49 protein-coding genes and 1 pseudogene are annotated in these 50,924 nt (G+C 42.3%); 22 read left to right on the forward strand and 28 right to left on the reverse strand.

The features are described from left to right. Both KUL49_RS18275 and ppc read right to left on the reverse strand, forming a co-directional pair. A pseudogene (locus KUL49_RS18275) lies at nt 1–154 on the reverse strand (IS3 family transposase); the annotation flags it as partial. Nucleotides 155–260: 106 nt separating this feature from the next. Further along, on the reverse strand, nt 261–2,882 hold the full coding sequence (gene ppc / locus KUL49_RS18280) for a phosphoenolpyruvate carboxylase (protein WP_131138201.1): 2,622 nt from the start codon (nt 2,880–2,882) through the stop codon (nt 261–263). A 233-nt stretch (nt 2,883–3,115) separates the two neighbouring features. Here ppc and KUL49_RS18285 point away from each other — a divergent pair, with 233 nt between their 5' ends. The 10 genes from KUL49_RS18285 (at nt 3,116) to nqrM (ending at nt 12,939) form a co-directional block, all read left to right on the forward strand. Beyond that, nucleotides 3,116–3,736, forward strand: coding sequence for an FKBP-type peptidyl-prolyl cis-trans isomerase (locus tag KUL49_RS18285; protein WP_014950800.1), 621 nt, complete (start codon nt 3,116–3,118; stop codon nt 3,734–3,736). A 299-nt stretch (nt 3,737–4,035) separates the two neighbouring features. Next, nucleotides 4,036–5,214 carry an enoyl-ACP reductase FabV gene (fabV, locus tag KUL49_RS18290; RefSeq protein WP_131138202.1) on the forward strand — a complete coding sequence of 393 codons (1,179 nt, stop codon included), beginning with the start codon at nt 4,036–4,038 and terminating at the stop codon, nt 5,212–5,214. A 512-nt stretch (nt 5,215–5,726) separates the two neighbouring features. Continuing rightward, nucleotides 5,727–7,067 (forward strand): Na(+)-translocating NADH-quinone reductase subunit A, encoded by a 1,341-nt coding sequence (locus tag KUL49_RS18295; protein ID WP_131138203.1) that lies wholly within the window; start codon nt 5,727–5,729, stop codon nt 7,065–7,067. Nucleotides 7,068–7,070: 3 nt separating this feature from the next. Next, complete coding sequence (locus KUL49_RS18300; protein ID WP_039216387.1) at nt 7,071–8,273, forward strand: NADH:ubiquinone reductase (Na(+)-transporting) subunit B; 1,203 nt, start codon at nt 7,071–7,073, stop codon at nt 8,271–8,273. Beyond that, nucleotides 8,263–9,027, forward strand: a complete 765-nt coding sequence (locus KUL49_RS18305; protein ID WP_131138204.1) for a Na(+)-translocating NADH-quinone reductase subunit C — start codon at nt 8,263–8,265, stop codon at nt 9,025–9,027. The genes KUL49_RS18300 and KUL49_RS18305 overlap by 11 nt, the downstream gene beginning before the upstream one ends. 10 nt (nt 9,028–9,037) lie before the next feature. Continuing rightward, nucleotides 9,038–9,670 (forward strand): NADH:ubiquinone reductase (Na(+)-transporting) subunit D, encoded by a 633-nt coding sequence (locus tag KUL49_RS18310; RefSeq protein ID WP_014950795.1) that lies wholly within the window; start codon nt 9,038–9,040, stop codon nt 9,668–9,670. Nucleotides 9,671–9,673: 3 nt separating this feature from the next. Beyond that, entirely contained in the window at nt 9,674–10,282 is a 609-nt protein-coding gene (nqrE, locus tag KUL49_RS18315; protein WP_014950794.1) for an NADH:ubiquinone reductase (Na(+)-transporting) subunit E, read from the forward strand. A 20-nt stretch (nt 10,283–10,302) separates the two neighbouring features. Then, the gene (gene nqrF / locus KUL49_RS18320) at nt 10,303–11,535 is read left to right on the forward strand and encodes an NADH:ubiquinone reductase (Na(+)-transporting) subunit F (RefSeq protein ID WP_071815998.1); all 1,233 of its coding nucleotides are present in this window, start codon (nt 10,303–10,305) and stop codon (nt 11,533–11,535) included. 135 nt (nt 11,536–11,670) lie between these two features. Next, entirely contained in the window at nt 11,671–12,696 is a 1,026-nt protein-coding gene (locus KUL49_RS18325; protein WP_131138205.1) for an FAD:protein FMN transferase, read from the forward strand. Between the two features lie 9 nt (nt 12,697–12,705). Further along, entirely contained in the window at nt 12,706–12,939 is a 234-nt protein-coding gene (nqrM, locus tag KUL49_RS18330) for a (Na+)-NQR maturation NqrM (protein WP_014950791.1), read from the forward strand. A gap of 105 nt (nt 12,940–13,044) precedes the next feature. Here the strand turns inward: nqrM and KUL49_RS18335 are convergent, their stop codons facing one another. Together KUL49_RS18335 and KUL49_RS18340 are read right to left on the reverse strand one after the other, a co-directional pair. After that, the gene (locus KUL49_RS18335; RefSeq protein ID WP_165477921.1) at nt 13,045–13,344 is read right to left on the reverse strand and encodes a type II toxin-antitoxin system RelE/ParE family toxin; all 300 of its coding nucleotides are present in this window, start codon (nt 13,342–13,344) and stop codon (nt 13,045–13,047) included. Then, nucleotides 13,344–13,586, reverse strand: coding sequence for a type II toxin-antitoxin system ParD family antitoxin (locus KUL49_RS18340; RefSeq protein ID WP_044583775.1), 243 nt, complete (start codon nt 13,584–13,586; stop codon nt 13,344–13,346). The genes KUL49_RS18335 and KUL49_RS18340 overlap by 1 nt, the downstream gene beginning before the upstream one ends. Nucleotides 13,587–14,020: 434 nt before the next feature. Here KUL49_RS18340 and dinB (KUL49_RS18345) point away from each other — a divergent pair, with 434 nt between their 5' ends. Continuing rightward, nucleotides 14,021–15,118 (forward strand): DNA polymerase IV, encoded by a 1,098-nt coding sequence (gene dinB, locus KUL49_RS18345; RefSeq protein ID WP_131138207.1) that lies wholly within the window; start codon nt 14,021–14,023, stop codon nt 15,116–15,118. A 792-nt stretch (nt 15,119–15,910) separates the two neighbouring features. Further along, the gene (locus KUL49_RS18350) at nt 15,911–16,129 is read left to right on the forward strand and encodes an antitoxin Xre/MbcA/ParS toxin-binding domain-containing protein (RefSeq protein ID WP_131138208.1); all 219 of its coding nucleotides are present in this window, start codon (nt 15,911–15,913) and stop codon (nt 16,127–16,129) included. Between the two features lie 460 nt (nt 16,130–16,589). On the opposite strand, the gene KUL49_RS18355 is transcribed toward KUL49_RS18350, so the two are convergent. From KUL49_RS18355 to KUL49_RS18385, 7 genes are all read right to left on the reverse strand, one after another. Then, nucleotides 16,590–19,697 (reverse strand): efflux RND transporter permease subunit, encoded by a 3,108-nt coding sequence (locus tag KUL49_RS18355; protein WP_032096159.1) that lies wholly within the window; start codon nt 19,695–19,697, stop codon nt 16,590–16,592. Between the two features lie 60 nt (nt 19,698–19,757). Continuing rightward, on the reverse strand, nt 19,758–20,687 hold the full coding sequence (locus tag KUL49_RS18360) for an efflux RND transporter periplasmic adaptor subunit (protein WP_014951216.1): 930 nt from the start codon (nt 20,685–20,687) through the stop codon (nt 19,758–19,760). Next, nucleotides 20,680–22,077, reverse strand: a complete 1,398-nt coding sequence (locus tag KUL49_RS18365) for a TolC family protein (protein WP_014951215.1) — start codon at nt 22,075–22,077, stop codon at nt 20,680–20,682. The genes KUL49_RS18360 and KUL49_RS18365 overlap by 8 nt, the downstream gene beginning before the upstream one ends. Nucleotides 22,078–22,149: 72 nt before the next feature. Next, nucleotides 22,150–22,527 (reverse strand): hypothetical protein, encoded by a 378-nt coding sequence (locus tag KUL49_RS18370; RefSeq protein WP_014951214.1) that lies wholly within the window; start codon nt 22,525–22,527, stop codon nt 22,150–22,152. 19 nt (nt 22,528–22,546) lie between these two features. Beyond that, nucleotides 22,547–23,446, reverse strand: coding sequence for a cation diffusion facilitator family transporter (locus KUL49_RS18375; RefSeq protein WP_014951213.1), 900 nt, complete (start codon nt 23,444–23,446; stop codon nt 22,547–22,549). Next, nucleotides 23,433–23,798, reverse strand: coding sequence for a DUF3703 domain-containing protein (locus tag KUL49_RS18380; RefSeq protein ID WP_014951212.1), 366 nt, complete (start codon nt 23,796–23,798; stop codon nt 23,433–23,435). The genes KUL49_RS18375 and KUL49_RS18380 overlap by 14 nt, the downstream gene beginning before the upstream one ends. Further along, nucleotides 23,795–24,421: a cation transporter gene (locus KUL49_RS18385; RefSeq protein ID WP_014951211.1), complete on the reverse strand. Its 627-nt coding sequence runs from the start codon at nt 24,419–24,421 to the stop codon at nt 23,795–23,797. The genes KUL49_RS18380 and KUL49_RS18385 overlap by 4 nt, the downstream gene beginning before the upstream one ends. Before the next feature lie 79 nt (nt 24,422–24,500). On the opposite strand from KUL49_RS18385, the gene cadR reads away from it, so the two are divergent. Further along, on the forward strand, nt 24,501–24,923 hold the full coding sequence (gene cadR, locus KUL49_RS18390) for a Cd(II)/Pb(II)-responsive transcriptional regulator (RefSeq protein WP_014951210.1): 423 nt from the start codon (nt 24,501–24,503) through the stop codon (nt 24,921–24,923). A gap of 578 nt (nt 24,924–25,501) precedes the next feature. Here the strand turns inward: cadR and KUL49_RS18395 are convergent. From KUL49_RS18395 to KUL49_RS18405, 3 genes are all read right to left on the reverse strand, one after another. Continuing rightward, a complete protein-coding gene (locus tag KUL49_RS18395; RefSeq protein ID WP_131138209.1) occupies nt 25,502–27,016 on the reverse strand; it encodes an LA2681 family HEPN domain-containing protein in 1,515 nt (504 codons plus the stop codon). A gap of 58 nt (nt 27,017–27,074) precedes the next feature. Next, nucleotides 27,075–27,884 (reverse strand): hypothetical protein, encoded by an 810-nt coding sequence (locus KUL49_RS18400; protein ID WP_131138210.1) that lies wholly within the window; start codon nt 27,882–27,884, stop codon nt 27,075–27,077. A gap of 152 nt (nt 27,885–28,036) precedes the next feature. Further along, complete coding sequence (locus KUL49_RS18405) at nt 28,037–28,744, reverse strand: hypothetical protein (RefSeq protein WP_131138211.1); 708 nt, start codon at nt 28,742–28,744, stop codon at nt 28,037–28,039. A gap of 541 nt (nt 28,745–29,285) precedes the next feature. Here KUL49_RS18405 and KUL49_RS18410 point away from each other — a divergent pair. The 3 genes from KUL49_RS18410 to KUL49_RS18420 all read left to right on the forward strand — a co-directional run bounded on the left by KUL49_RS18410 (nt 29,286) and on the right by KUL49_RS18420 (nt 32,290). Next, nucleotides 29,286–30,656, forward strand: coding sequence for a restriction endonuclease (locus tag KUL49_RS18410; protein ID WP_242633889.1), 1,371 nt, complete (start codon nt 29,286–29,288; stop codon nt 30,654–30,656). 264 nt (nt 30,657–30,920) lie between these two features. Next, complete coding sequence (locus tag KUL49_RS18415) at nt 30,921–31,562, forward strand: hypothetical protein (protein WP_131138213.1); 642 nt, start codon at nt 30,921–30,923, stop codon at nt 31,560–31,562. A 92-nt stretch (nt 31,563–31,654) separates the two neighbouring features. Next, nucleotides 31,655–32,290 carry a hypothetical protein gene (locus tag KUL49_RS18420; RefSeq protein ID WP_131138214.1) on the forward strand — a complete coding sequence of 212 codons (636 nt, stop codon included), beginning with the start codon at nt 31,655–31,657 and terminating at the stop codon, nt 32,288–32,290. Between the two features lie 209 nt (nt 32,291–32,499). Here KUL49_RS18420 and KUL49_RS18425 read toward each other — a convergent pair whose 3' ends face one another. From KUL49_RS18425 to KUL49_RS18465, 10 genes are all read right to left on the reverse strand, one after another. Further along, entirely contained in the window at nt 32,500–33,081 is a 582-nt protein-coding gene (locus KUL49_RS18425) for a hypothetical protein (RefSeq protein WP_131138215.1), read from the reverse strand. Between the two features lie 4 nt (nt 33,082–33,085). Next, a complete protein-coding gene (locus KUL49_RS20930) occupies nt 33,086–33,802 on the reverse strand; it encodes a hypothetical protein (protein WP_207308466.1) in 717 nt (238 codons plus the stop codon). Next, on the reverse strand, nt 33,769–34,416 hold the full coding sequence (locus tag KUL49_RS20935; protein WP_207308467.1) for a cyclic GMP-AMP synthase DncV-like nucleotidyltransferase: 648 nt from the start codon (nt 34,414–34,416) through the stop codon (nt 33,769–33,771). The genes KUL49_RS20930 and KUL49_RS20935 overlap by 34 nt, the downstream gene beginning before the upstream one ends. Before the next feature lie 306 nt (nt 34,417–34,722). Further along, on the reverse strand, nt 34,723–35,106 hold the full coding sequence (locus KUL49_RS18435) for a hypothetical protein (protein ID WP_131138216.1): 384 nt from the start codon (nt 35,104–35,106) through the stop codon (nt 34,723–34,725). A gap of 270 nt (nt 35,107–35,376) precedes the next feature. Then, the gene (locus KUL49_RS18440) at nt 35,377–35,895 is read right to left on the reverse strand and encodes a hypothetical protein (protein WP_131138217.1); all 519 of its coding nucleotides are present in this window, start codon (nt 35,893–35,895) and stop codon (nt 35,377–35,379) included. 247 nt (nt 35,896–36,142) lie between these two features. Then, nucleotides 36,143–36,427, reverse strand: a complete 285-nt coding sequence (locus KUL49_RS18445; RefSeq protein WP_131138218.1) for a hypothetical protein — start codon at nt 36,425–36,427, stop codon at nt 36,143–36,145. Nucleotides 36,428–36,659: 232 nt separating this feature from the next. Then, the gene (locus tag KUL49_RS18450; protein ID WP_131138219.1) at nt 36,660–37,154 is read right to left on the reverse strand and encodes a hypothetical protein; all 495 of its coding nucleotides are present in this window, start codon (nt 37,152–37,154) and stop codon (nt 36,660–36,662) included. 72 nt (nt 37,155–37,226) lie between these two features. Then, complete coding sequence (locus KUL49_RS18455; protein ID WP_131138220.1) at nt 37,227–39,227, reverse strand: site-specific integrase; 2,001 nt, start codon at nt 39,225–39,227, stop codon at nt 37,227–37,229. An 11-nt stretch (nt 39,228–39,238) separates the two neighbouring features. Further along, nucleotides 39,239–41,419: a hypothetical protein gene (locus KUL49_RS18460; RefSeq protein ID WP_131138221.1), complete on the reverse strand. Its 2,181-nt coding sequence runs from the start codon at nt 41,417–41,419 to the stop codon at nt 39,239–39,241. Next, on the reverse strand, nt 41,416–42,552 hold the full coding sequence (locus KUL49_RS18465) for a site-specific integrase (RefSeq protein WP_131138222.1): 1,137 nt from the start codon (nt 42,550–42,552) through the stop codon (nt 41,416–41,418). Before KUL49_RS18465 ends, KUL49_RS18460 begins: the two co-directional genes overlap by 4 nt. 90 nt (nt 42,553–42,642) lie before the next feature. Here KUL49_RS18465 and dinB (KUL49_RS18470) point away from each other — a divergent pair, with 90 nt between their 5' ends. The 4 genes from dinB (KUL49_RS18470) (at nt 42,643) to KUL49_RS18485 (ending at nt 45,323) form a co-directional block, all read left to right on the forward strand. Beyond that, nucleotides 42,643–43,692: a DNA polymerase IV gene (gene dinB / locus KUL49_RS18470; RefSeq protein WP_131138223.1), complete on the forward strand. Its 1,050-nt coding sequence runs from the start codon at nt 42,643–42,645 to the stop codon at nt 43,690–43,692. 143 nt (nt 43,693–43,835) lie between these two features. Next, complete coding sequence (locus KUL49_RS18475; protein ID WP_131138224.1) at nt 43,836–44,033, forward strand: hypothetical protein; 198 nt, start codon at nt 43,836–43,838, stop codon at nt 44,031–44,033. Between the two features lie 87 nt (nt 44,034–44,120). After that, nucleotides 44,121–44,369 (forward strand): DUF1653 domain-containing protein, encoded by a 249-nt coding sequence (locus KUL49_RS18480; protein ID WP_131138225.1) that lies wholly within the window; start codon nt 44,121–44,123, stop codon nt 44,367–44,369. Nucleotides 44,370–44,432: 63 nt separating this feature from the next. Next, a complete protein-coding gene (locus KUL49_RS18485; protein WP_014950788.1) occupies nt 44,433–45,323 on the forward strand; it encodes an MBL fold metallo-hydrolase in 891 nt (296 codons plus the stop codon). Between the two features lie 178 nt (nt 45,324–45,501). On the opposite strand, the gene KUL49_RS18490 is transcribed toward KUL49_RS18485, so the two are convergent. Continuing rightward, on the reverse strand, nt 45,502–46,509 hold the full coding sequence (locus tag KUL49_RS18490) for a LacI family DNA-binding transcriptional regulator (RefSeq protein WP_131138226.1): 1,008 nt from the start codon (nt 46,507–46,509) through the stop codon (nt 45,502–45,504). 68 nt (nt 46,510–46,577) lie between these two features. Then, a complete protein-coding gene (locus KUL49_RS18495; protein WP_039216382.1) occupies nt 46,578–47,096 on the reverse strand; it encodes a gluconokinase in 519 nt (172 codons plus the stop codon). A gap of 260 nt (nt 47,097–47,356) precedes the next feature. Between KUL49_RS18495 and KUL49_RS18500 the strand changes: the two genes are divergently transcribed. Next, nucleotides 47,357–48,697 carry a GntP family permease gene (locus KUL49_RS18500; protein ID WP_131138227.1) on the forward strand — a complete coding sequence of 447 codons (1,341 nt, stop codon included), beginning with the start codon at nt 47,357–47,359 and terminating at the stop codon, nt 48,695–48,697. 74 nt (nt 48,698–48,771) lie between these two features. Here the strand turns inward: KUL49_RS18500 and KUL49_RS18505 are convergent, their stop codons facing one another. Together KUL49_RS18505 and KUL49_RS18510 are read right to left on the reverse strand one after the other, a co-directional pair. Further along, entirely contained in the window at nt 48,772–49,011 is a 240-nt protein-coding gene (locus KUL49_RS18505; RefSeq protein WP_131138228.1) for a VF530 family DNA-binding protein, read from the reverse strand. A 69-nt stretch (nt 49,012–49,080) separates the two neighbouring features. Further along, complete coding sequence (locus KUL49_RS18510; protein WP_131138229.1) at nt 49,081–49,986, reverse strand: sterol desaturase family protein; 906 nt, start codon at nt 49,984–49,986, stop codon at nt 49,081–49,083. A gap of 86 nt (nt 49,987–50,072) precedes the next feature. Between KUL49_RS18510 and KUL49_RS18515 the strand changes: the two genes are divergently transcribed. Then, nucleotides 50,073–50,744 (forward strand): Crp/Fnr family transcriptional regulator, encoded by a 672-nt coding sequence (locus tag KUL49_RS18515; protein WP_131138230.1) that lies wholly within the window; start codon nt 50,073–50,075, stop codon nt 50,742–50,744. Nucleotides 50,745–50,924 lie beyond the last annotated feature (180 nt).

Below are 50,924 nucleotides of genomic sequence, written 5' to 3' on the forward strand. Positions count from 1 at the left end.
CTAATACCGTCGACCTTCCTTGTATTCCGAAGTGAGCTTGTGCCTGTTTATAAGTGAATTCGCCTTTTTCTACACGCTCAACCACACCCAATTTAAAAGCTAATGTGTAATCACGCTGTGTGCGCTTAGGTCTTTGATTACTTGAAGTTGTCATAAAGAAGTCCTCTTTATGTCAACGTATTTTAGGACGGGACAACATTACAAAAAAAGCCTGCTCAATGAGCAGGCTTTTCATTATAACGTTACGCGTTCATTGGGCTCTAGCCTGTATTACGCATACCAATTGCAATACCCGCGATGGTAACCATCATGGCACGCTCTAGGCTGGTGTTTTGTGCATCGTCACCGGCTTTACGAATACGATCCAGAAGCTCAATTTGCAGGTAGTGAAGGGGCTGAAGATACCCTGCACGGATCTCCATAGACTCTTTACCCTGCGGGTCGTTCTTCATGATGTCGCCGTCACCGGTTATAGCCAACAGCGACGAGATGCTTTCTTTAAGCTCGCTACGCAATGCTTCACCAAAGTGTTTAAGCTCTTTGGGTACCAAGCGCTCATCATAAGCTTCACTGATTCGCGGATCGGCTTTATGGAACACCATGTCCAGCATTGAAAGACGTGAACGATAGAACGGCCATTCGCTGAACATCTCGTTAACCACTTTTTCATTTTCCGGTGTCTTCACGCTATCGATAGCGCGCATAACGCCTAACCAGCTTGGCAGTACCAAACGGGTTTGTGCCCAGGCAAATATCCATGGAATCGCACGTAGGCTCTCAATACCACCTTGTGGCTTACGCTTCGCTGGACGACTACCTAGTGGGAGTTTGCCTAACTCTTGCTCTGGCGTTGCAACACGGAAGTAAGGTACGAACTCTTTATCGTGACGCACGGTTGCACGGTAGTTATCGCGACCTTGGGCTGCCATTGCAGTTATAAGCTCTCGCCATTCTTCTTTTGGTGCCGGAGGCGGGAATAACATGGCTTCAATTATGGCGCTGGCGTAAATACCTAGGCTGCGTTTAGCCAGCTTAGGCATACCGAATTTATAGCGAATAGTTTCGCCTTGCTCAGTTACACGGAAGCCGCCGTCTAGCGAGCCAGGAGGCTGAGAGTAAATGGCAGCATGTGCTGGCAAGCCACCACGACCAATTGTACCGCCACGGCCGTGGAATAGCGTCAGGCTTACGTCAAACTCATCAGCAATCGCAACCAAGGCTTCTTGTGATTGGTATTGAGCCCAGCCCGCAGCAAGTGCACCTGCGTCTTTGGCTGAATCTGAATAACCAATCATAACGAATTGACGACCTTTAACGTAACCGCGATACCAGTCGATAGACAGAAGTTTGCGCATTACGTCAGGCGAGTTGTTCAAATCGTCTAGCGTTTCGAACAATGGCGCCACTGGCATTGGCCAATCTACACCACTTTCTTGAAGTAACAGCTGAACGGCCATAACGTCCGATGGCTCACTGGCCATAGAGATAATATAGATACCAAAACCGTGTTTGCTGTGCTTCGCAATTACCTTACAGGTATCAAGCACTTCTTTCACGTCATCAGACGCATCCCATTGAGCAGGGAATAGCGGGCGTTTTGACCCAAGCTCGCGCAATAAGAACGCTTGCTTGTCGGCTTCGCTCCACTGAGCATAGTCACCAAGACCAAGGTAGCGTGTTAGTTCGCTGAAAACGTCTGCATGACGCTCAGAGTCCTGACGCACGTCAAGGCGCAGAAGGTGAATGCCAAATACACGAGCACGACGAATAGTGTCTAGCAGCAGACCGTTTGCTACAACTTGCATTCCGCAGTCTAACAGTGACTGGTAGCAAAGCATCAGTGGTTCAATTAGCTCATCATCACTTTCAACCCAGTTTGAAGTATCTGGGTTTTTACCTGCTAAGTAGTCGCTAATGCCATCGCGGGTTGTGATGAACTTGTCCACAAGTGGACGAAGAAGGGCGCGGTACGGCTCGTTGGCGTCGCCGACTTTTTCGCGTAACGCGTCGTTGCAGTCGTACATTGAAAGCTCAACTTGCAAGCGATCAAGATCAATCGCGAAAAGCTTGGCCGCACGTTTTCTAGCAAGTAATAATACTTGCTCAGTCACTTTTGACGTTACAAAAGGGTTGCCGTCTCTGTCGCCGCCCATCCAAGAGCTAAACTGAACGGGAGACGCATCTAGTGGCAGTGATACTTCGTAATCTTCATTTAGGCGACCATCAAGCTCGCGCATGAAGTCTGGCACTGCTTCCCATAATGAGTTTTCAATAACAGAGAAGCCCCAGCGTGCCTCATCAACCGGTGTTGGACGTACTGAACGAATTTCTTCAGTGTGCCAAGCCTGTGCAATAAGGTCAGCAATACGGGTTTCAATTTTCTTACGCTCAACATCATTAAGCGACTCTTGGTGAATAGCCTGAAGGCAGTTCGCCAATTCTTTATGTTTGTGAATAAGTGTACGGCGCGTAACCTCAGTTGGGTGCGCGGTCAGTACAAGATCGATGTTCAGTTTTGCAACCGCATCCTGCACTTTTTCAGCTGTTAATTCAGCTTTATCTAGGTGTTTAAATAGTGCATCAATAGACGCATCAACATTCATTGCCGCATTGTATTCTTGCTCAGCAATGTTGCCCAAATTCAAGAATTGTGCGAATGCACGGCCAACAGTAAGCAAATCGCTGTCAGACATTGTTTTGAAAGTTTCTTTCAGTTCTTCGCTACATGTAGCGTCTCCCTGATAAGAAGCTCGGCCGCCTTTACGAATCTTTTCAATACGGTCTAGCCACTCTTGACCCAATTGATTTTTGATTGTTTCACCTAAGGTTTTACCTAGGTATCGAACGGTATCTTTCAGTTCAGCATCGTAGTGTGTTTGCATGCTATCCTCCTAAATATATGGCCTTAACCATACTGTGTCCTTTGCGACTTGTCTAACCACTTTCGGTTATAATTTACAACATTTTGATACTTTTTCACCCTAGTTAACATTGCTCAAAGCAAGATATTTTGTGGTGTGATACACTCTTGCACCGGAAAATGCAGAAACATTCTCGCGTTATGCGTTTTGTTTGAAATTTGTACTGCATTTGTAATTTAATTTCAGGAGTTCTTGTGACTGATACATTCAATACAGTAGAAACCCAAGCAAGTTACGGCATTGGTTTTCAAATGGGTCAACAATTACAATCAAATCCGTTTGACGGACTAGCGATTGACGCTGTTGTAGCTGGCCTAAAAGACGCCTTCGCAGGTCAAGCGCCTCAGGTTGATAACGACACACTACGTGATGCGTTTGGCGAAATTCACAAGCGTATGCAAGCGGCTAAAGAAGAAGCAAGCAAAGCGGTTATTGAAGAAGGCACAAAGTACCTTGAAGAAAATGCGAAGCGTGACGAAGTAACCGTTACTGAATCTGGTCTTCAGTATGAAGTTATCGCTGAAGGTGACGGTGAAACACCAGTTGCGGCTAGCACTGTACGTGTTCACTACCACGGTACACTTATTAACGGTACCACTTTTGACAGCTCTTACGAGCGCGGCCAGCCAGCTGAATTCCCAGTAGGTGGCGTAATTAAAGGTTGGACTGAAGCACTTCAACTTATGAAAGTAGGTGCTAAGTACCGTTTATACGTGCCACATGATCTTGCTTACGGTGAGCAAGGTGCGGGTGCAGCTATTGCACCATACAGCACGCTTATCTTTGACGTAGAGCTTTTAGACGTTCTAGGTTAATGTGTTGTTCACAGGTGTGCAGTTCTGTACACCTGTGTTCCATCTTTTCTTATTCATAGTTCATAACGTTTTAAAAACTAGCCCGCACTTCGTTGAATTTAGCGATATGGCCTAATGTTTCTTTTTCCTATCTCTTTTCTTCTCTGTCTTTTCTCGTAAATACAAAGCAAACCTAAATTTGGCACGTTGTTTCATTGGTGTCGCCTTGCGTTTGCGATATGCTAGGTTTCATCTGCTCCGAGTTGTTATCAGTGGCTTCGGCATTACAATAGCCCCACGCTCAAATAAGGAAAATTATTATGGTTATCAAGCCTAAAGTGAGAGGCTTCATTTGTACAAACGCGCACCCTGTTGGCTGTGCAACGGCGGTTGACGAACAAATTGCTTATGTAGAAGCAAAAGGCGACTTAGGCGAAGGCCCTAAAAATGTATTGGTTATTGGTAGCTCAACGGGATACGGCTTAGCATCACGCATTACTTCTGCGTTTGGCTATGGCGCTAAAACGCTGGGTGTGTGTTTTGAAAAAGCACCAACGGAACGTAAAACGGGTACTGCCGGTTGGTACAACACCGCTGCATTCCACGAAAAAGCCAAAGCAAAAGGTTTGTATGCAGAAACTATTAATGGCGATGCGTTTTCCGATGAAATCAAAAATGAAACCATCGAAAAAATCAAAGCTGAAATGGGCAAGGTTGATTTGGTCATTTATAGCCTTGCATCCCCGCGTAGAACCGACCCAGAAACAGGCGTAACGTATAAATCTACGCTTAAGCCAGTAGGGCAGGCGTACACAACAAAAACCTACGATACTGATAAAGATAAAGTGCATGAAGTATCGCTAGAGCCAGCCAACGACGAAGAAATCCTCAATACCATTAAAGTGATGGGCGGTGAAGATTGGGAACGTTGGATGGACTTTTTACGTGAAGCCGATGTGCTTGCTGAAGGCTGTAAAACCACCGCATATACCTACATCGGTAAAGAGCTAACATGGCCTATTTATGGTCAAGCGACGATTGGTAAAGCGAAAGAAGACTTGGATCGCGCTGCCGCAGCCATTATCGGTAAAAACAGTAATTTGCTTGTGCAAGCCAATGTGAGCTCGTTGAAAGCACTGGTAACGCAGGCAAGCTCAGCCATTCCTGTAATGCCTTTGTATATTTCACTTATTTATAAAGTGATGAAAGAGGAAGGCACCCACGAAGGGTGCATTGAGCAGATTCACGGCTTGTTCACGCAGTGTCTTTTCGGCAATACACCAACGTTAGATGAAGCAAATCGCTATCGCATGGATGGCAAAGAAACTAACGATGCAACACAGGCAAAAATTAAGGCGCTTTGGGATCAAGTGACACAAGAGAACTTTCATGACTTAAGTGACTACAAAGGTTACAACCATGAGTTCTTAAAACTGTTCGGTTTTGACATTTCAAGTGTTGATTACGACAGTGAAGTTGACCCAATGGTTAATTGGTAAAACCTAAACTTACCATTAATTAACCTAATACTCATATATGCGAAAGCCGTCTGATTTGACGGCTTTTTTGTACCTAATTACAAGCTGATATAGGGGGGAGATTCAAAAAATGTAAATGAATAAGACCAAAGGTTTACATTAAATTGTAGAAAAATTTGCCTTTATCTTGAAATAGCGTGGCACAAACGTATGGGTTAATGCTAAAATCCCGAAATTAAGTAGGGGTCTTTTCTGCCTCTACCAAAACAGCAGTAGCGATTGCAGCTACACAAAAACAATAATAAGTGTAAATTTCTGCTGGTGGTCTATAAAGAAAGGGCGAATTAAGCGTCCGCAAAAGGAATTATGCGTTACGGCTTCATAACAGGCTGACCGTAGCAATTGCAGCAAGTTCCATCAATCAACAACGAAAAGGTGTTCTACACCTGTTAATAGTGCGCTTTTGCATGCTGACAGGCAGGTTTTCTGCGGTCATGCAAAAGGGTATTTCTATTAGAGTAGTGCGATTACATATGATAAAAATCAAGAAAGGTCTCGACCTCCCAATTGAGGGAGCGCCAAAGCAGGAGATTGCTGATGCAACTGCTGCAACGCGCGTTGCCATTCTGGGAGAAGAATATGTGGGTATGCGCCCTACCATGCACGTCCAAGTTGGCGATGTAGTGAAGAAAGGTCAGGTGCTTTTTGAAGACAAAAAGAACCCTGGCGTTAAATTCACTGCTCCAGCAGCGGGTGAAGTGGTAGAGGTTAACCGTGGTGCAAAACGTGTTCTTCAGTCTGTAGTTATCAAAGTGAACGGCAGCGATGCTGTAACTTTTGATAAAATTGCAGCTGACCAGATCGCGAGCGCTTCACGCGAGCAGCTTCAGTCAATCCTTGTAGAGTCAGGCATGTGGACAGCGTTCCGTACACGTCCATTTAGCAAATCTCCTAAGCTAGACTCTGTTCCAAGTTCAATTTTCGTTACAGCAATGGATACCAATCCACTGGCAGCAGATCCTGCTGTGATTATTGCTGAGCGCCAAGACGATTTCGTAAATGGTCTTAAAGCGTTAACGCAATTGAGCGGCGGCAAGACTTACGTTTGTAAAGCGGCAGGTGCTTCTGTTGCTACTGGCGATGCGGCAGTTGATGTTGAAGAATTTGGCGGTCCTCACCCTGCGGGCCTACCGGGTACTCACATCCACTTCCTTGATTCTGCTGGCATGAACAAAACGGTTTGGCACATCAACTACCAAGACGTAATGGCAATTGGTGCATTGCTGACCTCTGGCGAGCTAGATAACCGTCGTGTTATTTCACTTGCAGGTCCTGCAGCAACCAACCCACGCCTAGTGCGCACCGTAATGGGCGCAGACTTGACCGAACTTACTGCAAACGAGCAAGTAGACGGTGAAGTACGTGTTATCTCTGGTTCTGTACTTAGCGGTACAACGGCGATGGGCGTTCACGGTTTCCTTGGCCGTTTCCACACCCAAGTTTCACTACTAAAAGAAGGTCGCGAGAAGAAATTGTTCGGTTGGATCCTACCTGGTTCAAACCAACACTCAGTGACTCGTGCTTACTTAGGTCACCTAAGTGGCAGCAAGAAATTTGATATGACAACAACTACCAATGGTTCTGAACGTTCTATGGTTCCAATTGGTAATTACGAACGCGTTATGCCCCTAGATATCATTCCTACGCTTCTGCTTAGGGACCTGATTTCTGGTGATACTGACGGTGCTCAGACGTTGGGTTGCTTAGAGTTGGACGAAGAAGATTTGGCATTGTGTACTTATGTATGCCCTGGCAAATACAACTACGCTCCTATCTTACGCGACTGTTTGACCACGATAGAGAAAGAGGGTTAAGTCATGGGTTTAAAAGCGTATTTAGAAAAAATCGAACCAAACTTCGAACCAGGTGGTAAGCATGAAAAGTGGTATGCGCTTTACGAAGCTGCGGCGACCATTTTCTACACCCCAGGTAAAGTAAACAAAGCTAACACGCACGTGCGTGACAGCATTGACCTTAAGCGCATCATGATCATGGTATGGATGGCAACATTCCCAGCTATGTTCTTTGGTATGTATAACATTGGTTTCCAAGCGCAAGAAGCAATTGCTGCTGGTGCAGGAACACTACCTGATACGTGGCAAGCAGGCCTATTCGCTGCACTAGGCGGTGACTTGGCAAATGCGGGTACACTAGGTCTATTCTTCTATGGCGCATGTTTCTGGCTGCCAATCTACGCGGTAACGTTCGCGGTAGGTGGTTTCTGGGAAGTATTATTCGCGTCTGTGCGCAAGCACGAAGTTAACGAAGGTTTCTTCGTAACATCGGTTTTGTTCGCACTAACACTTCCAGCTACTATTCCTCTATGGCAAGTTGCACTAGGTATTACTTTCGGTGTTGTAATTGCTAAAGAAGTATTCGGTGGTACAGGTCGTAACTTCCTTAACCCAGCATTGTCTGGTCGTGCATTCCTTTACTTTGCGTATCCTGCACAAATTTCAGGTGACCAAGTATGGGTAGCGGCAGATGGTTATTCTGGTGCAACGTCTCTAAGCCAAGCGGCTTCTGGCAACCTTGATTACGCGAACATGGATCAGTGGATGAACAGCTTCATCGGTACTATCTCAGGTTCAGCGGGTGAGGTGTCTACCCTTGCTATTATTCTTGGTGGCTTGTTCATCATGTACATGCGTATAGCAAGTTGGCGCATTGTTGCTGGTGTAGCAGTTGGTGTGGCGTTCTTCGCAACCTTGCTAAACCTAATCGGCAGCGATACCAACCCTATGTTTGCAATGCCTGCACATTGGCACTTTGTTGTTGGTGGTCTTGCTTTTGGTATGTTCTTTATGGCGACAGACCCAGTTTCTGCGTCGTTCACAAACCAAGGTAAGTGGGCTTACGGTATCTTCATTGGTTTCATGACGGTACTAATCCGCGTCCTAAACCCAGCCTTCCCTGAAGGTGTAATGCTAGCAATTCTATTTGCTAACTTGTGGGCGCCACTGTTCGACTATTTCGTCGCACAAAGCAATATCAAGCGGAGGGTAGCACGTGTCGGCTAAGAAAGAATCTTTAGGCAAAACGGTAGGTATTGTTGTTGCCGTATGTTTAGTTTGTTCAATTGTTGTTTCTGGCGCGGCTGTTGGCCTTCGCTCTCTACAACAAACAAACGCAGCTCTAGATAAAAAGAGCAACATTCTTAATGCTGCAGGCCTTTATGAAATGGGCATGAGCAATAGCGCAATTGAAAGCACGTACAGCGAGCGAGTAGAACAGCGTTATGTAAATCTTGACGAAGGTACTTTCGTAGAAGCGCCTAAGCCAGATTACGATATGTATAAAGCAGCCAAAGAAACTGAGTACAGCACTAAGGTAACTAACAGCAATGTTGGTTTCCAACGCCGCCCTAACGTGGCAAGTGTTTACTTAGTTCGCGACGACGCAGGTGATGTTTCTCGTATCATCCTTCCTGTACACGGCAGCGGCCTTTGGGATCTTATGTACGGTTTCTTAGCGGTAGACGCAGACGGCCAAACGGTTCGCGAGCTTATTTACTATCAGCAAAAAGAAACGCCAGGACTAGGTGGTGAAGTGCAAAACCCTGCTTGGCAGGACAAATGGGACGGCAAAGAGCTTTACGAGAATGGCAAAGTTGCTATTCGCGTAGTGAAAAATGCTAACCCTAGCAATCCTCACACTATCGATGCGCTTTCAGGTGCAACCCTAACCAGCAACGGTGTTGAAAACACAATTCGTTACTGGGTAGGCGAGCAAGGCTTCGGCCAGTTCCTGAAGAACCAAGCATGGCGTTCATAAGGGAAGTCTCATGGCAGATACTAAAGAAATGAAAAAGGCCCTCTTTGGGCCAATCCTGGACAACAACCCGATCGCCCTACAGGTATTGGGTATCTGTTCAGCACTGGCAATTACCACTAAGCTGGAAACAGCATTGGTAATGTCGCTAGCGCTTACAAGCGTTGTAGCGTTCTCAAACTTGTTTATTTCACTAATTCGTAACCAGATCCCATCTAGCGTTCGAATTATTATCCAGATGACCATTATTGCGTCGTTGGTAATCGTAGTTGACCAAATTTTGAAAGCGTATTCGTATGAAATATCGAAGCAGCTTTCGGTATTCGTTGGTCTTATTATTACTAACTGTATCGTAATGGGGCGTGCTGAAGCTTACGCCATGAAGAGCCCACCTCTGATGAGCTTCCTTGATGGTATTGGTAACGGCTTGGGTTACTCTTTCATTCTAATTGTTATTGGTACAATTAAAGAGCTATTTGGTTTCGGTACTATTTTAGGTTTCGAAATCCTTCCACTGGTTCAAAACGGTGGCTGGTATCAGGGTAACGGTTTGTTAATCCTACCATTCAGCTCATTCTTCTTAATCGGCGGTATGATTTGGTTTATCCGTACTATCCGTCCAGAGCAAGTAGAGCCTAAGGAGTAAGTCATGGAACATTATTTGTCGTTATTTGTTCGCTCAATTTTCGTTGAGAACATGGCGTTATCACTTTTCTTGGGTATGTGTACATTCCTAGCGGTATCTAAGAAAGTTAAAACTGCTATGGGTCTTGGTGTTGCAGTTATCGTGGTACTAGGTATCTCTGTACCCGTTAACCAAGTTATTTATGTAAACATTCTTGCTCCAGGCGCACTAGCATGGGCAGGTTTCCCAGAAGCTGACCTAAGCTTCCTTAACTTCCTAACGTTTATCGGTGTTATCGCGGCGTTGGTACAGATTCTAGAGATGAGCTTAGATAAGTTCTTCCCTGCGCTTTACAACGCACTAGGTATCTTCCTTCCGCTAATTACCGTTAACTGTGCAATCTTCGGTGGTGTGGCGTTTGCGGTACAGCGTGAATACAACTTCACTGAAAGCATCGTTTACGGCGTTGGTAGTGGTATGGGCTGGGCACTAGCAATTGTATTGCTAGCGGCAGTACGTGAAAAGCTGAAGTATGCTGATATGCCTGATGGTGTTCGTGGTCTTGGTTCTGTATTTATGATCGCGGGTCTAATGGCACTAGGCTTCCAGTCATTCACTGGTATTCAGCTGTAAGAAAGCTCGGGAGCATATAAATGAATAATGTAGAAATATATCTAGGCGTAGGCATGTTTATTGCCATCGTTCTAGCGCTGGTATTTATTATCATGTTTGCCAAGTCTAAATTGGTACCAAGTGGTGATGTAACTATCACTATCAATGGTGACCCAGATAAGGCAATCAAAACTGCACCGGGTGGCAAACTTCTTGGTGCACTAGCTGACGCAGGTTACTTCGTATCGTCTGCTTGTGGTGGCGGTGGCTCATGTGGCCAGTGTCGTGTAGATGTACACTCAGGTGGTGGTGAAATCCTACCAACTGAACTAGACCACATTACTAAAGGTGAAGCGCGCGAAGGCTGCCGTCTTTCATGTCAGGTTGCTATCAAGCAAGACATGGAAATTGAGCTGGAAGAGTCGGTATTTGGTGTTAAGAAGTGGGATTGTGAAGTTATCTCTAACGATAACAAAGCAACCTTTATCAAAGAACTTAAGCTTAAAATTCCTAACGGTGAGAGTGTACCTTTCCGTGCAGGTGGTTATATTCAGATTGAAGCGCCAGCGCACCACGTTAAGTACAAAGAGTTCGATATTCCTGAAGAATACCGCGGTGACTGGGAGCGTTTTGGCTTCTTCGACATCGAGTCTAAAGTAGACGAAGAGACTATTCGTGCATACTCAATGGCGAACTACCCAGAAGAAGAAGGCATTATTATGTTGAACGTGCGTATCGCTACGCCGCCACCTAATAACTTAAGCCTACCTGCGGGTAAAATGTCATCGTACATTTGGAGCCTGAAAGAGGGTGACAAAGCGACTATCTCTGGTCCATTCGGTGAATTCTTCGCGAAAGAAACTGAAAATGAAATGGTATTCGTAGGTGGTGGTGCAGGTATGGCCCCAATGCGTTCTCACATCTTCGATCAGCTTCGTCGCCTTAAGTCTAAGCGTAAGATGAGCTTCTGGTACGGTGCACGTTCACTTCGTGAAATGTTCTATACAGAAGACTTCGACGAGCTAGCAGCAGAAAACGATAATTTTGAGTGGCATGTAGCACTTTCTGATCCTCAGCCAGAGGACAACTGGGAAGGTTACACTGGGTTTATCCACCAAGTACTTCTTGAGAACTACTTGAAAGATCACCCTGCACCAGAAGACTGTGAGTTCTACATGTGTGGACCACCTATGATGAACGCGGCCGTAATCAACATGCTTAAAGATTTAGGTGTTGAGGACGAAAACATCATGCTAGATGACTTCGGTGGCTAGACGTTTAATTTAAGAGCTACTCGCTTAAAAACTCAAGCATATTAAAAGGGGCGTAAGCCCCTTTTTCGTTGAAGCAAAACGCAGAATGCACATAATAGCGATTGAATAATGTGCATATTAGCTAAGGACAACATCGTGATTCGATTTGCTATTCGAATTTTCCTCGCCTTTGTTGCGGTAGGTATTCTACTTCTCGCAAGCTGTAGCGACGAAAAAACGCCTGTAGTACACCTGCAAGGGCAGACAATGGGCACAACCTACAACGTTAAGTACCTTGTAGCGGAGACACCGGTAGAAGGCTTACAAGCTGAAATAGATGCCCGTCTTGTTGAGGTTAACAAGATGATGTCTACTTACGACCCAACGTCAGAACTATCAAGGTTCAATCAATATCGCTACACCGACAATTTCGCCGTATCGCCAGATACGCTAACTGTGGTTAACGAGGCATTACGCTTGGCTAACCTAAGTGGCGGAGTACTTGATGTTACCGTTGGCCCATTGGTTAATTTATGGGGGTTTGGACCAACTAAGCGCCCTGAAAAAGTACCAAGCCAGACAGACATCGACGATATTCGCGAATATGTGGGTTATAAGAAGCTGTCAACCACGCCTACAGGCTTGAAGAAAAGTCACCCAATGCTTTATGTCGACCTGTCGACTATTGCAAAAGGTTTTGGTGTTGATGGAGTGGCGGAGATCCTTGAAAAGCACAACATTGAAAACTACCTTGTAGAAATAGGTGGTGAAATGCGTGTGAAAGGTGAACGAGGCGACGGCAGTGAGTGGCTGATTGCCATTGAAAAGCCAGTTACCACTGAACGTGCTGTTCAAAAAGTTGTCTCAATAGGAGAAAACGCGGTTGCTACATCAGGTGACTATCGCAACTATTACGAAGAAGACGGCGTTCGTTATTCGCATCTAATCGACCCCACAACGGGCAAACCTATCTCACATAACTTGGTTTCGGTTACGGTAATTCATCCTTCTTCAATGACGTCTGATGGTTTGGCTACGGCGTTTAATGTAATGGGATGGGAACAAGCGATAGCGGTTGCTGAGCAAGAACAACTCGCTGTATTCCTCATTCGTCGCACAGAAGACGGATTTGAAGAGTATGCATCGCCAGAATTTGATAAACTGGTCACAGTTCATAATTAGGGGGTAGCAATGTCTACATTCATTCTTGCTTTTGGTTTCTTTCTAACAATGGTACTGGCTATGGCCGTAGGTTACCTTTTTCAGAAAAAATCAATCTCTGGAAGCTGTGGTGGCTTAGGTGCACTAGGTATTGAAAAAGCCTGTGACTGTCCAGAACCGTGTGACCGTAAAAAGTCGCGCATGGAAAAAGAAGAAGCCCGCCAGAAAAAATTGAACGAGTGGAAGCAAAACCAAATACTGTAATGCTGAAACCATTGTTGGCTTAGGGTTTAAAAGCGCTGTTTGATGCTAATCGACAGCGCTTTTTTGTTCTGTAAGTATATCTATCTAGCTCGTTAACGTTGAGTTTTATTGAAGTTGCCGAACGATATCCATTGATTGATGAAGAACCCTAATTATTCTGATACCGTATTTGAATTTTCTAAAAACGATCATATGTTTATTCACATTGCTAGAAAAACACCCCCATTTAATATCATTTCTCGGTATAGCTAACGCCGAGTTGGCATCGTTTGCAAGCTCGATAAATCTTGACTCAAGGTCATCTAAATAATTATTGCGTTGCTCCTTGCCCCAGTACTCTTCGGTATAAACACCGATCTCATATAGATCATTGGCAGCAGCTTTTGAAACGCGGAATTTAGTCACTATCTACTATCTAGCCGTTTCTTAAGAGAGTCCATTGAAAAATTAATGTCGTCTTCACTTTGTTCTCCTTCTTCAATCAAGAGCCTCAGCGCATTTAACTTTGACGATGCGTCTTGTTCCTGAAGCAGTCTCAATGCAGCGCGAATTACCTCGCTTTGATTGTTATAATTGCCTGAACTTACCATCGCTTCGATAAATTCGCTCATACTTCTACTTGGTTGAAATGTAATTGTTCTAGCCATATGACAAACCCTGTAAGTAAATTACTTACAATATAGCCGGATCGTCTCACACTCGCAATTACGCCTAAGTAAAAGTAAGCGTTATTAATGGGCTTATTTGTATTAATTCCTGTTCAACATTGCCTTGAATCATGCGTGTGAGGCATCAATTTTATCAAGAATCGACAACGACATAGTGTATTTAAACGCTATTGATAATATACTGTCTTTTTGTACAGTTTCGTGTGAGCACGTTAAGATCAAAGGCAGGTAATGCGAAAAATTATCCACGTCGATATTTTAATGGGACTAAAAAATCTTGACAAGTAAGGGGGGCCCCCCCAGTACAGGTTTTATATGGGGTTAGCATTGGAAATTCTCGGAACGTTCACTAGTCAAGAAATTCTCACCCGATATTATGTGAAAATTAAAAAATGAAGTTACGACATTCGAGTATGGATACTATAAATCTTGACAAGCCAGTCGTTTTCAACAGAAAAATTGTCCATATTGATATGGATGCATTTTATGTATCTGTAGAAATCAGGGATAACCCATCATTAGCAAATAAGCCTGTGGCTGTTGGCGGGAAGTCAGATAGGCGTGGGGTCTTATCCACTTGTAATTATATTGCAAGAAAATATGGTGTTAGTTCTGCTATGCCGACTTCTGTTGCAAAACAGAAGTGCCCAAACCTAATAGTCGTGCCCGGTAGAATGGACATCTATAAGGCAGTAAGCAGTCAAATTAAAGAAATATTTGAATTGTATACAGACAAAATAGAGCCTCTGTCATTAGACGAAGCTTATCTAGATCTCACATATTCTAGTAAACACAAGGGCTCTGCGACACTGGTTGCAGAAGAAATTAGAGCTGAGGTTTACAGGAAGACAAAATTGACTGCATCCGCTGGAATAGCCCCACTCAAATTCCTCGCTAAAATTGCGTCTGATCAAAACAAGCCAAACGGGCAGTTTACCATAGCTCCCGAGCATGTGATGGACTTCATCGAATCTCTGGAACTACGCAAGATACCGGGAGTAGGGAAGGTTACTCAGTCAAAATTAAAAAATTTAGGGTTCCGAACTTGTGGAGATATCAGGCAGGTAGATAAGCATTACATAATCGATAGTTTAGGCAAGTTTGGGAGTATCTTATGGGACAGATGTCATGGCGTAGACAACAGAGATGTAGAGGTTTCAAGAGTAAGAAAGTCTGTTGGAGTCGAGCGTACGTTTGAGCACGATATGGCAGATAAAGCATTATTAGTAAGTATTATACAAGAAAAGTTGTTGCCAGAATTGGAACGTAGAGCCGCCCCTCATCTTAAGGTAAGGAAAATGAATAAGCTCGGCGTAAAGGTAAAGTTTGGTGATTTTCAACAGACGACAAAAGAGAAAAGGTCAGAGTGCATCGATCTAGCTACTATTGAGAATTTGCTTGACGAGGCTCTGGAGCGGGGGAAAGGTAAAGCTGTACGTTTACTTGGGTTACACATAGGTCTGGATGCTCCCAATCAACATATTACTCAGCTCAGGTTCCCATTTGATTAATGGGCTTTATTTAATGTCAAAATTACCTAAGGACCATAAAGAATACTAACTGCATTTAACTTTTTTCGCATTGTGACACACAGGGATAGTACCTTTTAACGTCAAACCGACCTGAGGACCATGACAAATACTACCTATATTGGACAGTTCTCACATAATCACACGCAGGAATAGTACCTTTCAACGTCAAACCTACCTGAGGAGCATGACAAAAACTACCTATATTGGACAGTTCTCACATATTACACGCAGGAATAGTACCTTTTAGCGTCAAACCTACTTTGGAACCATGACAAATACTACCTATATTGGGCAGTTTTTACATTATCACACGCAGGAATAGTACCTTTTAATGTCAAAATGACCTGAGAGCCATGACTAATAGTGCCTATGTTGGGAATTTCTCGAATTATTACATGCAAATTTCCATACAAATGGCACAACTTGCGCAGAAAGAAATTGGCTTGCTACATACCTTATATGTGGAAATAAAAACCTTAATCATGAGGTGTCTACCATTATGGAAATGTTCACTGGAACTCATCAAAATATCCGCTTGTGGTAAATGAACAGGCAAGTTTACAAGCACTTACGAATAAAGTTCGATAATCAAATATCCATACCGGTAAACAGATTTTGTACACCAAGAGTAATCACCTTGTGTTTATCAAGATCTGTTCATTACTAGTAAACGGTTTGTGTTTACTATCATCAAATTGACTGGCACATTGCGCACAATGCGTCCAGATTATCCGCTATACTTGATCAACCCGAACATTAGGAGGCTGAGACATGTCAACAGAATCAGAAAATGTAGATATCACAGTCGAAAAGTTGCAGCTAGATTTGCTGATGTTTTTCGACAACGATCATGTAACCATGAACGAATGGCTCAACTTGCCCCTGCCAATTCTGAGTGACGAATGTCCTCGAAATATGTTTGATACAGCTGAGCAACGTCAGCGGCTATTTCAAATACTAGAAGCAATGAAGTATGGCGAAATGGCTTAAGGAAATGGCGATATGTACAGCCATTTCAGTTATACGAATATGTTTTAGCGGGACTGGATTGGTTACAAGTAGCTATTAATCTGTAGTGGCTCATATCTAATCTGACACAGTTGATCGAAAGTTTCGACTTGATCCGACAGGCTGCAAAAGACAAACAGCAGATGTTCAGGGCTCTCTGCTCTTGATTCCGATATTTACCATAAGCGGAAGTTAATATGCTTTATTCTGACTGACTCTTCAGTGGCATAAAGCAGTTATTCAGACGACAATAGTCCACAGGATGCGCCTCCAAAAGCCGAATTTTGAATATTACAATTGATAACCAACCCTACAACTCCAAATTTTTATTACAAAGCGATTTACGAGCCACCTCCCCATTTTGTCAAAAGAAGTCGAATGATCGTCATGGGGGTAAGTAAATCCGGGGCATTGATTTATAAACCCAAATGCCCCAGTGCTGCTAATTCACCTTATAGTGAACGAGTCTATAGAGTACAGGTAGTACAACCAGAGTTAACAAGGTAGAGGATATGATCCCACCAATGACCACCGTTGCCAGAGGTCGCTGCACCTCTGCGCCAGTACCTACGTTAAGCGCCATGGGCACGAAACCAAGACTCGCCACTAACGCTGTCATCAGCACTGGCCGCAAGCGAGTCATTGCACCATCAATAATCGAGTTTACCAACTCGCCAGTCTCTTCCATCCTCTGCCTGATAAAAGACAGCATTACCAGACCATTCAATACAGCAATACCAGAGAGCGCGATAAAACCAATCCCTGCCGATATTGAAAGAGGCATATCTCTGATCCAAAGAGCAAAGATGCCGCCAGTTAATGCCAAAGGGACGCCTGTGAAAATTATCAAGGCGTCTTTGACTGAGCCAAATGCAATCACAAGTAATGCTAGGATCAGGAAAAGCGTTGCGGGCACAACCAAGCTCAGTCGTTGACTTGCACTTTCCAATTGCTCAAACGTTCCACCATAACTTATCCAATAACCACTCGGCAGTGCCACATTGGCTGCGATTTGCTCTTTAGCATCATTGACAAAAGAGCCTAAATCACGATCTCTCACATTTGCTGTGACGACGATACGGCGTTTTGCGTTTTCTCGACTTATTTGACTGGGTATATTGGTATATTCAAGCTCAGCCACCTCGGCGATTGGCACATACTCACCATCATTGGTCATGATGGGTATATTTCCCAGCGCTTCTAAATCATTGCGAATCTCTTCAGGATAACGAACAACAATCTCAAAGCGTCTGTCGCCTTCAAATACCAAACCAGCTTCTTTGCCGCCAACTGATGCACTTAACCACGTTTGCAAGTCAGTTACGTCTAAGTTGTAACGCGCCAGCGCATAAGGCTTCGGGTTCACCGTGAAGATGGGGATCTCATCTACTTGTTCTACTCGTGCATCAGCAGCGCCCGGAATATCTTGTAATACGGATAAAACATCACCAGCTGAATCCCGCAGCTTATCCAGATCATCACCATATATCTTGATCCCTAAATCTGCCCTAACGCCACTAATTAATTCGTTAAAGCGCATCTGTATAGGTTGCGTAAACTCATAGTTATTGCCGGGTACATTTTGAAGATCCCTCTCCAATTGCTCGACAAATTCCGTTTTCGATAATGCAGGGTTTGGCCATTCATCAATTGGTTTTAGCATTACAAAAGTGTCAGTGACGTTGGGTGGCATAGCATCAGTAGCCACCTCAGCAGTACCCGTTTTAGCAAATACGGTGTTTACCTGTGGGTATTGCATAATGACCTGTTCAAGCCGTTTTTGCATATCGACAGCTTGTTCAATTCCTGTGCCGGGCACTCTCATTGCATGAAGGGCTATGTCACCCTCATCTAGTTGCGGCACAAATTCAGAACCTAGGCGCATCCCAAACCAAACACTGATAACTACGAGTAATGTTGCTGCACCTACTACCAACCATCGTAGTTTTAATGCCCACTCCAGTACAGGGCGGTAAACTGATTTAGCCCCAGTGATTATTGGACTCGCTTTTTCACTGACTTTGCCTGACATAAACATAGCAACAGCTGCGGGCACAATGGTGATTGAAAATACCATTGCCGCTAGCAATGCCAATATTACGGTAGCCGCCATTGGGTGAAACATCTTCCCTTCGACACCTGTTAAGCTAAAGATAGGAATGTACACAATCGTGATTATCATCACGCCAAATAGACTTGGGCGTATCACCTCATTCGTTGCCTCAAATACGACTTCCAGCCGTTCTTTAAGAGGCAGTATTGCACCCGTTCGCCGCTGCGATTCACTTAATCGCCTAATACAGTTCTCGACGATAATAACCGCTCCGTCAACAATCAGTCCAAAGTCTAACGCACCTAAGCTCATTAGGTTCGCGCTAACGCCCGTTTGTACCATGCCTATTATTGTGGCAAGCATGGCAAGTGGGATGACAGCGGCGGTGATAATTGCTGCCCGTATATTGCCCAGCAATAAAAATAAGACAACAATAACGAGTAGTGCGCCTTCAACAAGGTTTTTTTGTACTGTATTGATGGCTTTATCCACGAGCGTAGTGCGATCGTATACACTTTGGATTATTACGCCCTCTGGCAGGCTTGCTTGGATTTCATCCACTTTATCAGCCACGTCTAGCGCAACAGCTCGGCTATTTTCGCCTATTAGCATCATAGCTGTGCCCAACACCGTCTCTTGACCTTCTCGTGTTGCAGCGCCCGTTCTAAGCTCCTTACCGATGGCGACCTCTGCAATGTCACTTACCGTGACGGGAGATCGGTTTGTAAGCGTTACCACCACGTTACCGATGTCCTCAACGCTCGAAAGTCTCGCTTGTGAACGTACTAGTATTTGCTGGCCGTTGCGTTCAATGTACCCAGCGCCCTGATTAGCGTTATTTCGATTTAATGCCCGCAATAAATCGTCAGTACTAACGCCGTAATTAAGCATAAGTTGAGGATTAGGCTTCACATGATACTGTTTGGTAAACCCCCCAATAGCATTAACCTCTGTTACCCCTTTCACCAAGGCCAGTTGAGGTTTCACCACCCAATCGTGTAACTCTCGAAGCGCCATTGCATCAAATTTTCTGCCATCGACAGTTACTGTGCCGGGCTTCGCGCTAAGCGTGTACATGTAAATTTCACCCAAACCTGTGGCAATCGGCCCCATCTTAGGCTCAATACCATCGGGCAATTGGCTTTTGATAATGCCTAGCCGTTCGTTTATGAGGTTTCTGGCAAAATAGAGATCCGTGCCTTCTTCAAAAACGGCCGTCACTTGTGATAAGCCATAGCGCGATAGTGAACGTGTGTAGTCCAAGTTTGGTAATCCTGCCAAAGCGTTTTCTACCAAAAAGGTGATACGTTGTTCAGTTTCAAGCGGTGAATAACCTTCTGCTTGTGTGTTGATTTGTACCTGAACGTTGGTGATATCGGGTACGGCATCAATAGGCAGCTTTTGATAACTGAATAGGCCTAATCCAATCACCAAAAAGGAAAGCATCAGAAAAATACCGCGCTTTTCGATTGCGGTACGAATAATGGAAACTAGCATCTTAAACCTCCCTTAGAACTACACGCCATTTGACAGGGAAATATCAGTTGTAGTGAGGCATTAATGATCATGGCCTGCCTCCGATTTTTCCAAATCTGCTTTAATTATGTAGCTATTGGAAGCCACGACGCGTTCGCCTGCTTCAAGGCCACTGATAACCTCGATATAGTGACCATCTGAGACACCAAGCTCTACCGCTCTGGGCGCATACTCATCACCCTCAACCACAAAAACAACTTGTTTGGCTTCATACTCTTGCACAGAAGATAGAGGAACCGAATGACTTACTGACTTAGTTGACGTCGTAACTTGTGCTTTGACCAGCGTACCGAGTGGCCAATATCCAGTACTATTATCGACAGCTACATTGGCAAGAGAGTGTGGATTGCCATCAGCTGAAGGCGTAATATATGCAATCTTGGAGGTTTGGTTGAAACCTGCGTGGCTTAGTTCAACTGACTGTCCAACCTTGATGCTGCTAAGCATTTGTGAAAAAACGGTCAGCTGTGCCCATACGTTTTTATAGTTAGCTAACGAAAAAAGTACTTGCCCGTTTGATAACTCACCATTATTCGCATGTCGCGCAATCACATTGCCATCAAAAGGTGACGTGATGGAATAACTTTTTAAACTCTCATTGGACTCAACAACCGCTAAAATATCACCTTTCTTAACGGAATCGCCAATGTTGACTTTTACATCTTTAATAACACCGTCAAACCGTGCTCTTATATGACTTAATGAGGCGGGGTCTGCACTAATTCGCCCATAAAGCGTACTCGTTAACGCAATATCGCGTGCGAGCACGGGAGTTGCAGAAATACCATTCTGAATTGCTGTTTCATTGCTCATTCTTACGACTTCACCTGCGTGATTGTCTTGATCGCTGGAACTTACATCACTGTGTTTACCTCCTGCGATTGCGGTTAGGCTATAAAGGCTAAGGGTGAAGATAGAAATAAGTACTTTTTGTATTGTGAATTTATTCATAATCATGACTTCTTATCGAAATGTTAGATGACTGCTGCCAATTGCTTTTGTGACTTGGGTGAAATGAGTCATCATTGTGCTCATTCGTCAGCGCGAGACCTGTGAGTGTTTCAATTTCTGTTTTGCTTAAGTGAACTTGAGACGCTGCCTCTATTAATGTCAGCCGGGTTGTCAGAAATTCTTGTCGAGTAGTTACCCATTCCAAGTAGCTGAAACGGCCCTCCAAATAGGCGTTCTCGACTAAATCTAACGCGCCCTTTAACGGAGGAATCACCTTGCGCTGAAGTGTGTCAATCTCTAGCAATGCTCGTGTATGTTCGCCTAACGCTTGATTAACTGAATGTAATAGGCTTCGAACGTTGCTTTGTCTTTGCTGCTCTATTGCGTCAAGACGTGCCCTGTTTGCTTCATATTCACCAAGGTTTCGTTCTTTTTGAAACAATGGAACGCTTACTCCGGCAACCAGTGCTGTTTCATCAATACCTTGCATTCTGCGAAGCCCCGCTGACCACTCAATATCAGCGCGGTTATTCGCTTGCACTAAACGAAGCTGCGCCGCTTGCACACGGCTTTGTTTAGCGTATAGGTCAATGTGAGGGCTATTTTGGATTGCGACTGCCAGCGCATCAAACGACTCAATCTTATTAAAAGCAAAAAGATCGCCTTCCACACGCTTAAAGCTCGGTACCTGCTCCCCCCACATGATGGATAAACTGCGCAAGGCAAACGTTAGGTCCTGTTGAGCTAGATTAACATCGAGCTTTGCTTGGGCCAGCGCAGCTTGGGCACGTTTTTGTTCTAACAAGGGGGACGCGCCTGCTTCAACGCGTTTCGTTACGGCATTCAATGTATAAAGTGCAAGTGCCTCTGCATCTTTTATGACGTCTAAGTTCGCCTGCAATACGAGTACTTTGATGTAACGACGATTAAGCTCACCGAGGATATCTAAGGTGAGTATTCGCTTTTCAACATCTTGCTGTATTCTTCGTTCAGAGAGTACATTCAACCTTGCTGCTGGCTTATCATTGAGCTGTAACACTGATGATAATGTCAAGGTAACTTCAAGCTCTTTGAGACCTGATACCTCGCCAGTTCCCAAAAAGTTCTCTAATTCAACCCCTGCATTCAATGCGGGTTTAAGCGCCGCCGTTTTTGACTCTCCGTCTATAACACGTTGTTTAAATTTAAACTCATACAGACTTGGATTATTGGCAAGTGTTAGTCTAATAGCGTCCTCAAGAGTCAGCGTTTCTCGTATGGGCGCTTGGACACTTTTGTCTACAAATCTGTTGGTTTTCGCCGCATGAGCGGTCGGTGGACTGAGTAATAAGCCCAGTATGCAACTGCACACAATGGCAGATGCATGCCCGAAAATAGGAAACATTTTCATTGGAATATCCTAATAATTTATCAATATTTAGCATCGCGAGTGTTATCAGCGCGGTGCTATCGAAAAAACGTACTAGGAAGTAATTTTGGGGGGGCGAAGTAAGCGGTTAATAGGTGCGTCAATTACCGCATCTAAATAGTTGAAATTGTGGACTGAAACCACTGTTTTCAGACTGTTGATATGACTCTGACTGACCCATTGTGCATGTGTGCCATGGCAGTGGCCGCAATGGTGACAATCAGCAGGATTGTGGTGCTCTGTACTTACTTTATCACTGGTTTCATTGGCAGACAGCTCAGACTGCACTTGCTCGTGCTCAGAATGCTTATGCTCGTGTTGCAAGTGCTGAATGTCTATTGCATGAAAATCTAACGAATTCGCCACAGCAGAAAACGACTGAAAGAGTATCAGCGAGATCACGATGTAACTTATGCGTTTTAGATTTTTCATGTATGAAAGGTTACCAAGCCTAATTCACTTCGTCACGACATTGTTCATTAGCAAACTCCAGCTCAACTGTCGTATGTTCAAATTTATACTTTTCTAACGAACTGTGTATGTTTTCTTTGAGTGATTGGAGGTGCTCAAGACTGACATCTTCATCAAGAACAAGATGGACCGTCATTACGTTACGCTCACCGTCTAGAGACCAAATATGAAAATGATGAAGATCACTTACCTTATCGTTTGCCAGTAAATCGCTTCGAATCTTTGAAAGCTGTTCTTCATCGGGCGTTGCTTGCAAAAACAGCATTAGGGTTTCTTTGAGATTGCGGAACACATTGAAAAGGATGAACAAAGTAAAGCCAATGGATAAGATTGGATCTAAAATAGGCCAAGGCTTAAACATTAAGACGATGGACACGATAAATACTGCTACCCAACCAAGCACATCTTCCAGCAAATGCCAGTTGAGGACTCGCTCATTTAATGAGTCTCCCTCACTCAGTTTATAAGCCGCAAAGCCGTTTACTGCCATCCCAAAGATAGACAATAAAACCATCCCTTCAACTTGGGGCATTTCAGGCTCAGCCAAACGAGGTATCGCTTCAAGCAATATCCAAATGGAGCCTACCGTCAGCACAATACCGTTAATCAATGCACCGAGTAAGGAAAATCTTTTGTAGCCGTATGAGAATGTTTGATTAGAATCTTTATCGCTAAGCTTGTTTAATCCCCACGCTGTACCAATGGAAAGACTATCACCCAAATCGTGCACTGCGTCAGCCATAATAGCGGTGCTGTTGGTAAGCCATCCACCAATGAATTCAATAACAGTGAACACCACATTTAAGAAAAACGCCCATCCAATACGTTTAGACGCGTCGGTTGAATTCTCTTGCGAGTGTGAATGGTTATGACTGTGCATTTCTAATTTTTTCCAATATGGCTTTGTTTTCGGGTGAAATAGACATTGACTTGAATGGACTCACGTTTGCCCCACCAGTATTGCCCTCAGGCAATAAGCCAATTGGAGTTTTAGTCAGCGCACCTAGCATTCTAAAAATTTGTCCAAATATCTCTTTAAGGTCGCGGCGTTCTATTCCAAATTTAAGCATTTCATAATGCACTCGTGTGTGGTGGTATGTTGAGTGCTGACCGATGACATGAGCATCCTCTAAGGCCTTAAATCCTGCTTTATTGTCATTGTTCGAAAGGGATTGATGCGCGGCGCTCAGTTTTTGAAGTATGTAAGGTTTTGCTGCTTGAGTGAAATTCATACGATCTCTCCATTCGTCGAGCTGTTTTCACGGAATTCCTGTCTGGCGTCTTTTAGAATTAAGACTGCGCCTCGTAACACAACGATAGACACAATAAAACCTATGACCAAATCAGGCCAACGAGTATCGAATAGATAAACCATCACACCCGCCAATATCACTCCTATGTTTGCAATGACGTCGTTTGCCGAGAATATCCAACTTGCTCGCATATGCACCTCGCCATTTTTTTGTTTTCTGATTATCGCCAAACATATAACGTTAGCGATAAGTGCAACACCGCCCATGCCCATCATAAGCATAGATTCAGGCCCACTTCCAAAGGTTGCGCGACGAGCTATGTCAAACAAAATTAATAGGCCTAATGCCAATTGAAAATATCCACTTACCTTTGCAGCATTGGCTTTGTGAACAATTGTTTTCCCTACTGCATATATACCAACACCGTAAACGACTGCGTCAGCCAACATATCAAGGGAGTCTGCAATAAGTGCTGTTGAGTCAGCGAGTAACCCTACACTCATTTCAATGATAAACATCACAGCATTGATGCCCAATAGCCAGTAGAGAACTGCCTTTTGTTCTTGGTCTTTTATCTCAATTTCGCACCCACAACCACTCATAAAAACACTCGCTTTACTCACCTATAACGCGAGTGTAAACTCTATACTTGGTATAGAGTCAAGCTTTAGGCAAGTTAAAATGAAAATTGGGCTTCTGGCAGCTAAGACAGGGTTAAGTATTCAGACAATTCGTTTTTATGAGCGTAAATCACTATTGGCTGCACCTGAGCGAACGGCATCGAATTATCGAAGCTACTCTGAAGATGCACTGAAGCAGTTATTGTTTATAAAGCAATGTCGCGCATTAGATATGACAATCGAGGAAATTAAATTAGTACTGGAAACCCGAGCAAACCCAGAGAATAGCTGCGAAAACGTTAATACTACAATAGATAAGCATGTTGACGATATCGAACATCGGATAGCTGAATTAAAAGTACTACAAGAAACACTGATTTCAATTCGTTCTGCTTGCGATCATGATAAGAAGGTTAAAGAGTGCGGGGTATTGCATCAATTAGATAGCATTGCAGAAGTGTGTTCTTCTAGTACGGAGAATTAGTCTCGAATTATCAGTTTTATGTTGGAGCTTTGTCATAGGTATTCGGCTAAAGCAGCCATTCAATTTTTATTAGTAGCATGACCGTTGATTACCTCATTCGTGTCATTAAAATCTTAATGAGCCAAGGTCTGCTTCACGTACACTAGAGACTGTAAGATTTGATCTCGCTCTGTTATAAAAAGTGTCAGATTAAGTGGTGACTAATCCAATTAATCATTTATCGCCTGACCGTTAATAATAGTAACTTCACCGTTGTTATTTATATGAATATCACAAGGTTTAAACATTGGGGAAGTGTATTTATTAACAAATTTTTGTAGCGAAGTTTTCATATCCTCGCTGAGTCTCGTTTCTGCAATATTCTGAACAATTTCATAATTCCCACAGCTTTCGTTACTGCACATGACAAAAAATCTATGGCCATGATCAGTTTCTGATTCTGTTGAGTTGCAGTTGCAAAGAAAGCACGTGCTTTCATAGTGATTCATTTTATCCCCCATAATCTATTACTTAGTTTGATTTATCATGTGCCAGACAAAAATCTGAATAACTGCTAAAAAGAGGCTTATCGTTTGTAGCTAGTTTTCGCCTTCACCATGTCTTATGTATTCATGAGAAGGAACACCAAGTGTACAGATAAGCCCCTCATTCTCCTCCTGAAATCTTTCAGAATGAATATCAATCATCTGAACGAAGTAAATCAATGCACTTCTGGCTAATTTTAACGTCTCAATTGTTTCTGAAATGAACTTGCGTTCATCCATATGCTCAATACAGGCAGATGATTCAGTCCCTCCCACACCAAGGTCATGAAGTACAGTGAATCGATGAGTTGAGGAATTTCGAACATCTTGCTTTGATTTCAAAAATCCGGTACTTTCTGAAAGGTCATTTGCAATTTCAGTAATGGCAAGTAAAGCCGTATTACCTTTCACTATTTCTTCTTCTATCTTAGGCCGATAGATTTTCCTGTTGGATTTACTTGACTTGTACCAAGCCGATTTAAAAGAAGCTCTTCGTGCGTTCTCAATATTAAAAAATGAGAGAGAGGCAACAGCAATTTTGTCCAACAAATCAAGCGAAGCCCGCTGTGCCAAAGTTAACAATGAAGATCTGACCCCGTAATTAGCATAATCCAGAGTATCGGCATATGAGCCAGTTTCAATTTGTTTATTTTCAACCCCGTCGAAGAGCAATTTACGGGCAAGAATATAATCAGCTTTCATTACATTGAACATCGCGAAAACCTCTGGAACTTGGTATTCGCTCCCTCTCGGTACTATTACTGAATAGATATTTAGCTCATCCCATCTTTCCTTATCATGCGCATATCTCTGTATAGTTGGAGACAAGGTAAGCGAGTGCCTTAACACAAAATTTTCATAGGCGTCTTTTGGGTTTGGAGGTGATGTACAATCGCCATTGGGGATATCCTTAATTTCTTCCAGTATGCCTTGTACCGCCGCTCTTCCACTGTATTTAGTAATACTTTCGGTGTTGGCTCTAACATGCGTCGCTAGACTTTCAATTTCCGAAACTAACAAATTTTCATTGCCCATGTTATTCGAATAGGCGTAACGCAATACTTTTAGTGCTCCAGCGCTCGCTGTTCCATTTCCGGGATCTACCAACATGGCTTGCTTATATGCATCATAGGCTTCAACCCATCGGTATGAAGACCAAAGCAAATTACCTAAATTCGTAAACGACTGAGTTTTTATTTCCTTGTTCGTTTTGTCATAGCATCCAACTCCGTAAAAGAGCCGCCTTGCTTTCAATCTATACTCGTAGGTCACCTGATACCACTCAGGACTTTTCAACACTAAAGTAGTTGCTAACGCATGATATCCATTCGCAAGATTGTACAAAATAGATTGATCATCGGGTAAAAGAGAAGAAACGTATTCCATTACCTTTACCCCTTCTTTGACATCTTCGTGGCTTTTTATGACAGCGCCAGCATCAATTAGAATGGCTCCTTTAAGCAACAGGAGGTTAGGATCACTACTGAGTTTTTTTGCTTCTCTGATGGCAATGATTGGGTTGTCTTCTAGAAGACCATTCAATATTGATTTCGCCTCGTTAAAGTCCACACAATCTCCCTATCAGCTTTGGTTGGACGTTGTTCTTGAGCTAACTGTCAAACATACCTCAACTTTGCTTGAATCGGTTACGAACTATTCTTACAGCATCACCTGTTGCTAGCTTTTCTACCGGCAACTCAAGGACAACATTGATTATGTCGGCCATTGCTCCATTACTAAAGCGGAAGTTTGTCGGCAAGCCATTAAATTCATCAAACTTGCTATCAAAGGCCAACACAAAATCTTTAATATCAGACTCTCTCCCGTTAATTACATTTGAAGGATATTGGGAATGGTTAGGATCTGGTTGCTCTTCTTCAAACTCAGCAATAGCCGTTACTAAATCAGATATCTCTGGCCAGTATTTCAGATCATACTGATATGTTAATGACTTTATTTTTTCAGCTACGTGAAAGTGGTATAAAGAATTATTTTGACTTGCTTGCTCAAGTAAATCATCAATAAATTGATAGTCAGCCTTTGAGAATCCAGATTTTTCATATAATTCTGATTGACGCCTGAGTTTACTAGCTAAATTCAGGGCTAAGCTGACAATATCCCCCTGTAATTCTTTCAACTCTTTTAAGTCTTTTCTTGCCTGCATGACATCTTCTTTCCTAAAGTCGATGCTGCACCAAATATGTTCGAGAGTAAGCCATATGTAAGAGTTGTTGGGCGGTGCTTGCTCCAACATATCCATATAACCGTACTCTTTTACCAACTCTTCGAATGGTTGGGACAAGTCATCAGCCCGCTGAATCATATTTTCCATTACCGGCCAATAACTCATCCAAATGTGTTTATCTCTATAACTATCCAGTTCTCGTTGGATAAATGCCTTGCAAAAACTGTGAGGAGTGTTTTTTGGGAGTGTCATTCTAGGATTCCTTTTTATTAGATTACTGGTGATCCTATCCCGCCATGAAAAGCGTGTCCGTATCTGAACAAAAATAATATGAGCGTATTCAGATCGGCCAAACTAATAAGCCCTGCAAAGGCAGGGCTATTATAACAACAGACGATTAATTTTCAGCTTTCCAGATGTCCCTTAAACTCATTCCAATACTCATCTGCATAGATACCGGGACCATACCGCTTTAGGTCTTTACTATATATCGAGAGAAATCCCTGCCAATCGGGGAATACAGGCTCCAAAGCTGTATTAACCATTTCGTCGGCGACTTCACTACTGGGTCTTTTTGATGTTTCTTTCACTCTTCTTGGTATGTAACGAGTTAATCCTAGCAAGCCTCTGTCCTTAAGCACGGAAAATATATCTACTAGCTCCAGTTCTCTTGGCCTTCGTTCAACAGTTAGTAGTGTTTGGTCAAACAGCAGTGAACCAGATTCAGCTACTATTAAAATAGAAGTTGCAGATTCGTTCATTTCACCGTCTCGTGCAGCAAATATTACCCACTTGACACCTTTCGCAGATTTTACACCTTCGATCACTTTAGCTGCCGCACCATAAGTTGTACTGGGTACATTTACACGTTCGACAAATGATATGAACTGGTTAAATCGGATTGATTCCGGTTGGATATGAATGTCAGAAGCGGACTTACCCGCCATACCCAGAAGTGTATTGTAATCTCTGGCACCAAGCATTGAGGCTAATATCGCTTCAACTTTATGTTGCTCTTTGCCTAATCGAATGCCTTGCTCATTACATGCCTGACGCAGTTTATCTTTAAGGCGATGAACATCTTCCTTGGAACTTAATTGAACTTGAAACATTATGTCTATCCTCAATTTATCACTGTAAATGGTCTCCCCGTTACCACTACAGATTAAATTGTGGTTTAACATAATTTAGCTGTAGGTTTTTTGTATTTCGCCTTAAAAGGGAGGGCAAGCTCACAAAGCTTCGCTGGCAGAACGCATCGACCAGTTAAGTGAACAGTAAATGGTTTATCACATGTTTGCAATTGCTAATAAAAAGCTGAGAGTAGGCGGCGGTTAGGTTGGGTTCAAAAATGCTAGTCTCGAATGGTTAATAATTATAATTGGACTTATGTCGTTTTCTACCGTAGTGCGTCTATTTGGAGTAGGTTTGTTCTGTATGTGAAGGGGGCGTTGCTACTTATTGCATGTTTTAGTTGTTGGCACGACTTGACACCTCAAATAAGAGATACTAATTGGAGTCTAATGACTGCTTTATTATGTCTAAGAAATTCAGCTCTTTAGAAAGACTAGTAGTTCTCACCGCTGCTAGTTTGATGGCTCTCTTAAAAATCAATATTTAAATAAAAAATTAGGAAGATCTCTTTTGAAATGGATGGACTATGAAAAAGAAATACATGAATATTTTTCACAAATGTACCCTAATTCGACGATTACCTATAATGCCAAAATAATAGGCCGCTACTCAAAAAATGAGCGGCAGATTGATGTTTTAATAGAAGATGAGGTTGCAGGCTTTCCTGTAAAAATAGTAATCGATGCGAAGTTTTTTTCTAAGAATATTGATGTAAAGTGTGTTGAATCATTTATATCAATGCTAGATGACGTCGATGCAAGTCAGGGTCTTTTGATAACGCAAAAGGGATATTCTAAAGCTGCTATCAATCGAGCTTACTATGGTCCGCAAACGCTAGAATTAGATATACTGAATTTCGACGACTTATTAACGCATCAGGGGTTAGGGGCTATCCCCTACGCTGGAAAGAACTCTATATTGCTTTCTGCCCCGTTCGGTTGGGTGTTCGACATTCAAAAATGTGAAGGGTTTATTGCTTGCTTATACCAGCGCGGTATGACATTAGAACAAGCTCAAAAGAAAAAAGAATGGATGTATATTAACTTCTGGGAAAAGGACAAAAACACTTCAGATATAACAGCACTAGTCGCAATACAAAATGAACGGATGAAAAGTATTTACAACAATCTTTCGGTTAACGAGTTGAGAGCTCCCAAAAGAAAGGATGGATGTGAGACATATATACGGGTAGCAAAGTTTGACGAACTGACCGGCAATGAGATAACAGGTTTTGTAGACTATGGTGATTTTATTGCATTTTTCGTGATGTTTACGCCAGACGAAGTTCTAGGTAGAAATGTGAGAAAGCTATCTCATTTGTTACAACACTCAAGGTCTACAAAAATTACTTTTGATAATACAACAATAATTGAACAAGCTGAGCAAGAGCTTGCTGAAATTTTTGACCCTATTCAGCGAGCAGCCAAGTTAAACACGATAGCAACTTGGTATTCTCAAATGGATGATGAAACCAACTCCATGCTATATCGAAGATTGTGTTGGGAGGTCTATCCTGAATTTTATGAAAACATTTCGCCACTTATTCGTGGCGAGCTCAATCAAAACAATTCAGATGCAGCTATCGACTACTCACAAAAGTTTTTTTCGCTTGCACCAAGAAATCCAAGGGTGATGCAAGATTTACTTGATATCTACGAATCTGAGCAACACTGGGTACACGTCGAAAAGCTGTTTGAGAGACTAAAAAATGAATACGCTGAGGACGTTGAAGCTCTTGGTAATTTGTATTTTCATTTTGCCATATACCTTAAAAATACAGAGAACGAAAGAGGGTCAGTTAAGCATTTTAAAGTAGCTAAAAAATTGTTCAGAGAGGTAGACGAAAAGCATTATGTGTTGCAATTAATTGAAGATGCACTTAGAAAATGAATACAGCTAAATACTCCAGATTCATTTAGAGATTATACCAGCAGTGTCCTTAACAGGTTTATTGGCAGAAAAATAGTAACTAGTAAACCTAAACTTATTCTCTTAAGCGGCCTCTGAAGCTGTTAGGCTGCTTAGTTTGTCAGATAGATGTCTAAATATCTTTTGCTCTGAAAACTCAACTTATGGTTTTTTCAGGGGGAACGGGTGCTACTATGAAGTATCAGTAATACACTGGTATATCTCTTTGAAGTTTTGAGTAAATTTATGGATTTGATCTTAATTGGGCTACAGGTTTCAATTCTCCTTTGTGTCGGATGCATTTTCTTATTTCGGAAGTATCTATTTTCATATTCTACTGAGAAAGGGAAGAATCTAGCTACAAAGGAAGATGTTGAAGAGATAACGCGCAAGGTCGAAGAGGTGAAGTCTGGGTATGTAGCCGAAATTGAGAGACTCAAAGTGGATCTTTCCGTTCTGTCGAGAAAGCACAATATTTTATTGGATGAGAAAGTCAGGGTTTTCAAAAAGCTTCAAAAGAGACTGGTTGAGTTTAAAAAGTACTGTGAAGCAGCTCTTGGTTCATATGACCAACGAGGTGAATTTCATCCACACCTTGGAGTTCTTCCAAAAGGTATTGATAAGGCATCCTTGCAGCACATTACCGCATTGCATGAGATTGAACAGGAAGATTTTATATTCCTATCCAAAAAATCGCGTAGCTTACTATCTAAGCTACGCGATAACTGCTCTATGATGTGTAGTATGGAAATGGCTATTTCTAGTGAAAATAATGATTCAGAAATGGCGAGAAGTACGATTCCTGCTTACGAATCTGCTATGAGAAATATAGATAGCTGCTTACAAAGCCTCTATGAAGAACTGGAGTTTCCATCCAGTGATAAATAAAAATAAAAGGCCAATGAAAAATCTGCTGCCAAAACGTGGTCTGGACTAGCCAACGTTCGTCTTTTATTGCGACTTTATGGCGAAAGTACCCAATGCCTGAACAAATAAATGATAATTGCGAAAATACCTGTGCAGGCCGCCGAATAAGGGCGGCAATGCATCCATTTTCGATTGAATTTTTGGCTTCGTGTCGAAAGTTCTCTGATTTAACCGGTGAAACCGACGACAAGCGGGAAGTTAGGATGTACGGCACATCTTGCATCGTGAATGCCGCGTGTTTGTTGGAGGCTAAATTAAATGAAGAGATAGCGATAGCTCGGATCTGTCTAGAGAAGAATTCGGATGAGCGAAAGCGCTGGGACGAGATAAAGGAAATTGAGCAACGCCTTTCTGTTTCTCAAAAATGGAACCAAGTAGCCGCACTGACCGGCGGCTGTCGCTGGAACTCAGGCGCAGAACCGTTTCAGTCCCTTGAAATTATCTCATCATTGAGAAACGAAATTGTACATTTCAAGGGCGATTTAGTTGGTAAAAACGAAGCACCATTGAGAAGAATAGCTGGTCTTATGCGACAGCTAGGTATTAAAAGTAAAGCTACATGGACGGAAGACGACTGCTCTAGCTGGATTACAGATCTTCTCTCCGAAAAACTTGTTGTTAGGTGGGTATCAGAAAAAATCACATCGTTTGACCAGCAGTACGATGTGCTTATGCATGGTCGGTCATAATAATTGGCTGTTGTCAGACGCACTACTCATGGCGCTTTGGTTAGCCACAAAGCCAAGGCGTTGACAGTTAGCTTCTTGTCTGTAGTTGCCTGTCAAATAAGATCTCAACCCGCGTCTGAAAGTGTGAGTTCAGATTAGAGCCACTACAGCTAAAGGACCTGTTTCTTATGAAAAGATTATTTACTTTGATAAAGTCTAGTGCGCTTTTATTATTTTTCTGGCCTTGAAAGCTCTATTTCTCCGGCAGTATTTTTGCCTTCATTCCAACACCTATTTGTCCAGTAAACACCTTTCCATAGCTGATTATCTGCGTTATTTAGGGTCAATCTAGCAGCACCCTCATAAAATTGAGCATCCCCTTTACCAGCGGAATCATTTCTGACTTGAAACATATACTCCAATTGAAACCTATTGCTTTCACTTTTAAAAATTCGACAGTAATTGGCTTCAGATTGTCCAAATGAAGTACTTGCGAACATCCTCACAGAAAAGAAATCAGCCTCTATCTTGATAGGGATGAGTACATCAGTGCCTTTGCCAAAATTAGATTTAATTTTGGCGCTCCAGTTCCCATTGAGGTCAGGGCAAAGGTATTTATTTAGAGCGTCAAAATACAGGTACTTCCATAAGTACTTTCCGATTACTAGCGCCAACACTGTTACTAAAGAAATAGCCGAAACTATTGATCTAAAAAAACTGTATTCGAAACCGGAGAAAAATAGAAGAAAGCATAAGGCTGAAACTATGACTACAATTGCGTATTTAACCTTGCTATGAACAACGTCCCACATAAATCTACCTCCTAAATCCTTTAAATATATTCTTTTTCCTTCTTGATACAACTTTAGAGGGTTTAACCTCGACTAACACAGAACTAATTCCTTGAATACTGCCGTTAGCCACAATCATACACTCCATTATGTGAGGGCCTGTATACGCTGCATCCCGGCGCTCTTTGCTTTCTAAATCTGATATTGTTTTATGCCCAATATCGTTGGCATCATCTGCTTGCTTACCAATATTTCTAACTGTCCAATGAACTGTTGATTCAGAGTTAAAATCTTCTTTGTTACAAATACTAAAGGTTAAAGACTCTCCTTTGAATACCGTGATTTCATTCTCGTTGACTGTCTCAATATGCTTATCACCTTTTGAATATCGATTAATTGATATGCTCGGAACTTTTGACAATGCAGGAAGATTAGTGCTTCCTGAACCACCCTCATCAGTGATCGGAGGAAAATAATGCTCAAACAAATTTGCTAGCAGTAAAGATTTGTAGTCAGGAGACTTAATGCATTTATGACAGGTTGTTTTTAATTCATCGAGTTTTTTATAAGCAAATGTGATTGCTTCATCTGGCATAGACAGGAGGTTACTGCTATCAATAGGGCTATTAACTCGAAATACTTTATCTAAAGATTCACAAATGGACAAAGCGGTGTTAATAAAAGTGTCATCCTCGTTCTCTTCAATTATTAAATGGTCAGCAACGAGAATATTAACTGCCAATGACGGTATTTTTTATAATCAGTTCCACTCCATTTTACATTGATCCAAGCTTTCAGATATCTAATGACCCTTTTCATGTTTGCACGATCAGCGGGGTTTTCGAATGCATTAGTCAAATAATCTTGAATTGACTTAGGATCACTGTCCACCCACCCATCATCAGTCGCCAACTTAATATCTGTGCCGGAGAAGGCATACACGGGGATATCAATGGTAAGTAGCTGTTTATACTTTAATCCTTCACATGCATTTTTTGATTGCTGTAGCTCACACTCATCATTAATTTTACAGAAAGATTCCAGCGCTTCTTTTACAGCCAGCTTTACTTGGGATGCGTCAGCTTCCTCTGTTTCGAAAGATAGATAAACCCCAATATCAATATCGTATGAAGAATATTTATCAGAAGGTTTAATGAGTGTATGACTTTTGTAAGAGCCTTGAAGCCAGAACCTGACCTCGCAATCAAAGGTTTCTCTAAGCTCTTCCCTGAGAAAATCAACTAGTTCGTCTTTTTTAGAAACACCTTTCTTTAAAACAGCTTCAGATATTATTAGCCTACTGTGCAGGGTATTTGATTCTTTGTTTTGGCTATATAGTAAAGTTGAAGAGTCCATATCAACATCCGTTGTCTAGTTTTGACTACATTATCTCATTCCAGCCCTGCGGCAGAGGGGCCTTTTTGCCATTACAGGCGGCCTATTAGGTTTTTAAATGACTCCCTGTTTTTCTTTCAAGTAGCAAGCTCGCAGATTAGATATTTAGTGCAAGCTAGAATAGCTTTAGCTCTCTCTAGCTTCCAGAAAGTTAGCACACCGTTTAACGAAAAAATTACCGAGCTAATTGGGGGAATGTATTTATGGTAGAAATTAGTGAAGCTAAAACAACAAAACAACGTAGCTGACTCCGTGCTTATGTACGTGTTAGCTTTTTTCGCCATCAAAACGGTCAACTTTTAGTGACTTTAGCTTAAGTTTAATAGAATCAAACTCACTTAAAATTTCCTCAATCTTGGGATTGTTAGTAGGGGACTCGTCTTTTTTTTCTAATTCAGACTTCAGTTTTATCGCTTCCAATTTTAGCTTTTCTCTTTCGAGCAAAAACTTACCACCTCTATCTATAATCTGTATAAAAAGGTAGATTGTACCGAGACCAGTTGCAATCAACTCCATGGTTAATGGTGAATTAAGACTGACTCTTCTAACGAGAAGATCAACCTGTTCAGAGATCTCCAAGTCAGGCTCAGTCAATTGCTGGGCCACAGTGTTGGCCTTGCTCAATACGGAAAACAACCGAGCAATATCCATTGCCGTAGCTTGCTCTTGATTGTCAAAGACCAATTTGAGTTTGTACTGCTTTCGCTCGTACATATTGATAAAGAAAAAGAAGAAAGCTGCATCTCCCCTGAGCGGTAAGTTGACATCTAAGAATCGAGGCTCCGGAGAACCACATATAAATCGATAACTCTCATAATATTACAGTTTTGCCTTACAAAGTCACTATTTATTCACCGCAAAAAAGTTGAACAAAGAGGCGGGCTCAATACGTGAAGCCGCAGCGATGAATTAAACGAATAGTTAGGCTATACCTAACCATGCTATGATTTCTTTAAAATAAGTACCCAAAGCGGCACCAAGAATAAGAGTTAAAACCCAAAATAGAAAAGAAATCACCTGCCGAATTCTTTTACCTTTTTCTGCTTGTTCAGTAAGTTCTTTACGAAGAGCGTTTTCCATTTCTATTCGAAAGGCTTCAAATGCTTCTTTATTGGTATCTGCTAGAGTTTGATACCTGTCAGCTAATTTTTTCTTTTCTTCAACCTTTTCCATTAATTCTGAAAGCCGCCTATCCTGTACTTCCAGATCTTCTTGCATATCCCGAATTATTGTTCCAGCAGCTTCGATGTGAATTCTAGCTGACTCAACTCGTATTGCAGCATCTTGTTCATCTTGAGGTTTTGGGAAAAACTCCTTTAGATATTTTCCAGTTGCCCCCGATGTTATTCGCTTTATTTGGTCTTCAGTGTACAGCTTTCCAGTGATATTTCGGAGTAATGTGCCTAGAATCTCAGCATAAATTTTAATTATCAATTCCATTTAAGGGAATCCTTGATTCACATAAGACATAAGTGATGCGGAATATAACATCCGCTCAATCAAAATGTTTTTAAAAATTAATGCTTGTTTTTGATATCAGTATCCATAATGACCATTGAGTTTTTCTCGTTAACCAATCGATAGAGGTAAAAGGCTCAACGTTCTACCGCACTGCTGAGTCATTCGAGTTGTGCAGACAAATCTTGATCTTTCTTGCTTGGCCGCGCAAAACCAATAAGAGCTATTATCAACTTTTCTTTGACGGATTAAATTGAAGAGTGAGAGAGTTCTCTCTGCAAAAATCTAAGATTGCTTTTTCATACCGTTTTTCTTCGCGTTTGTAGCGGATCCAAAACTCAAGCACGTTTCCTACAATTTTGCCTCTGATATCATTCACTCCGTCGTCTATATTAAATGTATCACTACCGGGTATTTCATGAATTTCACTTGCCTTAAATTTTGTTCTCGCTAACGAGGTCAATAGATAACGGGGCTCGGCTCTTCCACAAATGATTTCAACATCAAGCTTCATTAAGTTCCCTTCGATATTTTTATAATCTACTCTAAAAGAGAAATGTACTCATTGATTTATGAGGCTGGTAACTTAGAGGGAAAATATCTTATAACTTATATAAACATTGTTAGATGCATGTAAAAAGTCAAATTTTTATATTGTTTACCATGCATGATTGCTCTTTAGGTTTATTGGCTTTGAGTGCGCAACCTTTTTAGATATGACATCTTCTCCTATAGATAGAGGTGATCTAATTATTAATCATCTTTAGAAGATCGCTGTTTTTTGTTCTTAGGTTTGAAACCATACTTTCTAATTCGCGAACTCTCAGTTTTAACGCCTCGTTTCTTTCGGCTAAATTTTTCTGATTTTCCAGTAGTTGACTGTCTATAATTTGCCTGAAGAATTCTTGATACTTTTCGTTTTCAAGCTTTTTTACCGTGTTGCTTAGTCTCTTTATTTCAGCTTCAAGTTCCGATTTAGATTTGTGCTTCCCGGAGGAACGCTTTAGCATTTTATTGTTGTAAATAGTTCTCAATCTAGCGTTGGCATGTTCTATCTCTTCCATAAGCCTTTCTGGGACTTTTCTTCCCTTCCTGAAGTTACTTTCACTCACGCCAGCTCGCGATGCTATATCTGAACGCACAAGCTCTCTTTGAGTTACAGAGAGTTCACTTGAAGCCTCTTGAATTTTAACCTCTAGTTCACCCTCAATCTCTTTGAAGGCACGATATAAGGTTATCATGGTCGTTGATGCGCCTAACAACCACTCAGGTAACGTTTCACTCTTTTTTTTCTTTTTTGTCTAGGAGCTTACTCATGATTCCTCCATTTGCTCAAGAACTTTGTATCCTTGATTTACAACGGAGGAGCTTACTTCATGCTGCTTGGTTTTAAGGGGAAAGTTCGCAAGAAATGACTCGTGACTGATCACGATCCGCTCAATGTTTGACTTGTGGCTCTGTGTACTGCGACATGAATTTGCACATCGAGAACACAAGTCAAATTTACCGTTTTCTACAATCGGAATGCCAGTTTTTTTATCTTTGCATTCAGCAAGATGTTCACGACCTTCAAGAACAAGGCAGAACCCATACTCGTGAGGTACAAGATGAACGAGATTATCTACCTGCTTATCAATATAATTTGATAGTTGCGACTCTGTGACAATATTTAAGCGTTTTACCTCATTTCTGATGTAGAGCGCCATCGGCCCTGTGAAGTCATGGCACTCTTCACCGATCATTCGTCGGATAAGCTCTTTCAAGTAATCGTTCGTTGCCGCATTGATGATATCTTGCTCAGCTTTTTTATCGGTGTAGTTGTGGGTAAAAGAACTACCGTAGTGGTGCGCAAAGTGTTGTCTTATTGCCTCAAGTACGTTTCCATCGAAACGACGAAGGGTAAAATCGACAAAGGCATGTCTAAAACCATGTGGAGAGACTGACTCAGGCATATCTTTGTCATCATGTGTTAAGACCTCTGATTTTACTTTTTGATAAAATAAATTCACTCTGTCGGCCAAATACTCTCTAGAACATGCACTAGGAGTAAAAACAACGTTCTCATCTCTGGCTTTATAAACTTCGCGGCTGATATACGAACCAAACAATACTGTTCGCCCGTGCAGATCAGTGGAGAGTTTGTCTATATAGCTTAAGTCAACAAGGAGGTTAGCAGATTCAGCCACTAAACCTGACATAGCTCTTAGTTTTTTTAAACCATTCTGAGTTTTTGTAATTGGAGCTGTAAAAAACCATGTACCATCCGGCTCGATAGTATAGTCTGAAGATGACATTCCGCGAATTTCGTGAATACGCGCTCCCGTGAGGCAAAGGAATATAATCAAGCAAGCATCATATACTTCTCTAACGGCCAAGGTTAGATCTATAAGATTATAAATATCTGATAGTTCGGATTCAGCAGAGTTCGTCGTTGCTACTTGATTGCCTTTTTTGTCTGAAGTGAATTGTAAGAATAAGTTATTAATCTCATCCAACCATGCTGCATAGCTACTCCTAAAAGCACCTGATGGCTTCTTACCCAGTAATTCTAATAAGGGGAATTCGTTAAGATATTTAGTCGGGAAGAATAAAGTCTGGGAGTAAGCGCCACGTTGCGCTACAAAATAAGCTCTTAGGGCGCACGTTCTTGGGCTACGAATAACATCGATTGCTTTTGCCAATAATAGTATGGAGAGCTCAACTGGAATGTGCGCGAACGTACCATCCTTAATAAAATCAGACCAAAAATCCGCCATCCCTCTTTTCTCGAACTCAGCCTCTGCTACCTCATCCAGAAAATCTGAAGAGATGGACTCCAGAAAACCATCTGAAAGCTTTCCTTGACGATATAATCTTCCAGAGTCTGTAATCGGCCGGAGGTTTTTTATCATAGTAGCTCTTTTGATATACGGTAGTCTCGATGCTACTGGTGAACGGTTTTCAGTCTCAACTTCGTTAAAAATTAACGATATCGCCAAATCTTTTAGATCTTCTTGGGACCATGTAGACATTGGCTCATCACCTTTCTTTTGTGTTGCCCAAACGATAATAAGATTTAATCGACGAATATCGTTTTTAAAGGTTGATATTTTTGTATTGATTGCCCCTGACTCATCTACATAACCGCCATGCTTTTCCAGCAAAAATTCTCTCGCCCATACCGCCCATTTTTTTGAGACATTCGAAAAACTTATATCGATTTCTTTGACCCCGCCGAAATCCACATCGACAACATGCCAAACCTCATCAGTCAGCTTGTTTTTAATGCTTGCTGGAGATTCTATCGAAACACCAATTACCGAACTCTGCTTCATCTCAAATGTCCTTATATTAGCGAAGGGTAGGTTATGTCGTATTCTTTAAACATATCTTGAGATTCTTGTTTAACTTTCGAAGGGAATTGATAAAATATTTCATTCATATAAGCCAGTTGCAGCGTTGCCTCATTTGCCTTTAATTCAGAATCATTTCTCAATCTCGGTAGCTCCCCCTTAATGTGATTAATGTAGCCCCAGAGGAGCATGCCAGTTGTTGAGTTTGCAATAACATATGTATTATTAGAGATTGTCACGCCACCCCAAACTTCGACTACACTAGCGTCAATTTCAGACAACATATCTTCAACTTTTGTCATTTGATCGCTGAAACCAAGTAATACTCTTAACTCTTTTAAACTAACTACTTTTGACCGTTCTAACTGAGCTTTAATCCGAGACGCATCTTCCTCCATTGATTCACCTACCTGCTGACCAAACTTTTTCAGTGAAGCTAACTTTTCTTTACTATTACTTCTGAGGTTATATGTATTTTTCTTCATTGATTGACTGTGCCCAGTCAATTCAGCAGCGACTCTTTCATCTTCAATCGCATTCGTTGATGAGTGTTTATTTTCTGATTTAAGGCTCAGTTCAAAGCTATCATCCATCCTTTTCCGTGACATTGAGACTACATCGCAGTTAAGTGCCATAGTTCTCTTGTTTACTGAAGAAGATTTTTTTATCTTACTTTTTGCTAATTTTTGCTTAATATTTGCACTGGCGATTCTTTCCAGAAGCCACAAAATTGGCTCGACCTCGCCCCCGGTCTCTTCCATCAAGTAATAACGTATGTAAGAATTTTTTTTGCAGATAACAGTAAGCAAATCGAGTGACGGCAGATGGGAACCAATGGCCCCCCCGAAAACATTTTCAGTGCTGTAAAACAGGGTTTTGCCGCGATGTTTCTCAGGCAACCAGTCCTGCATTTCCCTCGCGCAGTTTACATAACGTTCGTAAGCCTGATGAATAAGCGTGTTGGTTTTATACAATCCTGTTGTAGAAGCTCTTTTTCTCCTGTTTTTTTTGTATTGAGATTGAATGCCTGTATCTTTCAGCGAAAAATCATCGAGCCTATGTTTGCTTAGGGCGCTTCTTTGAATACTCTCTGATGACAATAAACACTGCATTAAGAAGCATTCAACGTCAGTAATACCAGCTACAAATCTTGGCGTTAAAAATCCCAAGGTACGAAAGCGAATTAAGCAACGCTTCATGAATCCTTGTTCTTCCCCAAACATTCTTCTGCTTGGAAGTTTGAAGTAAGCCCTCTTTTGAGGAGTTACTACATAGTCAAAAATCCGCTCAAGCTTGTCTTGTTCACCGATGCCCTCCGGAAAGTGGTCCCCAGCTGTACCTTCTAAAAACATCTCTTTTACAAACGGATCATCTGTTTTAGAAATAGCCTGCAAAAGAGCTTCTGCCGCCTTTTTATGAGCCAACCATTCATCGTCATCGTAGGAATTTTTAGGACGTTCGAAATTAAATTTCCTGCTTAGATGTGAATTGATATAACCCTGATTAATTAGCTCTTCGATGGCTACTTTCACATCCTTATTAGAGAAAAAATACTCTTTAATTTTTAAAAATTTTTCAAGTAATAAACAGCAGAGCAGCCTCAGCGATATAACAAGTTGCCTATCAGTGTAAGGACAATCCTTTTCGAACAAAAAAGCCATCGACGTCTTAGCTTGACTTTCAGGTGGAGTTTCATTCGGCATATTGCTTAGGTAATCCATTAAATCACCTTCTCCTGTGAGGGGCGAATCAAACCGTCCAATTTGGTAGTCTTTAAAGGGCTTTCTTAGATGCAACATAATGTTGTATAACGAAGTCCTATTACTTTCTTTTCTGAGGTAACTAAAGTAACGCTTAAATAAATCCTTGGGGAGTGGCGTACCCAATTCATCTATATTTTGCTCAATAAAATTAACAAAGTTACGGATGTCAATGGCCGTGCTATAACGAGTTGAAGGTGATTTTTTAAGAAAATCCGCCTTTTTTAGATAAGTGATATATAGAACGATAATTGATTGGCGGGCTAGTGCTGTTGAAACAGAAATTTCTAAGGTAGTTGGAAGCCCTCGGCCATCACTGCCGTTAACCATCACAGCATTACTAGAGTTATTTATGGGTTGGACATTGACCGGCAATAGATCTTCTAACCCTTTGTCCTTTGGCTCTATCGTCACTGTTTTTTACCCCTAAAACGCTTTTCGTGCATTTTGGTATACTCCAGCGATAGCTCGGAAAGCCGAGACTGCCGCTTGTTCAATAACGCTTCAAAATAAATGTACTTGAATGTTGTTGATATATTGCTATGACCCATAACCTGAGGCAGTTGTATGTATGGGTCTAACTCATTTTCATAGCAATGAGCCACATAATTTGTTGCAAAACATTTTCTTGATTTGTGAAACGTTCTCTTCGTCCATAATGTTCTATCTTCAGCAGAAATATCTTTACGTTCAAGATAAGCATTTCTCGCATCCGTAAAGAGTGTTGTCGCGTAGTTTTCTGTCGCGATTGGCGTACCATTAGGGCGACAAAAAATATTACCTGAACTTTTAGTTAGTATGTTTTGATAGCGCCATAGGTATGTGTGAAAGTTTTCTAGCAGTGCAACAGGACAAGAAACATTGCGCACCTTTTTTCCTTTGCCGAATATTTCTATAAACTGCGGCTTTACTGGCTCTGACTTTGGGAGTGCCTTATTCATAGCAGAAAGCACAAAATTTTTTGGATGCACCACCTCAAAAGAGCGTAAACCTAAGAAATATCCCACTTTCATCATCAACTCATTTCTGTCTGAGACAAATGACGATTTAGCTTTAAGGTGATTTAGGATGACCTTTTCGAATTCACTTTCAGAGTAATACTGCTCATGCATTACGTTGTTAATGGCATCTTGCCAACCTTCAACATCCTCACCTCCATAAGAGAAACTGAATTCACAAGGAGTAGTAATCAAACCATGTTTATAGGCAAAACCATAAAATGCGTTTAGACAGGCAATATGATTATCAATGGAGTTTGATAGCAAGCCTTTCTTTTGGTGAAGCACTCCGTAAATGTAGCCATTCATCTCTCTATCTGTAATGAATTGCCATTCATCCGCAGCGCTTCCCTTCATATCCTCAAGCACACCAAAAAATGATTTAAGGTGTGACGCGTACGTCGCCACTGTTTTGTACGATCTGGATTTCGATAGCTGCAACAAAAAAGCTGATGGCGCTACAAGCGGTGTGGCGTTTTGCTCAATAACAAATGAATCAACCGTTTTATATCCAATGTTAATATCAGGAATCTTTTTAATTGTTATCATGATTAATTTGTATTGCAATTTCTTGACATTCTAAGCCTATAAGGTTTTTTGTCAAGATTACCTGCATAAAAAAGCACCTTAGGTTAAGACATGGATTGTTTTTACGCCGCAGTTGAAATGCGCGACAACCCAGCCTTGCGCGATATTCCCATTGCGATAGGCGGCAGTGCCGACCGTCGAGGGGTTATTTCTACCTGTAACTATCCCGCCCGTAAATTTGGTGTGCGCTCAGCTATGGCTACAGCGTATGCTTTAAAGCTATGCCCAAACTTGACCCTCGTAAAAGGGCGCATGGATGTGTACGCTGCCGAGTCGCAAAAAATACGTAAGATATTTGCTGATTATACCGACCTCATTGAGCCTTTATCATTAGATGAAGCCTACCTAGACGTGACTAATAGTGAATTTTGCGGTGGCAGCGCCACGTTAATTGCCGAAGAAATACGCGAGCGCATTAAAAATGAACTTGGGCTTACAGCTTCAGCAGGTGTTGCGCCTTGTAAGTTTGTGGCTAAAGTGGCGAGCGATGAAAATAAGCCCGATGGAATTTGTGTTATTACTCCTGATAAGCTCGATGAGTTTGTACGCGAAATGCCACTAAAGAAAATACCGGGCGTAGGCAAAGTCACCATGCAAAAGCTTCAGCGTATGGGGCTTAATACCTGCGACGATGTTCGCCAATACCCTTTTGAGCGCATTCAAAAAGAGCTGGGTAAATTTGGCAGTGTGCTGTGGGAACGTGCTCACGGTATTGATGAGCGTGAACTATCGGTATCTCGTGAGCGAAAGTCTATCGGCGTAGAGCGCACGCTAAGCGAAGACATTCACACCTTCGATCAATGCATAGATTTTTTGCCACATTTATTTGAAAAGCTTCAAGAGCGAATGGAAAATCACAAGAAGCGTACGGGTAAGCCGGTACGTATTCGCACGCAGGGCGTTAAGCTTAAGTTTAACGACTTCCAACTAACTACGGTAGAGCACCGCTGTGCCACGCTTGATGAGGCGTATTTTCGCACGTTAATGCAGGAAGCCTTCGAACGAGCAACAGGGCGGGGCATTCGTCTTGTAGGTGTGCACATAGGACTCGCCGCCGATCAATCTACACAACAGCTGGTTTTACCTTTTGAAGGCGACTAATCGCCAGCATTTTTTATAATGTAAGTAGTGCATCAAATGCGCATTATGTATTCTCGAATGTTGTGATTAGACAACTTTTAGATTTTAGTGTTCTAATATGGTTTTTAGAGTGCAAAGGTTACAGCGAGAAACAGGGACGGAAAATGCAGATTAGAAAAATTTCTTTTTGGGGCGATATTACCTTTACTATTATAGCAAGCGTTGTAGTGATTGCTTGTTTCTTCAGCCCTCAATTATTTGTTGAAAATGAGGCTTTGAGGGTAATTGTGTTTGTAGGTGGCGGGCTACTGCCTTTGAAGTATGCTCTGAAATTAGCGAGGCATTCTAAAGGGCTAAAGTAAGTCGCTAACATACGAAGTCTACTTTACACGGTCGACACAAAGTATAATGGGCATACGAAGGTTAATAATAGTCAACTCTGAGGCATCATGAAAAATACAAACCTTAAAACCCCTGGTCGATACAAGCACTACAAAGGCAATTTGTACGATGTCTACGAAATAGCCACCCATTCAGAAGATGAAAGCAAGCTAGTGGTTTACCGCCCATGTTACGGTGAAAAGGCGCTGTGGGTCCGCCCCCTTGATATGTTCGTCGAGTCAGTGGAAAAAGAGGGTGAAACCCTTCCTCGTTTTGCTTATGTGGGTGATATTCCTAATGACGAAAAAATGATCTAATTGTGAAATTAGGTCATAGTGTAAGAGGTCTTTAATAAACAGGCTTCTTACAAGGAAATAATAATGAAAACTGCACCTCGTTTTAGCGCACACATTTTGGCTGCGTTTATTGCTGCGAGCCCTTTGGTTTATTCAACGATTAATCCCGCAAATGCACAAGATAGATTTGCCGATGTCGAAGTTAAAGCGACAGCGATAAAAGGCTCAGTGCACATGCTTACAGGTGCAGGTGGAAATATCGGCGTATCTGCTGGGGAAGACGGTGTTTTGATCATCGACGATCAATTTGCGCCGCTTGCAGAAAAGATAGCGGCCCAGCTTGGTGAGCTCGGGAGTGACAAGCCAAAGTATGTGATAAACACGCACTATCACGGCGATCACACAGGCTCTAATGCGTTTTTCCACAGCCATAAAGGCGCGACCATTCTGGCACACGAAAATGTGCGTGTTCGCCTAGCTAACGATGAAAAGATAAAACCGGAAGCGCTGCCAACTATCACCTATGAAGACGGAATAAAAATTTACTTCAATGGTGAAACCCTTCACGTCATGCACTTAGCAGTAGGCCACACCGACGGCGATAGCGTAGTGTGGTTCGAGCAACCCAACGTTATGCACACTGGCGACTTGTTCTTTAATGGTCGCTTTCCCTATATCGACCAAGGTGCTGGCGGTAATGTGGAAGGCTATATGGACTCAGTAAAACAGCTGCTTGCTAAAATAGACGATGAAACCGTTATTATTCCTGGCCACGGCGACATCAGTAACAAGCAAGAATATAGCGCATTTTTAGCTATGATCTCTGAAACGTTCAGCTACGTTAAGGCACTTAAGCAAGACGGCAAAACCCTCGATGAAGTTAAAGCGATGGGCTTAGACGATAAATGGGCCGACTGGAGCTGGAATTTCATCAATGAAGAGAAGTGGATAACTACACTCTATACTGATGCCTAAATAGTATTGGTTACACTTTAATATCGAGCGAGTGTGCAGGGGAGTTTTCTTTACGACCCTGCAATTTCGTTAAAATGACTCTATCACTGGATTTTTGAGCACTAACTTCAAAGGCAATAGGTTAGGAAGCGCAGGTTTTCGAGCACCAAGTCTAGGGGCTAAAGCTGCCAAACGTTTACTAAGCGGTTTCTCGTATTTTAAGCGCAAAGGGTAGAACTTGGCTCGCTTGTTCAACGTCTTCGCCCTCTATTAGCGATATCAATGATTCAGCTGCCATTTCTGCCATCTTACGGCGCGGGACTGATACGGTTGTTAGGGCAGGGTAAATTGAGCGCGCAAAACTCAAGTCGTTGAATCCGCAGATATCGATATCCTTACCAGGCTTGATACCTCGTCTATTACATTCCATCACCGCGCCAGCAGCAAGCTCGTCACTCACAAAAAATAGCGCATCAGTATCCGGCCATTTATGCAGTGTTTCTGAAAGAAGCTCAGCACCAGCTTGAAATGTGGCGTCGGCTTTAGAGGAAACATATCGCTCGGCGGACAACTCAGCATTGTCCAGTGCGGTTGCCCAGCCCTGCTTTCTCAATATTGCACGCCAATCTAAATACAATGAGCAAAAAGCAATGTTGCGGCGCCCTTTGTCGATAAGATGCTGGGTCATAGACTGGGCTGCTAATTCGTTATTTACCCCGTAGTTAATATCAAAAGGCTCACTAGAAATATCCATAATTTCGGCCACAGGCGTCCCTGTGGCTAGCAGCATTTTTCTCGTTTCTTCAGTGTGGCGAGTGGAAGTAAGAATGAATCCACTCACGTTCTGCTGGATATAAGACTCTACAGTACGCTCCTCGCCAAGCTCGGTATAGGTCGAGTCGCCAATCATCAGTGCATAATTGGCTTTGTCGGCAACGGCCTTCACGCCTAACATCACATCATTAAACACGTTGTTTCCAAAAGACGGAAGCAATAACGCGACGGTTCTATTATTGTCTGAGCATAATGATTGGGCGGCGCGGTTCGGAATATAGTTTAGCTCTCGCGCTGCATTTTTGATCTTAAGGGCGAGTGATTTAGAAATGCCACTAGAATTATTAAGCGCACGAGATACGGTAGTTTTGTGAACGCCCAAATGATTGGCTACGTCTGATATTTTTGTGCGTGACTTTTTTACCTTACTCATTCTTCGATCTTTTTATGTGCTGCTAGGTCCGCTAATCCGCGCGGAAGTGAGTGTTAATGTCGTGATGTTTAATTCGATATCAAAGGGCGTATAAAGTCTTCCGCCTGCTGAGAAACACACTCGAAAGTTTGTGTAACATCAATAATGAATGCGTTGTCTTTAGAAGGCAGCTCTAAGGCTGCAAACTGGCTTTCGAGCATAGCATCACCGTTAAAAAAATGCTCCCGTTGTTTTAATCGCGCACTAAGCACAGACTGTGACGCATGAAGGTAAATAAAGTGGCAGTGAGGCGCGATATCTTTGGTTAGCACGTCACGATAGGCTGAGCGCAGCGCTGAACAGCTTATAACCACGTTCCGGCCGGCGTGAATGTGTTGCTTGGCAATCATGTTTAACGTAATTAACCACTCCCATCTGTCTGCATCCTGCAGTGGTATACCTGAAGACATTTTCTCTACGTTTGCCTCGCTATGGTAACGATCTCCTTCTTCGAAAGGCATGTCAAAACGTTGGGCTAAATGCTGGCTCAAAGTCGATTTTCCAGTCCCTGAAACTCCCGAAACGAAAAATACATGGCAATGGGTCATAAGCTTATCTCTCACATTAAAGTTCAGGAGTACATCAAGAGCGAGTTATTTGGTCTCCATTTTACTCATAAATATTAGTTTGGAAACCGGTTGCGTTCAAGGGGTGATTATAATAGTGTTACCAGATAGCTATCTTGTATTAATAAATATTTAACATTGGCTGGGTTTTTTAACTTAGCTTGTAAAGGTAGCGGGTGATTTCCGTATTATGGCTTCGTCAACATGAAGACAGTGTCACTAACAGGTACCAGAGAGCACGTATGACCGATACTTTTTCCCTTCTTTTTGTCGCCATTTGTAGCATTGTGCTTCTCACATATTTAGTTGTAGTTAGAAAAGTTCATGCTTTTATCGCTATCCTTGTGGCTGCAGCGTTTGTTGGTCTGGGTACGGGAATGGAAGCAGCCGACGTACTGGCTTCCATGCAGTCAGGCATGGGCAACACGCTGGGATTTGTAGCGACCATTGTTGGCCTTGGTGCTATGTTCGGGCAATTCTTAGAAGAATCCGGCGGCATTGATAGGCTTTCGCAAACTATCAACAATAAATTTGGTGATAAGAATAGTCAGTGGGCGGTTGTGTTAACGGGGTTTCTTGTTGCCATACCTGTCTTCTTTGAAGTGGGGCTTATCATATTAATGCCTCTTATTTATTCGTTAGCAAAGAAATCAGGAAAGTCGCTTATTTATTACGGAATCCCGCTCACAGCAGGACTCGCTGTCACTCACGCTTTTATTCCTCCAACACCAGGACCTGTAGCGGTAGCTTCAATTTTAGGGGCGGATATCGGCTTAGTCATTTTGTTTGGCTTTATCGTTGGTATTCCTTGCGCGTGTTTAGCCGGCCCAATTTACGCAACATTTTTAGCGAAACGCCTGCACGTACCTGTCCCAAACCATATCATTGAAGCTTCACATAAAAAGCCAAAGGAACTCCCCAGCTTTGGTTCAGTTGCGGCGCTACTGACATTTCCGCTAGTGGCTATTCTGGTGGGTACGTTGGCAAAGTTTACGCTTTCCGAAGGTGTCTTGAAGGAGGCGTTGCTATTTATTGGGCATCCCTTTATCGCCCTGACCATTGCAACCATTGCTTGTTTTAAAGTGCTAGGGAAGAAGCAAGGCTTATCAAGCGAACAAATTAGAAACATTGCATCAAGAGGGTTAGAACCGGTTGCCCTAGTCATACTGGTGACAGGCGCGGGTGGCATGTTTAAACAAGTGCTCATCGATTCTGGGGCGGGGCAGGCCTTCGCCGATGTTGTCGCATTATCGCCGCTCCCCCCGTTGGCAGCCGGGTTTCTTATCGCGATTTCAGTCAGAATTATTCAAGGCTCGGCAACGGTTGCCATGTTAACAGCTGCTGGTTTAATGGGCCCTGTAGTGCAGGAACTGGCGTTTTCACCATCAGTACTCGCCCTGATGACAATTGCTATAGCGGCAGGCGCTACGGCCATGTCTCACGTGAACGATACGGGGTTTTGGATCGTAAACCGTTATTTTGATATTTCTGTGAAAGACACGTTTGTGTCTTGGACGTGTATGGCAACCCTAATAGGTTTTATTGGGCTTTTTCTCGTACTAATGCTTGGTTTATTTGTCTAATGTCCCAAGCGGCTCAGACCCACCTGAATCGTTTTTGTGGAAACCGGTTTCAAGCTTTTGCAGCTCAAATGGCTTTAAGATTCACCATTTGAGGCATTATTACTAAACGTCTGTATATAAAGCTGCTCTACTTTATCTCGCGCCCATTGGGTTTTTCTAAGATACTTAAGTGACGATTTAATCGAAGGATCGTTATTAAAGCAGTTCACTTTGATGCGGTAATACAATCCATCCCATCCGTAACGCTCGTGAAGTTGCGTGACGATTTTCTCTAGCGTTAAGCCATGTAAGGGATTATTAGGTTGTTGATTCATAAAGTGCCGCTGCTTGTTCTAAATTAAGACCCTAGTCTAGCACGAACCCACTTGCTGCGTATCAATGCGCTAAGCTTTACTTTCAATTGTTTCACTCGTGGGTATTTGTTTTGTGTTCGGTATCAAAGGTTGGCTAGCATCGTTCACTTTCGTTGATGGACTTTGCACTACTTTAGGCTTTCGTGGTGTTTTATAAAGCGGCCAAATAAGCTGTTCTTTCCAGTTGGCGTAAAACATCCCCTCAATACCGTATTGCGCAGGATACTGCCTGGTGATCTTAGCGGTACCAAATAGCACATCCCAAAAGAACAACAGATTTCCATAATTACCTTTATAGTTGGTGACGCCGTCATCGGCTTTTAATCCGTGATGCGCACTATGTGTTGAAGGCGTTGATATTGTGCGTTCAATTACCCAGGCTACAGGATGTAACCACCGAATACTGTACAGTGTTTTGTCCCATTTCCACTCTGCGTGTGCGCCGGTGATAACGGTAAGTTTAACCACCAAGTAAAAGGCATAGGTCCAACCCAATCCTAGGTAGATTAGCGCGCCGGAAAACCATAGCGAAGGCATAAACAGGTAATAGAAAAAGTTATTTCTGTAAATAATGCGAACGCTCATGTACTTAGCGTTATGGTGGGCTCTATGTAAGTTGTAAAGAAATCGGGTGGAATGTGAGAGCCTATGCCACCAATATTGCATCATGTCATCGAAAATAAAAAGTAGCGCTATGTGCAAGAGAATAGGGGAATCTACAAGTATTCCCTGATATTGGGGAAATGCTAGTGCCATCATTGTTGCAGAACAAAATAGAACCAGTGGCTGGGTTACAATAAATAAGAGTAACGTACCTATCAGCTCTACTTTTCCATCATCGCTTACTTCTGTCGCTTTTTTAAATAGCTTACCATTCTTCGCTTCCAGCAAAGCAAACATGATAAAAACCGCTAAAATTGCCCATTGATAACCCATTGTAATGACTCCACCAAGAGATTGTTGAGAGTGAATTTACATTGCGTTAACATTCAAGAATATATACTTGTATAGATTTGAATGTCATGTCTTACATTCACGGCAAGCAGCAAACCATTATGCCTGACGACTACGTCGAGCTTTGTTTGCCTTTTGGAACGCTAAGAACCTATGCGGCTACCTCGACAATTCACGATAGGGGAGGTAAAAACAAAGGGCTGTCTGTTGTAGTATCAGGAGAAGTAAAGATTGGTAATTATGGCCTGGACGGCAGTTATCAAATTACTACTGTATTGCAACGAGGAGATACGTTTGGCGAGTTCACATTGTATGCATCACTTGCAAGAACGCATCACGCTGAAGCGCTAACGGAATGTAAGGTATTACAAATACCTGAACCTGCTTTCCGTTCTCTGACAAGCCAACATCCAGCGATTGCTGAATTCATTACCCGGTCACTGGCAATAAAGCTTCACTCGGCGCTGGAAAGGTTGGATGATATTCGACGCTTACCCACTCACGTCCAGTTAGCTAAGCTAATTTATCAATCGTACCTTACCTCTAAGCACGTCTTTATACCGTTAAGGCAAAGCGATTATGCTGAAAGATTGGGCGTTACCGTACTTACCGCACATAAATCATTAACGAAGCTGTATGATTTAAAGTTGATTGAAAAGCGCTACGGGGGCGTGGCAATTACCCAGGTCGAGCGACTGGAAGGTTTTTTGAAAGAAAGTTCGTCACTATTACCATTGTAAGAGTGGTTAATGTCCTCCACATGCGAGAGCGCCAAAAGACCCTCCCTCAAATTTATTCCACGCCCATGGCAACTCATGCATCAAGTATTACGCTGTCTTTAGCCCGCCTAAAATAATGTGCTGAATGTTGCTTAGCGTGCTCTCGAAGAAAGCGGGATCGCTTAATAATGGGGTCTGAGT

It is taken from the genome of Alteromonas sp. KUL17, assembly GCF_006538305.1.
Taxonomy (GTDB): Bacteria; Pseudomonadota; Gammaproteobacteria; order Enterobacterales; family Alteromonadaceae; genus Alteromonas; species Alteromonas macleodii.

What these genes read in the sequence shown, in the direction of transcription:
- ppc (WP_131138201.1), bottom strand. Translation starts at nt 2,882, where the DNA reads ATGCAAACACACTACGATGCTGAACTGAAAGATACCGTTCGATACCTA.
- fabV (WP_131138202.1), top strand. Translation starts at nt 4,036, where the DNA reads ATGGTTATCAAGCCTAAAGTGAGAGGCTTCATTTGTACAAACGCGCAC.
- KUL49_RS18295 (WP_131138203.1), top strand. Translation starts at nt 5,727, where the DNA reads ATGATAAAAATCAAGAAAGGTCTCGACCTCCCAATTGAGGGAGCGCCA.
- KUL49_RS18300 (WP_039216387.1), top strand. Translation starts at nt 7,071, where the DNA reads ATGGGTTTAAAAGCGTATTTAGAAAAAATCGAACCAAACTTCGAACCA.
- KUL49_RS18310 (WP_014950795.1), top strand. Translation starts at nt 9,038, where the DNA reads ATGGCAGATACTAAAGAAATGAAAAAGGCCCTCTTTGGGCCAATCCTG.
- nqrE (WP_014950794.1), top strand. Translation starts at nt 9,674, where the DNA reads ATGGAACATTATTTGTCGTTATTTGTTCGCTCAATTTTCGTTGAGAAC.
- nqrF (WP_071815998.1), top strand. Translation starts at nt 10,303, where the DNA reads ATGAATAATGTAGAAATATATCTAGGCGTAGGCATGTTTATTGCCATC.
- nqrM (WP_014950791.1), top strand. Translation starts at nt 12,706, where the DNA reads ATGTCTACATTCATTCTTGCTTTTGGTTTCTTTCTAACAATGGTACTG.
- KUL49_RS18340 (WP_044583775.1), bottom strand. Translation starts at nt 13,586, where the DNA reads ATGGCTAGAACAATTACATTTCAACCAAGTAGAAGTATGAGCGAATTT.
- dinB (WP_131138207.1), top strand. Translation starts at nt 14,021, where the DNA reads ATGGATACTATAAATCTTGACAAGCCAGTCGTTTTCAACAGAAAAATT.
- KUL49_RS18350 (WP_131138208.1), top strand. Translation starts at nt 15,911, where the DNA reads ATGTCAACAGAATCAGAAAATGTAGATATCACAGTCGAAAAGTTGCAG.
- KUL49_RS18355 (WP_032096159.1), bottom strand. Translation starts at nt 19,697, where the DNA reads ATGCTAGTTTCCATTATTCGTACCGCAATCGAAAAGCGCGGTATTTTT.
- KUL49_RS18360 (WP_014951216.1), bottom strand. Translation starts at nt 20,687, where the DNA reads ATGAATAAATTCACAATACAAAAAGTACTTATTTCTATCTTCACCCTT.
- KUL49_RS18365 (WP_014951215.1), bottom strand. Translation starts at nt 22,077, where the DNA reads ATGAAAATGTTTCCTATTTTCGGGCATGCATCTGCCATTGTGTGCAGT.
- KUL49_RS18370 (WP_014951214.1), bottom strand. Translation starts at nt 22,527, where the DNA reads ATGAAAAATCTAAAACGCATAAGTTACATCGTGATCTCGCTGATACTC.
- KUL49_RS18375 (WP_014951213.1), bottom strand. Translation starts at nt 23,446, where the DNA reads ATGCACAGTCATAACCATTCACACTCGCAAGAGAATTCAACCGACGCG.
- KUL49_RS18380 (WP_014951212.1), bottom strand. Translation starts at nt 23,798, where the DNA reads ATGAATTTCACTCAAGCAGCAAAACCTTACATACTTCAAAAACTGAGC.
- KUL49_RS18385 (WP_014951211.1), bottom strand. Translation starts at nt 24,421, where the DNA reads ATGAGTGGTTGTGGGTGCGAAATTGAGATAAAAGACCAAGAACAAAAG.
- cadR (WP_014951210.1), top strand. Translation starts at nt 24,501, where the DNA reads ATGAAAATTGGGCTTCTGGCAGCTAAGACAGGGTTAAGTATTCAGACA.
- KUL49_RS18400 (WP_131138210.1), bottom strand. Translation starts at nt 27,884, where the DNA reads ATGACACTCCCAAAAAACACTCCTCACAGTTTTTGCAAGGCATTTATC.
- KUL49_RS18405 (WP_131138211.1), bottom strand. Translation starts at nt 28,744, where the DNA reads ATGTTTCAAGTTCAATTAAGTTCCAAGGAAGATGTTCATCGCCTTAAA.
- KUL49_RS18410 (WP_242633889.1), top strand. Translation starts at nt 29,286, where the DNA reads ATGGACTATGAAAAAGAAATACATGAATATTTTTCACAAATGTACCCT.
- KUL49_RS18415 (WP_131138213.1), top strand. Translation starts at nt 30,921, where the DNA reads ATGGATTTGATCTTAATTGGGCTACAGGTTTCAATTCTCCTTTGTGTC.
- KUL49_RS18420 (WP_131138214.1), top strand. Translation starts at nt 31,655, where the DNA reads ATGCCTGAACAAATAAATGATAATTGCGAAAATACCTGTGCAGGCCGC.
- KUL49_RS18425 (WP_131138215.1), bottom strand. Translation starts at nt 33,081, where the DNA reads ATGTGGGACGTTGTTCATAGCAAGGTTAAATACGCAATTGTAGTCATA.
- KUL49_RS20935 (WP_207308467.1), bottom strand. Translation starts at nt 34,416, where the DNA reads ATGGACTCTTCAACTTTACTATATAGCCAAAACAAAGAATCAAATACC.
- KUL49_RS18435 (WP_131138216.1), bottom strand. Translation starts at nt 35,106, where the DNA reads ATGGATATTGCTCGGTTGTTTTCCGTATTGAGCAAGGCCAACACTGTG.
- KUL49_RS18440 (WP_131138217.1), bottom strand. Translation starts at nt 35,895, where the DNA reads ATGGAATTGATAATTAAAATTTATGCTGAGATTCTAGGCACATTACTC.
- KUL49_RS18445 (WP_131138218.1), bottom strand. Translation starts at nt 36,427, where the DNA reads ATGAAGCTTGATGTTGAAATCATTTGTGGAAGAGCCGAGCCCCGTTAT.
- KUL49_RS18450 (WP_131138219.1), bottom strand. Translation starts at nt 37,154, where the DNA reads ATGATAACCTTATATCGTGCCTTCAAAGAGATTGAGGGTGAACTAGAG.
- KUL49_RS18455 (WP_131138220.1), bottom strand. Translation starts at nt 39,227, where the DNA reads ATGAAGCAGAGTTCGGTAATTGGTGTTTCGATAGAATCTCCAGCAAGC.
- KUL49_RS18465 (WP_131138222.1), bottom strand. Translation starts at nt 42,552, where the DNA reads ATGATAACAATTAAAAAGATTCCTGATATTAACATTGGATATAAAACG.
- dinB (WP_131138223.1), top strand. Translation starts at nt 42,643, where the DNA reads ATGGATTGTTTTTACGCCGCAGTTGAAATGCGCGACAACCCAGCCTTG.
- KUL49_RS18475 (WP_131138224.1), top strand. Translation starts at nt 43,836, where the DNA reads ATGCAGATTAGAAAAATTTCTTTTTGGGGCGATATTACCTTTACTATT.
- KUL49_RS18480 (WP_131138225.1), top strand. Translation starts at nt 44,121, where the DNA reads ATGAAAAATACAAACCTTAAAACCCCTGGTCGATACAAGCACTACAAA.
- KUL49_RS18485 (WP_014950788.1), top strand. Translation starts at nt 44,433, where the DNA reads ATGAAAACTGCACCTCGTTTTAGCGCACACATTTTGGCTGCGTTTATT.
- KUL49_RS18490 (WP_131138226.1), bottom strand. Translation starts at nt 46,509, where the DNA reads ATGAGTAAGGTAAAAAAGTCACGCACAAAAATATCAGACGTAGCCAAT.
- KUL49_RS18495 (WP_039216382.1), bottom strand. Translation starts at nt 47,096, where the DNA reads ATGACCCATTGCCATGTATTTTTCGTTTCGGGAGTTTCAGGGACTGGA.
- KUL49_RS18500 (WP_131138227.1), top strand. Translation starts at nt 47,357, where the DNA reads ATGACCGATACTTTTTCCCTTCTTTTTGTCGCCATTTGTAGCATTGTG.
- KUL49_RS18505 (WP_131138228.1), bottom strand. Translation starts at nt 49,011, where the DNA reads ATGAATCAACAACCTAATAATCCCTTACATGGCTTAACGCTAGAGAAA.
- KUL49_RS18510 (WP_131138229.1), bottom strand. Translation starts at nt 49,986, where the DNA reads ATGGGTTATCAATGGGCAATTTTAGCGGTTTTTATCATGTTTGCTTTG.
- KUL49_RS18515 (WP_131138230.1), top strand. Translation starts at nt 50,073, where the DNA reads ATGTCTTACATTCACGGCAAGCAGCAAACCATTATGCCTGACGACTAC.